32 protein-coding genes and 10 tRNA genes are annotated in these 40,982 nt (G+C 26.0%); 16 read left to right on the forward strand and 26 right to left on the reverse strand.

All coding sequences use genetic code 11. The annotated features are described in order from the left end of the window. A partial coding sequence (locus AWT65_RS05225; RefSeq protein WP_066729990.1) for a rod shape-determining protein occupies window positions 1-823 on the reverse strand: 823 nt, incomplete at its 3' end. An 11-nt stretch (window positions 824-834) separates the two neighbouring features. Then, on the reverse strand, window positions 835-3,195 hold the full coding sequence (locus AWT65_RS05230; RefSeq protein ID WP_232292793.1) for a DNA translocase FtsK: 2,361 nt from the start codon (window positions 3,193-3,195) through the stop codon (window positions 835-837). Between the two features lie 228 nt (window positions 3,196-3,423). Here AWT65_RS05230 and AWT65_RS06640 point away from each other — a divergent pair, with 228 nt between their 5' ends. Both AWT65_RS06640 and rplS read left to right on the forward strand, forming a co-directional pair. Beyond that, window positions 3,424-4,677, forward strand: a complete 1,254-nt coding sequence (locus AWT65_RS06640; protein ID WP_066729991.1) for an OmpA family protein — start codon at window positions 3,424-3,426, stop codon at window positions 4,675-4,677. Between the two features lie 140 nt (window positions 4,678-4,817). After that, entirely contained in the window at window positions 4,818-5,177 is a 360-nt protein-coding gene (rplS, locus tag AWT65_RS05240) for a 50S ribosomal protein L19 (protein WP_066729992.1), read from the forward strand. A 34-nt stretch (window positions 5,178-5,211) separates the two neighbouring features. Here the strand turns inward: rplS and AWT65_RS05245 are convergent, their stop codons facing one another. From AWT65_RS05245 to AWT65_RS05265, 5 genes are all read right to left on the reverse strand, one after another. Then, entirely contained in the window at window positions 5,212-6,468 is a 1,257-nt protein-coding gene (locus AWT65_RS05245) for an L-serine ammonia-lyase, iron-sulfur-dependent, subunit alpha (protein WP_066729993.1), read from the reverse strand. Window positions 6,469-6,654: 186 nt separating this feature from the next. Then, the gene (locus AWT65_RS05250) at window positions 6,655-8,718 is read right to left on the reverse strand and encodes a hypothetical protein (protein ID WP_066729994.1); all 2,064 of its coding nucleotides are present in this window, start codon (window positions 8,716-8,718) and stop codon (window positions 6,655-6,657) included. Beyond that, window positions 8,715-9,473 carry a class I SAM-dependent methyltransferase gene (locus tag AWT65_RS05255; RefSeq protein ID WP_066729995.1) on the reverse strand — a complete coding sequence of 253 codons (759 nt, stop codon included), beginning with the start codon at window positions 9,471-9,473 and terminating at the stop codon, window positions 8,715-8,717. The genes AWT65_RS05250 and AWT65_RS05255 overlap by 4 nt, the downstream gene beginning before the upstream one ends. Further along, window positions 9,466-9,804, reverse strand: a complete 339-nt coding sequence (locus AWT65_RS05260) for a cupin domain-containing protein (RefSeq protein ID WP_066729996.1) — start codon at window positions 9,802-9,804, stop codon at window positions 9,466-9,468. The genes AWT65_RS05255 and AWT65_RS05260 overlap by 8 nt, the downstream gene beginning before the upstream one ends. 4 nt (window positions 9,805-9,808) lie before the next feature. Beyond that, window positions 9,809-10,789, reverse strand: a complete 981-nt coding sequence (locus AWT65_RS05265) for a helix-turn-helix transcriptional regulator (protein WP_066729997.1) — start codon at window positions 10,787-10,789, stop codon at window positions 9,809-9,811. Between the two features lie 104 nt (window positions 10,790-10,893). Between AWT65_RS05265 and AWT65_RS05270 the strand changes: the two genes are divergently transcribed. Beyond that, window positions 10,894-12,642 (forward strand): ABC transporter ATP-binding protein, encoded by a 1,749-nt coding sequence (locus AWT65_RS05270; protein WP_066729998.1) that lies wholly within the window; start codon window positions 10,894-10,896, stop codon window positions 12,640-12,642. Then, window positions 12,623-14,326, forward strand: a complete 1,704-nt coding sequence (locus AWT65_RS05275; protein ID WP_198142956.1) for an ABC transporter ATP-binding protein — start codon at window positions 12,623-12,625, stop codon at window positions 14,324-14,326. The genes AWT65_RS05270 and AWT65_RS05275 overlap by 20 nt, the downstream gene beginning before the upstream one ends. A 42-nt stretch (window positions 14,327-14,368) precedes the next feature. Here the strand turns inward: AWT65_RS05275 and aphA are convergent, their stop codons facing one another. The 18 genes from aphA to dnaA form a co-directional block, all read right to left on the reverse strand. Next, on the reverse strand, window positions 14,369-15,109 hold the full coding sequence (gene aphA / locus AWT65_RS05280) for an acid phosphatase AphA (protein WP_083497840.1): 741 nt from the start codon (window positions 15,107-15,109) through the stop codon (window positions 14,369-14,371). Window positions 15,110-15,207: 98 nt separating this feature from the next. Next, window positions 15,208-15,283: transfer RNA gene (locus AWT65_RS05285), tRNA-Phe, on the reverse strand. Window positions 15,284-15,296: 13 nt separating this feature from the next. Next, window positions 15,297-15,386 (reverse strand) — tRNA-Ser (locus AWT65_RS05290). A gap of 29 nt (window positions 15,387-15,415) precedes the next feature. Then, a tRNA-Glu gene (locus AWT65_RS05295) sits at window positions 15,416-15,490 on the reverse strand. A gap of 9 nt (window positions 15,491-15,499) precedes the next feature. Then, window positions 15,500-15,576: transfer RNA gene (locus AWT65_RS05300), tRNA-Ile, on the reverse strand. 9 nt (window positions 15,577-15,585) lie between these two features. Next, a tRNA-Arg gene (locus AWT65_RS05305) sits at window positions 15,586-15,662 on the reverse strand. 14 nt (window positions 15,663-15,676) lie between these two features. Beyond that, a tRNA-Lys gene (locus AWT65_RS05310) sits at window positions 15,677-15,752 on the reverse strand. A 29-nt stretch (window positions 15,753-15,781) separates the two neighbouring features. After that, window positions 15,782-15,857, reverse strand: a tRNA-Lys gene (locus tag AWT65_RS05315). A gap of 6 nt (window positions 15,858-15,863) precedes the next feature. Beyond that, a tRNA-Gly gene (locus tag AWT65_RS05320) sits at window positions 15,864-15,939 on the reverse strand. A 7-nt stretch (window positions 15,940-15,946) separates the two neighbouring features. Next, window positions 15,947-16,023: transfer RNA gene (locus AWT65_RS05325), tRNA-Met, on the reverse strand. Between the two features lie 7 nt (window positions 16,024-16,030). Next, window positions 16,031-16,118 (reverse strand) — tRNA-Leu (locus AWT65_RS05330). A 77-nt stretch (window positions 16,119-16,195) separates the two neighbouring features. Further along, the gene (locus tag AWT65_RS05335) at window positions 16,196-16,441 is read right to left on the reverse strand and encodes an RNA-binding S4 domain-containing protein (RefSeq protein ID WP_066730000.1); all 246 of its coding nucleotides are present in this window, start codon (window positions 16,439-16,441) and stop codon (window positions 16,196-16,198) included. 4 nt (window positions 16,442-16,445) lie between these two features. Next, window positions 16,446-16,946 (reverse strand): hypothetical protein, encoded by a 501-nt coding sequence (locus tag AWT65_RS05340; RefSeq protein WP_066730001.1) that lies wholly within the window; start codon window positions 16,944-16,946, stop codon window positions 16,446-16,448. Further along, window positions 16,939-19,623, reverse strand: a complete 2,685-nt coding sequence (locus tag AWT65_RS05345) for a DEAD/DEAH box helicase (RefSeq protein WP_066730002.1) — start codon at window positions 19,621-19,623, stop codon at window positions 16,939-16,941. Before AWT65_RS05345 ends, AWT65_RS05340 begins: the two co-directional genes overlap by 8 nt. Then, on the reverse strand, window positions 19,623-20,420 hold the full coding sequence (locus AWT65_RS05350; protein WP_066730003.1) for a hypothetical protein: 798 nt from the start codon (window positions 20,418-20,420) through the stop codon (window positions 19,623-19,625). The genes AWT65_RS05345 and AWT65_RS05350 overlap by 1 nt, the downstream gene beginning before the upstream one ends. Next, window positions 20,417-21,475, reverse strand: a complete 1,059-nt coding sequence (gene recF / locus AWT65_RS05355; RefSeq protein WP_066730004.1) for a DNA replication/repair protein RecF — start codon at window positions 21,473-21,475, stop codon at window positions 20,417-20,419. Before recF ends, AWT65_RS05350 begins: the two co-directional genes overlap by 4 nt. After that, entirely contained in the window at window positions 21,475-21,678 is a 204-nt protein-coding gene (yaaA, locus tag AWT65_RS05360; protein ID WP_066730005.1) for a S4 domain-containing protein YaaA, read from the reverse strand. The genes recF and yaaA overlap by 1 nt, the downstream gene beginning before the upstream one ends. 2 nt (window positions 21,679-21,680) lie before the next feature. Next, on the reverse strand, window positions 21,681-23,063 hold the full coding sequence (gene dnaA, locus AWT65_RS05365) for a chromosomal replication initiator protein DnaA (protein WP_066730006.1): 1,383 nt from the start codon (window positions 23,061-23,063) through the stop codon (window positions 21,681-21,683). A 471-nt stretch (window positions 23,064-23,534) separates the two neighbouring features. On the opposite strand from dnaA, the gene rpmH reads away from it, so the two are divergent. From rpmH to AWT65_RS05405, 8 genes are all read left to right on the forward strand, one after another. After that, entirely contained in the window at window positions 23,535-23,669 is a 135-nt protein-coding gene (rpmH, locus tag AWT65_RS05370) for a 50S ribosomal protein L34 (RefSeq protein WP_066730007.1), read from the forward strand. A 51-nt stretch (window positions 23,670-23,720) separates the two neighbouring features. Then, window positions 23,721-24,086, forward strand: a complete 366-nt coding sequence (gene rnpA / locus AWT65_RS05375; RefSeq protein WP_066730008.1) for a ribonuclease P protein component — start codon at window positions 23,721-23,723, stop codon at window positions 24,084-24,086. Next, entirely contained in the window at window positions 24,037-24,243 is a 207-nt protein-coding gene (yidD, locus tag AWT65_RS05380; protein ID WP_066730009.1) for a membrane protein insertion efficiency factor YidD, read from the forward strand. Before rnpA ends, yidD begins: the two co-directional genes overlap by 50 nt. A 10-nt stretch (window positions 24,244-24,253) precedes the next feature. Beyond that, window positions 24,254-24,946 carry a YidC/Oxa1 family membrane protein insertase gene (locus tag AWT65_RS05385; protein WP_066730010.1) on the forward strand — a complete coding sequence of 231 codons (693 nt, stop codon included), beginning with the start codon at window positions 24,254-24,256 and terminating at the stop codon, window positions 24,944-24,946. After that, window positions 24,939-25,619 carry a Jag family protein gene (locus AWT65_RS05390; protein ID WP_066730011.1) on the forward strand — a complete coding sequence of 227 codons (681 nt, stop codon included), beginning with the start codon at window positions 24,939-24,941 and terminating at the stop codon, window positions 25,617-25,619. The genes AWT65_RS05385 and AWT65_RS05390 overlap by 8 nt, the downstream gene beginning before the upstream one ends. A 1-nt stretch (window position 25,620) precedes the next feature. Next, a complete protein-coding gene (mnmE, locus tag AWT65_RS05395; RefSeq protein WP_066730012.1) occupies window positions 25,621-26,979 on the forward strand; it encodes a tRNA uridine-5-carboxymethylaminomethyl(34) synthesis GTPase MnmE in 1,359 nt (452 codons plus the stop codon). Between the two features lie 182 nt (window positions 26,980-27,161). Beyond that, complete coding sequence (locus AWT65_RS05400) at window positions 27,162-29,225, forward strand: hypothetical protein (RefSeq protein ID WP_066730013.1); 2,064 nt, start codon at window positions 27,162-27,164, stop codon at window positions 29,223-29,225. A gap of 10 nt (window positions 29,226-29,235) precedes the next feature. Next, entirely contained in the window at window positions 29,236-34,404 is a 5,169-nt protein-coding gene (locus AWT65_RS05405) for an autotransporter domain-containing protein (protein WP_066730014.1), read from the forward strand. Between the two features lie 64 nt (window positions 34,405-34,468). Here AWT65_RS05405 and AWT65_RS05410 read toward each other — a convergent pair whose 3' ends face one another. Beyond that, window positions 34,469-37,429 carry an autotransporter domain-containing protein gene (locus AWT65_RS05410; RefSeq protein WP_066730015.1) on the reverse strand — a complete coding sequence of 987 codons (2,961 nt, stop codon included), beginning with the start codon at window positions 37,427-37,429 and terminating at the stop codon, window positions 34,469-34,471. Window positions 37,430-37,606: 177 nt separating this feature from the next. On the opposite strand from AWT65_RS05410, the gene AWT65_RS05415 reads away from it, so the two are divergent. Genes AWT65_RS05415 through AWT65_RS05430 form a run of 4 tightly spaced genes read left to right on the forward strand, consistent with a single transcriptional unit; the run spans window position 37,607 to window position 40,724 of the window. Then, window positions 37,607-38,590 (forward strand): mannose/fructose/sorbose PTS transporter subunit IIA, encoded by a 984-nt coding sequence (locus tag AWT65_RS05415; protein WP_066730016.1) that lies wholly within the window; start codon window positions 37,607-37,609, stop codon window positions 38,588-38,590. Between the two features lie 9 nt (window positions 38,591-38,599). Then, window positions 38,600-39,409 (forward strand): PTS mannose/fructose/sorbose transporter subunit IIC, encoded by an 810-nt coding sequence (locus AWT65_RS05420; protein WP_066730017.1) that lies wholly within the window; start codon window positions 38,600-38,602, stop codon window positions 39,407-39,409. Window positions 39,410-39,435: 26 nt separating this feature from the next. Further along, window positions 39,436-40,350 carry a PTS system mannose/fructose/sorbose family transporter subunit IID gene (locus tag AWT65_RS05425; protein WP_066730018.1) on the forward strand — a complete coding sequence of 305 codons (915 nt, stop codon included), beginning with the start codon at window positions 39,436-39,438 and terminating at the stop codon, window positions 40,348-40,350. Window positions 40,351-40,352: 2 nt separating this feature from the next. Continuing rightward, complete coding sequence (locus tag AWT65_RS05430) at window positions 40,353-40,724, forward strand: DUF956 family protein (protein ID WP_066730019.1); 372 nt, start codon at window positions 40,353-40,355, stop codon at window positions 40,722-40,724. The last annotated feature ends 258 nt before the right edge of the window (window positions 40,725-40,982 follow it).

Raw genomic sequence — 40,982 nt, forward strand, 5'->3', positions numbered from 1 at the left:
TTTTTATTTTTTCAACTATCTTATCTATATTTTTTCTTATAGCTGCATCTACTTGACTACCTACTATTACTAATTCTTGAGGAAGTCCATTAGCTGTACCCATACCTTTTATTGTAATTTCTTCCTTATCATTAGGTGCAGAAGTAGCAATTATTTTTAATTTTTCAGCAGAAGTTTCTCCTATAACTATGCTATATTGTTCTTTTATAAATTCTATTATATCATTATCAAAATTATCTCCAGCTATTTTTATAGATTCAGATTTTGAAGCTCCACCTGAAGCTACAAAAGCTATTTCAGTAGTTCCAGCTCCTACATTAACTATTAAATGTCCCTTAGGTTCAAAAATATCTATACCTGCTCCTACTGCTGAAACTATAGGTTCTTCTATTAAATAAACATCATTTATTCCTATATCACTAACAACATTAAAAAAAGATCTTTTTTCTACTTGTGTAACCCCACTTGGTACACATACTATTGCCTTACCTTGTAAAATTGAATTTTTACTTATCTTTGCAAGATATCCTTCAAGCATTGTCACTGTCATTTCATAATTAGAAATTACCCCATTTTTTAGTGGTCTTATAATTTCTATAAAATTAGGTTTTCTCCCTGCTATCTTTTTTGCATTATTTCCTATTTTATCTACTACTTCTGTTTTTATATTTCTTGATACATAAGTTGGTTCATCAACAACTATACCTTCATCTTTTACATAAATTATTGTATTAGCTGTACCTAAGTCTATACCAAATTGTTTATAAACTTTAGATTTTAAAATCTTATTCTTAATTTGTTTGAATTGCTTAAATATCTTCATTTTTTTCCCCTTTATATATTTATTTTATATCCACTATCATCTAAAATACCATTATTTTTTAATTCTTCATTCAATCTTGAAGCCCTATTAAAGCCTATTTTAAGTTCCCTTTGTAGCATTGAAATTGAAACTTTATCTTCTGTTTTTTCAACTATTTCTAAGGCTTTAATATAATATGGATCTTGTGTTTCTTCATCTTCTTTTGCTTCTAGAATATCCATATTATAGTTTACTGTTGTTTTAGATTTAAGAACTGTTGTTAGATTAAGAACTTCTTCATCAGAAATATATGCACCTTGTATTCTTTCTAATTTTGAACTTCCATTTTCAAGTAAAAGCATATCTCCCTTACCTAGTAATTTTTCTGCTCCTATTTGATCAAGAATTGTTCTTGAATCTATTTGTGATCTTAAGGCAAATGAAATTCTACTTGGTAAATTTGCTTTTATCATACCTGTTATTACATCTGTTGATGGTCTTTGAGTTGCAACAATTAAATGTATTCCAACTGCCCTAGCTTTTTGTGCAATTCTAGCTATAGATGTTTCTACACTATTAGCAGATACCATCATTAAATCTGCTAATTCATCTATGATAATTACTATATATGGCATTTTATAATTTGGCATCATTTTATTATATGACTTAATATTTCTTATACCAACTTCAGCTAATCTCTTATATCTATCTTCCATTTCAGAAACTGCCCATTTCAACGCTATTGCTGCTTGTTCTGGGTCTATTATCACTGGAACTAATAAATGTGGTATTCCATTATATGGCATAAGTTCTACCATCTTAGGATCAACTAGAATGAATTTAACTTCGTCTGGACTTTTTTTTGAAATTAATGTTGACACTATTGTATTTATTGCAACACTTTTTCCTGAACCTGTTTGTCCTGCTATTAATAAATGTGGCATTTTTGCTATATCTATTATTTTATCTTTACCTACTATATTTTTTCCTAACACTACACTTAATTCTCCATTTTCTAGATCCTTATCATGTATCAAATTTGAAAAATATACATTTTCTTTAATTTTATTAGGTGTTTCTATACCAATAGTTGCCTTCCCAGGTATAGGTGCTTCAAATCTTACACTTTCTGCTTCTAAGTACATCGATATTTCATCTGATAATTGAGTTACTTTATTTACTCTAACTCCTGTAGGTATCGTTATTTCATATCTTGTAATTGTAGGTCCTGTAGCATAATCAACCACTTTTGCGTCTACTCCAAACTCCTTAAGTACCTTTTCAAGTTTTCTAATATTTTCATTTATTTCTTTTTTCATCTTTATTTTTTCTTGTTCATCAACTTTTCTATAAACAAAGACTTCCTCTATAGATTTTTTTAAATCATCATCTATTATATTAGGTTTTACTTCTTCTTCTTTTTCTTCCTTTTCTTCTTTTATCTCTTGAACTTTAATAGGTATTTTCTCTTCTTGTATTATAGGTTCTTCTTTTACTTTTTCTTTTTCTAATTCTTCATTTCTTTTTTCTAAATCTTCCTTTTGTCTTATCTTATTTTGTTCTCTAATATATTCATCCCATCTTTTTTGTTGTTCTTCTAATTCTTCTTTTGAATAATATTCTGTCTTTGAAAAATATCCTTGTTTTGGTTTTTGAGCTATTTTTTTATCAAAACTTTCTTTTGATAAGGTAATTATAGTATTTTTTATTTTGTTTTCTCTTTCCTTATTCAAAAGCTCCCTTTCTTCTTCTTCTATTTTTTTCTTAGCTTCTAATATTTGCTTTTTTTTAAAATATTCTTCAGAATGATAGTATTTATATGTTTCAATTATTAAATTTAATAATAATTTTACAATTTTTGAAAAACTAATACATAAGAATATAAATGAAAGAATTAATAGAATAAGCTTATATACCATCAAATTTGAAAGCTTATATGTCGGTATTGAAATAATAGCCCCCACTATTCCTCCACCTTTTTTTAAAAAAGCATATTCTAACAATTTTTGACCTGCATCTATTATACTATTTTCTCCACTAACATCTATTCCCATTATTGTTGAAAATGAAGCTAATAAAAGGAAAAAAATTAAATAACTCACTTCTTTAATCGTAGCAACAGATATATCTAATATTTTTTGTAATATGTAAATAAATAAAGTAAAAACTAATAACCAATAAAGATTTCCAAATATGACATGGAAAAATGCATTTATACTTAAAAATAGATAGTTTAAGAAGCCTTCATTAACTTTAAGATAAGATTTGAATATTTCAGAACTTATCAGAATTAATATTAAAATAGAGGCTAAAACTATTTGAGCTATATTTATTTGATTTTTTCTCTTATTTTTCTTTATTCTTTTTTCATTCAATGTTAATTTCTTTTTCACAATTTCATCCTTTTATAATACAGTATTTCGCTTATATATTTTAGCATAAAATTATATTTTTTTAAATGCTAGTCAATTTTGATTTTTTTATTTTTTTATTACTATAGTTTACAATTCATTTGATTTTTTTTTATTTATACATTATACTATAGATAAGTATCGGACACGACGATACTTAAAACTTTTTTTTATAATTATAAAAGCAAATTTTTCAGAATGGAGGTTATTATGAAAAAATTAGCAATATTAGCTTTAGCTATCTCTGCTTGTTCATTCGCATGGGAAGCAAATGTTAAGTTTGGTTACGATTTCTATAGAGGAACTCAAATTGAAAAACAAAAACATCAAAAAGGTGACATGGGTTGGATTTTAGGTGCAGAAGTTTTACCATACAATAAAGGTATTGTTGAAATAGGTGGTGGATTTGAATATAATTTTGCAACAACAACAGCAAGATTTAATTTACCTAATGTTAATGCAAGTGCTACTCAAACACATAGCCATTTTGCTCCAATATATGCTCTAGCAAAGGTTAATTTATTCAGAACAAAAGACAATAACTCATCTATCTATTCATTAGCAAGATTAGGTGGAGTAGTTTATGGTAATGAAGCTAAGAAAAGTCAAGGTGGAGTTTACTATGGTTTAGGATTAGGTCTTGATGCAGGTCCTTTCCTTGTAGAAGGTATATATGATGGTGCATATAGACCAAAAGAAGCTGGAGTTACAAATGGTAGAAAAGGTGATTTCGTACACAAAGCAGGTATAAGACTTGGATTTAGATTTGGTGATTATAAGATTGCTAAACCTATCGTAGTTGAAGAAGCTCCAAAAGAAGAAGTTAAACCTGAAGTTAGACCTATCGTAGTTGAAGCTCCAAAACCAGTTGTAGTTGAAAAAGTGGTTGAAAAACCTGTTGAAAAGATTGTTGAAAAACCAGTCGAAAAAATCGTTGAAAGAATAATTGAAAAACCAGTTATTGTTGAAAAAATTGTTGAAAAACCGGTTATCGTTGAAAAAATCGTTGAAAAACCAGTTGAAAAGATTGTTGAAAAACCAGTTATAGTTGAAACAGCAAAAGAAACTAAGAAGAAAAAAGGATTCTTACACGCTTTATGTGATAAGGATGCTAAGAAATGTGTAATTCATGGTTACAATGTTGATGGTAAGAAACCAAGACCTGAACAATTCAAGAATATTTCTGAAATAGTAAATCTATTAAATGATTTCGCTAAATCTGGAACTATTGATATAGTTGGACATACAGATTCTACAGCTTCTGATGCTTATAACCAAAGATTATCAGTTGAAAGAGCTAAAGGTATGTTAGAATTATTGAAAAAAGCTGGATTAAAGAAAGAATACAAGATTAATTCAGTTACTGGTAAAGGTGAAAAAGAACCTATGGCTACTAACAAGACAAAAGACGGAAGATATGAAAATAGACGTGTTGAATTGTTATTCAGTAATTTCGAAAAATAACTAAATGAATAAGGTACATTTTTGTACCTTATTTTTTTATTGCTTTTTTCTTTTAAATATGCTATTATAGTTTATAATACCGAAACGGTCCTCTAGTTTTTTTACTATGAACGTTTTATAATGAAGGGAGTGTATATTTTTTGAAAGAAAGATTAATCGAACTTGTAGAAAAGAAATATCTTAAACCAGATGTAACAAAAGAAATGTTTAAAGCTGGAGATACAATTTCTGTTTACTACAAAGTTGTTGAAGGAAATAAAGAAAGAATTCAAGTATTCGAAGGAATAGTAATTAGAATTTCTGGTGCTGGTATAGCAAAAAATTTCACTGTAAGAAAAGTTTCTTCAGGTATAGGAGTTGAGAGAATTATACCTTTAAATTCTCCATCTATTGAAAAGATTGAAGTTAAGAGAGTCGGAAAAGTAAGAAGATCTAGACTTTACTATTTAAGAAATCTTTCAGGTAAGGCTGCTCGTATAAAAGAAATTAGAAATAAATAAAAAATCTAGGTTAAACCTAGATTTTTTTTATTTTTTAATCTAACGGAACTCCAGCTGGTAAATCCATATCACTTTGCATTTTTAATAATTTTTCATAATATTTTGCCAAACCTCCTGTTGAGGTTTCTCTATATCCTGCTCTCAAATCTTTACCTGTTTCAGCCATTGTTTTTATAACATCATCAAAACTTATTATATGATCTGGTTCTATAGACATAACATAATTTGCAACATTAAAAGCTTTAACAGCAAAAATAGCATTTCTTTCTATACAAGGCACAATTACATAACCTCCTATAGGATCACAAGTCATACCTAAAGCATGTTCCATACCTGCTTCAGCTGCATATTCTATATGACTTACATCACCGCCCAAAAAATATGTTGCCATTGCTGCTGCCATAGAACAAGCTGAGCCTATTTCTGCTTGACAACCACCTTCTGCTCCTGACACAGTAGCATTTTTTTTAATGACTGCTGCTACTAAACCAGCTATAGCTAAACCTTTAATAGCTCTTTTTCTATCTATATTGAACTCTTCAACCATAGAAACTAAAACTGCTGGAACTACTCCACAAGCTCCACAAGTTGGAGCTGTTACAACTTGACCTGCACTTGCATTTTCTTCTGTTGTAGCAAGAGCATAGGCAAATAATTTTTTAGTTAATCTCATAGATTCTGGAGCTACCTTAACTTTTTCATACATACTTTTAGCTTTTCTTTTAAATCTTAATTTTGCTGGCAATAAACCTTCTTTTTGTATTCCTCTTTTAATACAACTAAACATAGCATCATAAATTTCATCTAAATATGGCCATATATTTTTTTCATATTTATCAACATATTCCCAAAGCTCCCTTTTATTTTCTTTGCACCACTTAACTATATCAGTCATATTTTGTAAATTATATGGTTCTTTAAGAGTAGTTTCATCAACTTTACCATTTTTTAATTCTCTTATAGAGCCTCCACCAATAGAGAAAAATTCCATACAACCTATCTGTTCTTTTTTTTCATTAAGAGCTTCTATTTTCAAATAATTTGTATGATATGGATGAATAAAAGTAGGATTCCAAATTATTTCTGTATGCTTAGGTTCAAAAGTTTTTGCTATTATCCAGTCTGTCATATGACCCTTACCTGTAGCTGCTAAACTACCGCATAAATGTACTCTATAGCTTGTAGCTTGTGGATATTTTTCTTTAACTTTTTTTGCTGCTCTCTCTGGTCCCATAGTATGAGATGAAGATGGACCACATCCTATTTTAAATACTTCTTTTAAACTTTCCAAAAAAACCTCTCCTTTTATTTATATATACCATTATACCATTAAAATTTTATAAATAATATAAAAGGCTAGAAAAATTCCTAGCCATAACAATTTTAGGGTTTAAAAGGGTGTGATATAAATATATCGCAGTTATATTTACAATTTAATTATAACCATTTTAAAAAATTTGTCAATAGTTTAGTTATTTTACTTTTTTTTATTTTCTTTTTCTATTTTATCTATAGCTTTTCGAATATTTAACAATGCTTGAAATACTTGTTCTTTTTTCCTTGTTTTTAAGCCACAATCTGGATTTATCCAAATATTTTTCCCTACATATTTTAATATTTCTTTTTCTATTTCCATAACACTAGGTATTCTTTGAGAATGAACATCATACACACCTAAACCTAAAGTAAAATTCAGCTTTTTATCAAATATTTGTTGGGATTTTTTAGCCTCTATTAAAAAGATATCTACATTCAATAAATTTAATATTGAAAAATCTATTTTACTATAACAAATATGAGATAAAATAACTGTTCTTTTTCTTATGCCTTTTATTGTATTTCTAAAAGCTTTTACTGCTATTTTCACATATTCTTTTTTATTTTGATCTTTTAAAGGCAACTTTTCAAGTAAAGCTGGTTCATCTATTTGTATATATTTAATTCCCAAATTTTCTGCTTCTTTTATCTCTATATTTAAAATTGAAGCTAATTCATCTTTTAATTCTTTTTCATATTTAGGTTCGTAATATGACCAAGCTAAAATAGTATTAGGTCCTGTTAGAATAGCTTTTATCTCTTTAGTAGTTAAACTTTTAGTATATTTCAACCATTTTTTTAATATACTACCCTTTCTACTTATTTTACCAAAAATAATAGGTGGCTTTGTACATCTTGTTCCATATGATTGAACCCACGAATTTTCTCCTATTAAAAAGCCATTTAAATTATTTGCGAAATATTCTACCATATCTGCTCTTTCAAATTCACCATGAACTAAAATATCTAATCCTACAGCCTCTTGTAATTTTATGCAAGATTTTATTTCTTCCTTTATATATTCTTCATATTTAATTCTAGAAATATTTCCTTTCTTATATTCTCTTCTTATATCTCTTAATTCTTGACTTTGGGGAAAAGAACCAACGGTAGAAAAAATTAAATTTTTTTGTTCTTTTTTCTTTTTCATCTTAAAATTAATCTTTGTATTTTTTAATTTTTCTTTTTTTGGTTCAAAATTTGAGCCAAGTCCCTGCATTTTAGAAATTTCAACTAATTCTTTTACCTTCTCTTTTGCAAAAGCTAAATTTTTAAATTTTTCATTTTTCTCATTTTTTATACTATAGGGTATATATTTAAGAGAAGCTGTTGTTGATAAAACAACTCTTTCACAATATTTTTGTATATATTTTATTTTAGAATATACCTCATTTTTATTAGTTTTAAAAACTGTTTGCGAATCAATTAGACCCATATGTATTTGAAATTTATTAAGTTCATTCAAGAAAAAATAGTTTTGTTCTCCATTAACAAAATCTAAACCTAAAGCATCTATATTCATATTTTTTATCTGCTCTATGTTAAGACAAATATCAGAAAAATATGTCTGAAGTAAAACTTTTGCCTTATCTTTATTTTTTAAAATTTTAGAATAAACTTGAGCTATATTTTCAATTTTTTTGCAAACAAAAATAGGTTCTTCTATTTGAATTAAACTAACATTTAATTTTTTTAATTCTTCTATTAATTCTATATACTTGTCTATAAGTCCTGGGATATATTTCTCTCCCATACAATCTAATAAAGTAAATATTCCCAAAATATTTACCTTTGCTTTAATTCCAAGTTCATTAGCTAAAGAAAGCTCTTTTTTTATTTTAGTCATATTTAATTTTAACTCTACACTAGCATCGTATTTGGGAACAATATAGTGATAATTAGTATTAAACCATTTCTTCATAGCTAACTCGTCTGCTAAAGCAAAATAAAGTTCATATTTATCTTCATACTTTTCTAAATATTTCTTAGGTATTATATTAAATAGAATTGCTGTATCCAAAACTTTGTCATAATAGCTAAAATCATTTATGGAAATATATGTTACTCCACTTTCTTTTTGATAATCAAGCTGATTTGCATATACCTTCATACTTTCTTTTTCTAATTCAAAAGAAGTTATCTCTTTTCTTTTATATCTTTCAACTAAAAATTTTATTTCTCTATTTTCTCCTATACTTGGATAAGCTACAATGGCAGTTTTCATTTATCTCCTTTTTTGAATACAAAAGCCACATAATTAATATCATCTTTTAAGCTAGAAAATGTCTTTCTCATCTTAAAGAATTGTTCTCTATTTTCTTTTTTTAAACCATTAAATACTATTTTTAGCATATTAAAAAATCCTTCATCCTTTAACATACCTTTAGGTGTCATAAGAGTTAATTTGCCATGTTTTTCACTAGAAAACTCATAACCACATTTTTCAAATAATTTTTTCCAATTAGCTATAGTCATAGGTGAAACATTTATATTTATTCCTTCTGACAATTTCTTTTTAACTTCATTTTCGTGAGTTATAATAGCAACATCATGTGTTAAAACAAGACCACCTTTTTTTAAAACTCTCATATATTCCTTTAGTGCCTTCTCTTTTGTAACATCTGGTAGCATTGTTAGCATAGCTTCATTTATGATATAGTCAAAAGTTTCATCTTCATAAGGTAATTTTATAGCATTTGCTTTTTTTACCTCAACATTTTTTATACCTTCTTTTTCAAATTTTTCATTTGCTTCTTCTATAAGTTTAGCATCTAAGTCTATGCCATAAAATTTTGCTTTAGGATTTTGCTTAGCCAAAATTGATAAATTAAGGCCATTATTACAAGCAACTTCTAATAATTTTGTATTTTCATTTAATTTTAATTTTTCAATTAAAAAATCTGTAGCTTCTTTTCCTCCAGGTCTTAATCTTTTTTTACCTAGTCTTCTTAAAAATATATGCCCCATTTCTTTATTCATATTTATACACCACCATTAAAAGCATTTTAAATTTTGTTATTGCAGCAACACTATGAGGTACATTACTTGGCATTATTATACTTTGACCTTTTTGTACTTCAAATTCTTCAGATCCAATAACTATTTTAGCCTTTCCATCTAATATTTGAACTATTGCATCACCACTTGTTTTATGTGTTGAAATTTCTTCATTTTCATCAAAAGAAAAAAGTGTAATTGATTTTTGTTTATCTTGAACTATAGTTTTTGAAATAATAGCATTTTTTGTATATTCTACTTCTTTTGTAAAATCTAAAACACAAGACATTTTTACATTCTTCACTACTGACATTTTTTTACCTTCCTTTACATATTTTATACATTGGGCAACTAAGACAAGCTGCCTTTGTTTTTAACTCTTTCACCTTATTAGGATTTATTCCCTTGTATCTTTTAAATAAAAGGCTAAATCTACTATTTGAATTATACCCAACATTCTTTGCTATATTTGACAAAGATAAATTGGTTTTTAATATTAAATTTTCTGCAACATTTATTCTTTTTCTTTGTATATATTCCGTTATGCTCATATTAAATTTTTCTTTAAACTTATTTTTCAATTTTGTTCCACTCATAAGTGCAATATTTTCTAATAATTTTTGTGTAATTTGTTTGTTATAATTTTCTTGAATATAGTATCCAACATTCTGAATAGCTTTTTCATCATATTCTGCCATTTGTATTTCTTTATTGGTTTCGTATGTTTTCATACTTAATTCAAACCACTCTTTAACTTTTTCGTCTATTTCTTCTTTTGTTAGGCTATTAGATAATATTTCTTTTGAAATATAATTCACTCTTTTAGTTATTATTTCTCTAGTTTCAAAAATTAATTTATATAATTTTTTTTCATTTAAATCTGAATTTTTTTCTAATATACTATTTATATATTTTTTCTTAAATTTTATTCCAACACAAAGAAGAGGTCTTTGACCATATATGATATAATGCGGGCTTTTTATTTCAGTTTTTATCAAAAAAATACTATTAGAACTCAAACATTGATAAGGTTCTATCCAAGCTCCTTCACCATTTATGATATAATTAGAAATAATCGAAATTTCTCCATCATTAAATTTTTCATGTACTACAGCATCTTTTTTTACATATACATCTGTTATATCCAACACATAACTATCAGTTTCATATAACCAATATATCCCATAAAAATTTTCATTATTTATTCTATAGGATCTTCCAGCATTTGAGTATTTATGACAAAATTCCAATAATTTCAAATCATATAATTCTTTAACCTTTTCTTCATATTTTTTCATAATAACTCCTATCTCAATTAGACACATATCAGATACTACATTGTACTATAATTTAAAAAATAGTACAATATTTTTATCTAATTACGATAAGGAGACTAATTTTTATGTTTAAAGTATATAAAAAAATACTTACTTATGTTCCTAATGAAAAATATTTGGCTTTTATCAGTATGTTAATATCCTTCTTTTCTGGTTTTTTTACAGTTACTGCCTACTTCTTCATGTATAAATTTTTTGCTAGTATTATTTACACAAAAAATAGTCATTTAACAAAGTTATTTTCTTTCTATATTGCTCTTTTCTTAGTTTTAGCTTCCTTTGCTCAATTTTTTGCAAATATAGTCTCACATAAATTAGCATTTCGTGTTGAAACAAACTTAAGAAAAAGAGGTATCGATATATTAAGTCAAGCAAGTTTTAACTTTTTCAATCAAAATATGTCAGGAAATATTAGAAAAACTATAGATGATAATGCAACTCAAACACATGCAATTATCGCTCATTTAATCCCTGATAATGCTAATGCATTTATTACTCCTATTTTACTTTTAGGTCTTGCCTTCTATATTCACTATAGCTTAGGGCTTGTATTAATTTTTTTGATAATTATAACAATGTTTTTTGTAAAAAAAATGTTAGGTAAGAAAAAATTTATGACCTCTTATCAAGAAGCTTTAGATGACATGAGTGGAAAAACTGTTGAATACATTCGTGCCATGCAAGTAAATAAAATTTTTGGTTTAGATATCCATTCATTTAAAGCACTAAATAAAGCAATTAATTCTTATTCTAGTAATGCTTTAAAATATGCTAAAAGTAGTAAAATTCCTTTTGTAATTTTTCAATTAGCATATTTTGGACTTCCTTGCTTTATAATTATTGTTATAAATATTTTTAAATTACAAAATTATCTTTTAAATTCTTTTTTTCTAATATTTTTATCTGGTGCCTTATACCTTGTTATGCTTAGAATTATGTATGTTTTTATGTATTCAAATAAAGGTATGTATGCAATAGAACAATTAGAAAAACTATTTGCAAAAATGGAAAAAGAAAAATTGACTTTTGGTAAAATTGAAACTTTTTCAAAAGCTAATATAGAATTTAAAAATGTTTCTTTTTCTTATACTGATAATTTAATCTTGGATAATCTAAGCTTTTTTTTAGAAGAAAATAAGACCTATGCCTTTATTGGTGCTTCAGGTGCAGGAAAATCTACAATAGCTAAATTACTTTCTGGCTTTTACAATATTTCATCTGGTAATATTTTAATAGATAATATAGATATTTCAGAATATTCAAAATCTTGTTTAACAAAAAATATTTCCTTTGTTTTTCAAAACCCTAAATTATTTAATAATTTAAGCATCTTCGATAATGTACATATTGCTAATAAAAATGCAAGTAAAGAAGAAGTATTAACTGCCCTATATCAGGCTGGTTGCAAAAATATTTTAGATAAGTTAGAAAATAAAGAAAATACTATTATAGGTTCTTGTGGTATACATCTATCTAGCGGAGAAATACAAAGAATAGCAATAGCTAGAGCTTTTTTAAAAAATTCAAAAATTTTAATTTTAGATGAAGCTAGTTCTTCACTTGATGCTGATAATGAGTATGAATTGAAACTTATTATTCAAAAATTATTTAAGAATAAGACGGTAATCATTATTGCACATAAATTAACAAGTATTTCTAATGTCGATAAAATTTTCGTTATAGAAAATGGAAAAATTATTGAAAGTGGAACACATTCTAAATTAATGACAGAAAATAAAAGATACAAACATTATTTATCTTTATATAAAAAAGCAAATGAATGGAGGGTTAACGATGAGAAATTGGATAAATAAGACTTTTGCATTAAATAATAAAAGTTCTAATAATATATTGATAGCTATTTTTTACTCTCTACTCGTAAATATTTTTAGTGGATCAGGTGTTTTACTATTATTACTTTTTTTCTACAAAAAATTAGATAAAATTTCATACATTTTTCTTGCTATACTTATTCTAATAATTCTTGCTATTTCACTAGGGCTTGAATATAACAAATTATACTATATTACATATAATGAAAGTGCAAATCTTCGTATAAAAATAGGAAATCAATTAAAAAATTTACCTCTTTCATATTTTTCTAAACATGATTTGTCTGACCTAGCCCAAACTATAATGAGTGATATTGCAAAAATGGAACATGCTATAAGCCATGCTTTAGCTCAAACTATTGCTTTTGTACTTTTCTTTATTCTAGTTTCTATAGCAATGCTTTATTTTAATTTTTATTTAGCTATGGCTATTATAATCCCATTTATAATCAATATTTTGATTCTATTTTTAACAAAAAAAGTACAAATAAAAAGCAATACCAAATATTACAAAATACTTAGAAAGAACTCAGAATCTTTTCAAGAAAATATTGAACTCCAACAAGAAATACAAAGTTTAAACTTAGAAAAAGAAATGAAAGAAAAATTATACATACAAATGGATGAAACTGAAAAAATACATTTTGAGGTTGAAAGTTTCATAACAGCTCTTTTATCCCTTATTAATCTTTTATTCTACATTGAAATAGGTGTTTTAATTCTAATTGGTTCATACTTATTTTATACAAATAAAATTAGTTTAATAAGTTTAATTTCTTTCTTATTAATCTCTTTAAAATTAAATGAAGGAAGTCTTGCAAGTACACTTAATATAACTGAACTATTCTATATTGATGCTAGAGTTAAAAGACTAAAAGAAATTATTAATTATCCTACACAAAAAGGAAAAGATATAACTTTGAAATCTTTTGATATACAGCTTACTAATGTTTCATTTTCTTATGAAAACGAACAAATATTAAAAGATATCAATTTCGTTGTAAAGCAAAATGAAATAACTGCCTTAGTTGGTAAATCAGGTTCTGGAAAATCAACTTTGCTCAAGTTAATTTCTAGATTAGAAGACTATAATTCTGGAAAAATATGTATAGATAAAATAGATATTAAAGATATATCAACAGCTTCTTTATTTAAAAATATTTCTATTGTTTTTCAAGATGTTATACTTTTTAATGATACTATATTAGAAAACATTAGAGTTGGTAATTTAAATGCTAGTGATGAAGAAGTAATCAAAGCTGCACAAAAAGCTTGTTGTGATGAATTTGTTGAAAAATTACCAAATAAATATAACACCCTAATCGGTGAAAATGGTACTTCTTTATCTAGTGGGCAAAGACAAAGAATCTCTATAGCTAGAGCCTTTCTTAAAAATGCAAAAATTTTACTTTTAGATGAAATTTCATCTTCTCTTGATGTAGATAATGAAATACAAATTCAAAAAAGTTTACAAAATTTAGTAAAAGAAAAGACTGTAATAGTTATTTCACATAGAATAAAATCAATAGAAAATGTGGATAAAATAGTTGTAATTGATGAAGGAAAAGTTTGTGACAGTGGAACACACAATGAACTTTTAAACCGTTGTAAAATTTACAAAGATTTAGTCACTAAAAGTGAATTAGGTGATAATTTTATATTTTAAAAAAAAGGTGAGTTATATTTTAATACTCACCTTATTTATTTTTTAATATGCTGAATCTATAACAACTTCTTCACCATAGCCACCATTATTTGCACCAGATGTATTAGTACTATTTAATGTTCTCATTACTCTAATACCCCTTATACCTGCCTCTTTAGCAGCTAATATATCATCATCACTATCTCCATAATGCAATTTTACATTATATTTCTTTATATAATATGTCTTATCATACGTATTAGCTTTCTTTGTTTCTTCTGTTCTATATGATATAGGTTTCATATTTATAATACCAAATTCTTTTTGCAAAATTATAGCTGTACTATCTAATTTGTCATTAGTAGAATATTTTGATGCTGTTCTACCTGTTATAAAGATAATTGTATCTCCTCTATCCAAATGCATTTTTATTATTTCCCTAGATGAATTTTTGGGTATTGAAAATTTATCACAAGCCATTTCATCTATATAATCCCAAAAATCTTGATTTCTAGTAAATTTAACACCATTTTTTGAAAATTCATTTTTACCATAAAAGAAACAAGGACTAGATGCTAAAACTGTATCATCTATATCAAAACTTACAACTATAGGTTTTACACCTTCAAGACTTTTTCTTATATCTTCTACAGTAACCCATTTTATTTCTTTTGCATTTGCTTCACCCAATTTCATTATTTCTTTGCTTGTATAACCTTTATGTGTATATGGTGCACTTTTACCTGCAAAACTAACAAAACCCATTAAAGACATTAAGACAATTGTCAATATTTTCTTTTTCAATATTATCGACCTCCTAAAAAAGTATAACCTATATTTTAAAAAAAACAAAAAAAATCTGTAATTTAATTAAATTACAGACTATATTTTAATTCAATTTATGGTGCCCAAACGCGGAATCGAACCACGGACACAGGGATTTTCAGTCCCTTGCTCTACCGACTGAGCTATCTGGGCATATATATATTACTGGCGGGCAGACTGGGATTCGAACCCAGACGGCTTTCACACCTTCGCTGGTTTTCAAGACCAGTTCCTTAGCCAGTTCGGACATCTGCCCTCCTAAAAAAAAAGCAACTATTGTCGCTATGGTAGACCCTAGGAGAATCGAACTCCTGTTGCCGGGATGAAAACCCGATGTCCTAACCACTAGACGAAGGGTCCATTCACTAATGGTGGATCCGACTGGGATCGAACCAGTGACCTCACGGTTATGAGCCGCGTGCTCTAACCATCTGAGCTACGGATCCAAAAGGATATGGCGTACCTGAAGGGATTTGAACCCCTGGCCCACAGCTTAGAAGGCTGTTGCTCTATCCAACTGAGCTACAGGTACATGTATTTATTGACTGGTGGGCTATACTGGGGTCGAACCAGTGACACCATGATTAAGAGTCATGTGCTCTACCAGCTGAGCTAATAGCCCATTTTATTATTTACATTAGTATGAATGAATGGTGAGCCATACTGGAATCGAACCAGTGACACCATGATTAAAAGTCATGTGCTCTACCGACTGAGCTAATGGCTCATACTATGGAGCGGGAAACGAGGGTCGAACTCGCGACATTCAGCTTGGAAGGCTGACGCTCTACCATCTGAGCTATTCCCGCATCTTTTTGGTTGCGGAGATTGGATTTGAACCAATGACCTTTGGGTTATGAGCCCAACGAGCTACCTGGCTGCTCTACTCCGCGATAATAATGGTGCCTCGGGCCGGACTCGAACCGGCACGGAATAAATTTCCACAGGATTTTAAGTCCTGTGCGTCTACCGATTTCGCCACCAAGGCACCTTCTCAATCAGAACAAATTTTATTATACACGAATCGTTTTATTTTGTCAACAATTTTTTTTATTTTTTTTAAATTTAATTTATAAAGCTAATATATTCAGATATTTGCTCCTTTTTTAAAGCTTCTTTGGGTATTTCTAAAACTTTAGCTTTTATTATATTACTATAATATTTTATTTCTAAATTATCCCCTTTTTTCACTTCATAACTAGGCTTTTTTGCATCTCCATTAACTTTAACATTTTTCGCATCACACAATTCTTGTGCTATAGTTCTTCTTTTAATTATTCTTGTTACTTTTAAAAATTTATCTAATCTCATAATATCACCAATTACTAATTACTCTTGTTACAGCCATTGTGTATGACTTAGTTTGACTTTCTTTTATTACCTTATGAACTTGTAAAAGAAATTGTTGTACACTTACCTTTTCATTTTTTTCTTTTCTCAATTTCATAATTGCTTCTATTGTTTTTCTTTTTATATCTTCCTTTGATTCAACCAAACCATAAGTGTCTTTTAATAATTCCATTAATTTAACTTCATTTTGTTCTAAAACTATAGGTTTTTCTACAATTTTTTCTTCTGTTTTCACTATAACAATAGGTTTTTTAGGTGCTTCTACTATTATAGGTCTTTCTTTAACTACTGGTTGAGGTTTAACTATAACTTTCTCAACTACCTTTTCTACAACTTTTTCAACTACCTTAGGTTTTTCTTTTTCTAATTTTACATTTTCATAAGGGTCATCAAATGAAAATATTGATTTGACACTCATACACGAACTTAAAGATAGCAAAATAAAAATATATATAACTTTATTCATAAGACTTTCCTCTCATTTCTTTTAAAAATTCTTCTCTATTAGATTTTAGCACATTTGTTTTTAAATTAAAACAGATATTTTCACCTTCTAAATACGCTCTTTCTATCCCTTTTTGTTCACAATAAACCTTTATTCTTGCATTATCTAAGAAAAGAAGAAAAGCTTTAGGTATTTTACCAAATCTATCTTCTATTTCTTTTTCTATTTCATTTAACTCTTCTTGCTTATTTATATCTAAAATCCTTTTATATAACTTTATTCTTTCACTTTCTTTTATATAGTCACTTGGTATATAACCTTTATTCTCTATATCTAATTTCACATCTATTTTTTTTACTTTAACTTCTTTTTGATTTTTTATTTCCTCATTAAGTAATTTTATATATAAATCATAACCAAAAGATTCAATAGCACCATGCTGTTTATTTCCTAATATTTCTCCTGCTCCTCTAATATTCATATCTTCCATAGCTATTAGATAACCCGCTGAATTAATATCTTCTACACAGTTCATACTTTCTTCTTTTTTTTCACCTTTTTTTGTTATTTTTTTTGAATTTATCAAATAACAATAAGCTTGTCTTTTTCCTCTTCCTACTCTTCCTCTTAATTGATAAATTTGTGCTAAACCTAATCTATCATAATCTTCTATTATTATTGTGTTAGCATTTGGTATATCAATTCCATTTTCTATAATAGTAGAAGCTAATAAAATTTGAAATTCACCATTTTCAAAAGCAGAAATTTTTTCTTTTATTTCTTTTGGATTTAATTGTCCATTTATATATTCTATTCCTACAAATTTTGGCAAAATATTTTCTAAATATTTTTTCTTTTCTTCCATACCTTTTACATTATTTGATACATAAAAAATTTGCCCATCTCTTTTTATTTCTTCTAAAATTATTCTTTTCAATTCTGCATCTTCTATTTTTTCATATATTTTAGTTTTTATTGGTAATTTTTGTAAAGGTGGAGTTGAAATAATTGAAATATCTCTAATACCTAATAAAGCTAAATTCAAAGTTCTAGGTATAGGTGTTGCAGTTAGAGTTAATACATCTATTTTTGTTTTTTTTGCCTTCAATTTTTCTTTTGCTTTTACTCCAAATTTTTGTTCTTCATCTATTACAAGCAGACCTAATTTATTAAATTCTACCTTATCACTTAATATTTTATGAGTACCAATTAATAGATCTATTTTACCTAAAATTAAATCATCTAAAATTTTTTTATTTTTTGATAATCTTGAATAACAACTAATATTTATTGGAAAATCTTTAAATCTTTTTTTAAATCTTTCATAATGTTGATTTGCTAGAACAGTTGTAGGTGCTAATAAAGCTACTTGATATCCACTTTCTATAGCTTTAAAAACAGCTCTCATGGCAACTTCTGTTTTACCATAACCAACATCTCCACAAATAATTCTATCCATTATTTTGTAACTTTCCATATCCCTTTTTACATCTTCTATAGCTTGTTTTTGATCACGAGTTTCTAAATATTCAAATTTTTCCTCAAATTCTTTTTGAAAACTTGTATCCCTCTCAAAACAAATGCCAGTTTGCTTTTCTCTTTGAGCCTGAATTTTTATTAATTCCTTTGCTACCTTTTCTATTTCTTCTTTATATTTTTGTTGTTTTTTCTTAAAACCTTTAGTTCCTAATCTATATAATTCTGGCTCTTTATTTGAAATATTTATATACTTTTCTATACGATATAATTTTTCAACAGGAACATAAAGTTCTCCTTCATCTGCATATTTTATTAAGAGATATTCCTTATTTTCTAGCATTTTTAGACCATCATATTTACCAATACCATATTCAACATGAATAACATAATCTCCTCTTTGTAATTCAGATATATTTCTATATTTAACTAAATCTTTTCGTTTTTTTTCTCTTTTTATTTCAATTTCAGATTGGTAATTTCTATTAGAATTTAATTTTACTTCCAATAATTCACTTCTATTTTTTAAAATCTCATATCTTTTTTGTAATTCTTCTCTCGATATTTGTTTTAATAAAATCATGGTTTCCAAATTATGAATAAGTAATTCTTCATTTTCCAAATAAATATCTATATTAGCCTCACATAATTCTGTTAAAAGTGCCTTTGTTCCTTTTACTATATTTGAATATACTTCGACTTTTTCTAATTTATCAAAAGATTTTTGTGTTTCTATATCAAATATTTTTATTTTTTCTATTTCCATATCAAAAAAATCCAACCTAACTGGATTATCCATATTAATAGAAAAAATATCTATTATATCATTCCTTCTTGAATATTCTCCTTGTTTTTGTACGAAATATTCTTTTTTATAGCCAAATTGTTGCAATTTTTCTTCTATTTCATTTAAGCTATAGTCTTTTCCACAATTGAATTGTATTTTTTCATATTTAGTAAAAAATAGGGATAATGCTAAAACAAAATCAATAAATATAATTTGTCTTTCCTTTGATTTTAATAGATTTATAAGCCTTATATTTATATCTAACATTTCTATTTCATCATTAGTATTCAAGCGTAAAAAAGAGGTTTTATACCCCTTCTTAGCTAAAATAGCTTCATAATATTCCAAATTTTTAAGAGAGCTACTTAAATAAATACTTGTATTTTTTTTATTTTTAAAAATATCTTCTATTTGTTCCTTATTTATTATCCTCATTATTTCTCCATTAAAATTTTTCTTAGTCTTTCATTTATCTTTTTCTTTTCCATATTTCTTACAAAATCACTTATTTTTCCTAATTTTATTTCTATATAATCTTCAAGCTCTTTTGAATAATTTTTCTTTTTCTTATACTTTTCTACCATTTTCAGGTATATCTCTTTTAGTATTTCATCTCTTGCTTCAAGATATGCTAACTCAGAATAAGATAAAATATTAACAATATATTCCTTTGATAGTAAAGTATTTTTTAAAAGTAAAGACTTTATTATTTTCTTTTCATAAACCTTTTTTTCATTAATACAAATTATACAAGTATCATTTGGACCTTGAAAATATTCAGAACATATTTTACATTTTTTTTCCTTATTCTTTTTACTATAGTATTCTTTAAGCTTTGATAAGGCTAAAAGAGTAGTCAAATACTTTCTCTTTTTTTCATCTTCTATATCTTCAAATATTTTATTTGCTTCTTCCTTTTTTTCTTTTAAAATTTGATCATATTCTCTTTGTTTTATATCAACAACAACTTCTTTTTCAAAAAAAAGTTTTGCATTAACTCTAACAACTATATCTTTAATATCGTTCTTATACTTTTTAGCAATTTCTAGCATTTGTCTTTTTAAAAGTAAAATTTCTGTCATATATATTTGATCTTTTGTGTAAATATAGCATATATTATCTTTAACTTGAACTTTAATTTCTTTTTGCATAGATTTAGGTATTAATAATTCCAATAAAGTATTTGATATATTTTTTTTATCCACCATATTTTTCAAAGAAATTAATTTCATAATACCTCGCCTTCTTTTACATAGAGTTCTTTAGCATTAATTTTAGCCTTTTCAGTAGCTGTAAAAATACATTGTATATTCTTTTTTGAAAAATATTCTAGAACTATTTTTTTTCTATCTTCATCAAAATATGCCATTATATCATCTAGTAAAACTATAGGTGTTTCATTTCTTTTGTTTATAATATACTCTATTTGTGCTAATTTTAATGAAAATATTACAGATTTTTTTTCTCCCTGTGAAGCAAAAGTTTTTACCTTTTGTTTATTTAAAATAAAGCTAAATTCATCTTTATGTGGTCCAATCACACTAAAACCTAGTTCTTTTTCCTTTTCTTTTTTACTTTCAAGTAAATTTAAAAATTTTTCTTCCATATTTTCATTTTCTGAAAAATTAAAAAAAGCTTCATATTTAATTAATAAATTTTTCTCTATATCAAAAAGCTCCTTATACTTTTGATTAAGGTATAAAGATAACTTTTCTATATATTCTTTTCTTTTTTTATATATTCTAACAGACAATTCAACAAATTTTTTTGTATAGATTTCAAATAAGGGATCATTTGTCTTTTTTTCTCTAAGTAAACGATTACGAAATTTCAAAATTTTTTGAAATTTTATTATATCCTCTAAATAAAATTTATCAACCTGTGCAATTTCATAATTAAAAAATTTTCTTCTATTTTCAGGAGCATCCATTATTAAAGACCCATCTTCAGGAGAAAAGGAAACCACCAAAAATTTTCCTATATATTCCTTATAACTAACCTTATTTTTTGAAATATAGAACTCCTTCTTATCTTTAGTTAACTTAAGAGAAAAGTCTTCTGAATTTGTTTTAGCAAAAAGTATTAAATCTTTTTTTTCATAATTAATTTGTTCTAAATTTTTCTTTGTTCTGAAACTTTTACCTGTTGCTAAAAAATAAATTGCTTCTATTATACTTGTTTTACCTTGGGCATTTTTACCATAAATAATAGTTAAATTTTTGTCAAAATATATTTTTTTATTTTTTAAATTCCTATAATTATTCAATATTAGGCTTTCTATATACATTATTTTACTCTTATTTCTTCATTATTAAATTTGACAATATCGCCTTTATATATTTTTTTCCCTCTTCTTACTTCTACTTCTCCATTTAATAAAACTAAACCTTCTTGTATAGCTTGCTTTGCCATACCTCCTGTTTCAACTAAATTGGCATATTTTAATAGTTGTTCTAATTTTATATATTCCGTCTTTATTTCTATTTCCATAACTATTCACAAATCCTTTTTGTTATTTCTTTTACATCATTTGCAAAATTTTCATCCACTTTTAACTTATTACCTATTTTTTCAACTGCACTATATACTGTAGCATGATCTCTATTAAAATATTTACCTGTATCATTCAAACTTATCGAAAGTTTTTCTCTCATTATATACATTGCAACCTGTCTAGGTATTAATATTTCACTTTTTCTTTTTTCTGATTTCATTTCTTCTTCAGTTATATTAAAATACATTGCAACTGCTTGTGCTATTTTTTCTGCTGTAATTGAAGCTCTTATTCTATCAACTTGTTCACCAATTGCACTTTTTGCAAGATCTATTGTTATATTCTTTTTAAGTAATTTTGCCTTCGCTGTAATAGATTTTAGAATACCTTGCATTTCTCTTACATTTTCTGTTACATTGTCAGCAATATATTCCAAAATTGTATTATCCATTTGAATATTTTCAGTTTCACAAATTGTTTGCAAAATAGCAACCCTAGTTGAATAATCTGGTTTCTTTATTTCCGCATTAAGCCCTGATAAAAATCTTGATTTTAATCTATCTGATAAGCCTTTTATTTTCTTAGGATTTCTATCGCTTATAAATATCAATTGTTTTTCTTTTATTAATAAAGAATTCAATGTATTGAAAAATTCTTCTTCAACACTTCCATCACCTTTACCAAAAACTTTTTCAAAAAATTGTATATCGTCTATTATAATCAAATCTAAATTTCTATACTTTTGTCTGAATGTTTCTGCTGAATCTATATTATTTTTTAAATTCCCTTTTCTTATAGCATAAAGATATTCATTATTGAATTCTTCCGCTGTTAAATATTTAACCTTTTTTCTATAATCCTTTTTTATTAAAAGATTTCCTACTGCTTGAGCCAAATGAGTTTTACCTAAACCAGAATCTCCATAAATCAATAAAGGATTATATGGTGGTGTTCTCTTTTCTTTTAAACTTTCTATAGTTGCCATACAACATTGATATGGATATTCACTATTTTGTCCTACAACAAAACTATCAAAGGTAAATTTAGGAATAAGTCCTGTTTTTTCTACAGTTGAATCTGCTTCCTTTTTATCTTCATAAACTTCCATTTTCAATAAATCTGTTTGTATTTCTTTTTTTATAACCAATTCAACTGTCATATTCTTCAATAAAAGAACTTGATTAATAGAATCTTTTAATTTTTCTTTCAATTTATTCAATTCTTCAATAACATAGTCACTAGAACTATGTAAATAACATAAACCTGAATCAATATTATATAATTCTACTTGATTAAGTAAATGTTGATATTCCATACCATTAGCACTCAAAAATACCATTTTTGCTAAATTCCATGTGGTTGTTAATTCATCCTGTGTCATATTTTTATCCTTTAAATTTTTATTTCATCCAAAGTATAACAAAAGAAAAAAATAAAATCAAATTACAAAGTTATTAACATTTCAAAAGAGTTTTCAACAATTAGAGCTAATATTTAAGGTATCTCAGAGCACTTACCAACAAAAAGTGGAGTTTTCAACAAGGTTCGCAAGCCCTTTATTTTTAAGCTTTCCACAAAAAAATCAACAAAAAAAATTTTGAAATTTTAAAAAAAAGTTTTCAACAACTTATCAAAAGTGTGTAAACAAAATTATCAACAGCTTTTTTTAGCTTGAAATCAATAAATAAAGACTTTCAACAAAATCAACAGGATATAATAATAATAATATTAAATAATAAGGAATATTATATATATGCTCAAGATTTTTCGACTTAAAAAAATACCTTGACATTTTCAAATTTATTTACTATTATATAGTGTACATATTTAACAAAAAAAGAAAGGATAAATTATGAAAAGAACATTTCAACCAAATAATAGAAAAAGAAAAAAAGATCATGGCTTCAGATCAAGAATGAAAACTAAAGCTGGACGTAATGTACTAAAAAGAAGAAGAAATAAAGGAAGAGCAGTATTATCAGCTTAAATTAATCGGTGGCCTAGATAAACACCGATTTTTTAAAAATAAGGAATTTTTATGGAAACTATAAAAAAAAGTGAAAACTTTAATATTATATACACCAAAGGTAAAAGAATACATACAAAATATTGTTTAATATTTTTACAAAAATCTGAAAAACAATTGTTTGGTTTTGTAGCTAGTAAAAAAGTAGGAAATGCCGTAGTAAGAAATAGAATAAAAAGATTATTTAGAGAAACTATAAGAAAAAATATAAATAAATTTGATAAAAATTTCTCTTTTATACTAGTAGCTAAAAAACAATGTAAATTAGATTTAGAATTTTTAAAATTTAATGATATAGAAAAAGATATACTTTATGGACTAAAAAAAAATGAAAAAAATTTTAATAAAAATAATAAAAATATACCAAAAAATAACTAAATATAGAAGAAGGGTTTGTAAATATTATCCAACTTGCTCTCAATATACCATACAAGCACTAGAAAAATATGGTATAATTAAAGGTAGTCTATTAGCTTTATATAGACTTTTAAGATGCAATCCTTTTTCTAAAGGTGGATATGACCCAGTAAAATAATGGAGGAATAATGAATACAAATTTAATAGCAGTAGCATTTCTAAGAGTTAAATTTTTAGAAACAATAGCAGTAGAGATATTGAAATTTTTTAATTCTATAGTAGGAAATTATGGTTTAGCAATAATTTTAACTACACTTTTGATTAAAGCTTTACTTTTTCCTGTAACTTTAAAACAAGAAAAATCAATGCAAATGATGAAAGAATTACAACCAGAAATAGATGAAATACAAAAAAAATATAAGGGAGATAAGGCTAAAATAAATGAAATGACAGCTCAACTTTATCGTGAAAAGAATGTAAATCCTTTTTCAAGCTGTTTGCCATTAATTATACAACTTCCAATATTTGTTGCTTTATATTATGCATTTATGAGTAGTGAAATTCCTCAAACTGCAACTTTTTTGTGGTTTAATTTGAAAAAACCTGATGCACTTTTTGTAATACATAATTTTTCAATTAATATTTTACCAATAATAAGTTCATTACTTATGATAGTACAACAAAAATTAATGACACCAACAAGTAAAAATAAGGAAAATGGAGAAAATGCAATGCAATCAGCTATGTTAATGATGCCAATAATGATGTTATTCATTTTCTATAAATTCCCATCTGGTTTAAATTTATACTATGTAATCAATACAGCAATATCAATATTAATTCAAATATATGTTATGAAGAAAGTGAGAAATAATGAATAAGATAACTTTAGAAGCTAATAACAAAGAAGAATTAGAAAAATTAATAAAAGAAAATGTAAGTTTAGCTGAAGATGAAACATATAGTATACATGAAGTAAAAAAGCCGGTAAAATTTCTTTTTTTTAAAGCAAAAGGTAAATATGAAATTAGTATATTAAAAAAGGATGAAATAGCTAAAGTTCCTGAAAAGAAAAAAGAAAAAGAAAATAAAAAGGACGAAAATGTAGAAGACCTTATTAAACAAACATTTGAAAAATTCATTGAAGTAGCAGAATTAGATGTACAAATAGAAAAAATAACAATGAACTCAAATACAATAGTACTTAATTTGACTGGTAAGGATGTAAGATATTTAATAGGAGAAAAAGGTATAGCCCTTAATTCTCTTGAAACTTTATTAAATGCTATAAAAACTACAAGAAATTATAGAATACAAATAGATTCAAATAATTATAAGGCAAAAAGAGAAGAAACTTTAAGAAATTTAGCACAAAGAAAGGCAGAAAAGGTATTGAAATATAAGACAAATTGTAAATTAAGTCCTATGTCTGCAAGAGAAAGAAAAATAATACATGAAGAAATCTCAAATTATGCTAATTTAAAAACTGAAAGTTATGGAGAAGAACCAAAAAGATTTTTAGTTATAAAATACATAGAAGAAAAAGAGGATTAAAATGTTATTTGATACAATAGCAGCAATAGCAACAGCTCAAGGTGATGGAGGTGTTGCTATTATTAGAATATCAGGAGAAAAATCTTTTGAAATTTTAGATAAAATATTTAAGCCGATAAATAATACTAAGATAGGTTACTATAAATTAAAATATGGTAATTTAGTAGATAAAGATAAAATAATAGATGAAGTTATGGCTGTTAGAATGAAAGCTCCAAAATCATATACCTGTGAAGATGTTGTAGAAATTAATTGCCATGGCGGTCATAAAATGGCACAAAGAGTTCTTCAATTAGTATTAAAAAATGGTGCTAGAATGGCAGAAAGAGGAGAATTTACTAAAAGAGCCTTTATGAATGGAAGAATAGATTTATCACAAGCAGAAGCTGTAATAGATTTAATAAATGGTAATACCGATCAAGCTTTAGATATTTCACTTAATCAATTAAGGGGAGATCTTAAAGAAATGATAAATGATTTCAAAAAAACCTTATTAGATATAGCAGCACATGTTAATGTGGTTCTTGATTATCCAGAAGAAGGAATAGATGATCCTATACCAGAAGAATTGTTAGAAAATTTAAAAATAACATATAATAAGGCTAATAAATTAATTGAAAGTTATGATAAGGGTAAAATTTTAAAAGATGGTATAAAGACTGTTATAGTTGGTAAACCAAATGTAGGAAAATCAACCTTATTAAATAGTTTACTAAGAGAAGAAAGAGCAATAGTAACTGAAATAGAAGGAACAACAAGAGATACAATAGAAGAAAGAATAAATATAAAGGGTTTACCTTTGATTTTAGTTGATACCGCCGGTATAAGAAAAACTGATGACTTGGTAGAAAGTATAGGTGTAAAAAAATCTATGGATTTGATATCAAAGGCTGATTTAGTTCTTATGCTTTTAGATGCAACAAAAGAGATTGAAGAAGAAGATAAAGAGATTATAGAATATATTAAAAAAAATAAAAAGAAGGTAATATATATATTAAATAAAATAGATAAGGGACCTTGTAAGAATTTTGAAAATTTAGAAAATGTAGTAAAAATTTCAGCTATGAAAAATATTGGGATAAATGAAATGGAAGATTTTGTATATAAATACATAGTTGGAGAAGAAGTAGAAAATAGTGCAAATGAGTGTATTTTGAATAATATAAGACATAAAACAGCATTAGAAAAAACCAAACAAGCAATAGAGAATATGTTTGAAACTATTAATAATGGTTTACCTCTAGATTTAATTTCTGTAGATCTAAAAGAAGCTTTAGATTCTTTGTCGGAAATAACGGGTGAAATAACTTCAGAAGATATATTAGATCATATATTTAATAATTTTTGTGTTGGAAAATAGAAGATAAGCAAATTAAGCTTATCTTTTTTTTTGAAAAATAAAAAAATAATGTAATTTTGTAATTGCAGAGTAAAAAAAATTGAACTAAAAAATATATTCTTAATTAAAGTTTTAAAAATTTGTGAAAAAGTATATTTTTTGGTATAATCTAACTAAAAACTAAGAAAGAAGGGAAAAAGTTCATGAGAATAAATAAGAAAATATTGTTGTATTTTCTAGTAATTAGTCAAGTTTATGCTGCAAAAAATATAGATATACGCCTAAAAAGCTCTTTAGATTTTAATACTGAATTTACACAAAAAGATGAAAATAAAAAAGAAAATCAAACTTTTAAAACTTTTGCCTATGATAAAAGTGGATATAACTTAAGTTTAGTTGATGTAGATTTTAGATTAAAAAAAATTGATTTAAATTTAGGGACTGTAATAAAATCAAAAAGAGCAGATATCCAATTAAATGATTGGGATAATGAAGAAGATAAGAAGAAAGCAAAAAATCATGACTTTATGTCAAAAATATATTTGAAATATAATAGTCCTGAATTTTATGGTTTAAAATCAGAAACTAAATTGACATATTATGTAGATGATTTTGTAAATGATAGAAAGAAAAATAAAGCAGATGAAAAAATTGAAGATTTAGGTAAGCCTGGTGAGTATATAGAAGCTGATGGTACAAAACAAGCCTTAGGAAATATTCTTTTTGATTCAACATTAAAAGGAAAAATAAAAGAAAGTGAAATAGATTTAGGAATAAAATATAAAGCAAATCAAATAGTTAGATTTGATAAAGATGAAGCATATATTAAAGGACAAGCAAAATTAAAACAAAAGATAAATAAAGATATATTTTTAGATATGGAATATATTGGTTTTTATGATTTGAATTTAGCAAGTAAAAAATTTGATACATTTGATAAAAAGATGTTTGATTATCCAGATGCAGGTTTACCTGGACATTATGTTCATCACTTAGATCATGATACTAAATTTAATATTAAATATAAGTTTGGTAAGGGTGAATTTAATGTAAATAATAGTCTTAATGTATTACAACTATTATCAGCAGGAGAAAGAAAAAATGAAAAAATCGAAAAAAAATATAGTGTTCTAAAACCTAAAACAGACTTTAATTTTAAGTTAAATTTAAATAAAAATTTAAGTTTTATACCAAAATATATTAGTGAATTTGAATATAAAAGAGAAATAAACTATAAGCAAGATCAAGATAGCTCTGATGTAATTGAAGAAAAATGGGCATATAAGCCAGCTGTTCAAATGGGCTTAAAATATATAGATGAAAAAATATCAAATGAATTTGCAGTTGGATATAAGACAGCGATTAATGTAAAAAAATATTTCTCAAAAAGTGAAAATATAGCACATGAAATATATTTAGCTAATAAAGGAAAAATTAATATTAATATAATGCCAAAACTTAAATTTAAGTTAGAAGATGATTTATCTTTAGCTTTAAAAATTAAAGATAAAAAATTACTACCTAATTCAGATAAAATAGCTATAAATACTAATTTAGAATATGAAGCAAATGATAAATTAAAAATAATATCTAGTTTAAAAAATGATTTTAATATGACAACAAAAAAGAAAGTTTTAAATCCAGATGATTATGAAAATAATTTTGAAACTAAATTAGAAGTTTTGTATACACCGTTAAAAGACATATTAAAAGTAAATACAGAAATGTATTTTAATAATAATTCTTCATTTATTTACTTTCCATATGCAAAAGATATGTCAGATCCAGAAGAAAAATTAATATATTTAGGGAATATAAGACCTGTTAGTATATTTAATAAAATAGGATTAAAGACAAAAATAGAACATCAAAAGAAATTTAATACTAATTTAAGTCTTAATTCTGGTTTAGGTATGGAAGCTAATTTTCAAGCTTTAGCTATAACTAAAGAAAAATTATATCATTTTGAAAATAAGGATATACCAAGTAATAAAAAAGATCCTGAAATATCTGATTATAGACAATATAGATATAATTTAGGGGGAGAAATAAAGGTTAATCCTTTTGTAGAAGTAAAATATAGTCCTATTGAAAAATTAGATTTGAATACAAAATTAGAGGTTGAATTAAATTTTGCAAAAGAAGTTGTAAATATAATTAAAAATGAAAAAAGACCAGATAATGGACAATATTCATATATAGACAAAAACTTTGGCTTTAAAAAGTTAAGCCCTAAAATAGCTTTTGAATTAAAATATAGATGGTAAAGGAGAATAGATGAAAATAAAAAATTTAATATTGCTATTAACTTTTTTAACAAGTTGTGCAACTTTTAATAAAAAAGAAATAGCTAAAATAGATACTAAACCAAAAATAACTTATACGAATCATAAATTATCTCAAGAGTTAGACTTGGTTAGTAAATTTAGAGATGTAGATATTTTAGATTTTTTCAAAAAAGAGGATTTTGAAATTTCTAATTTAGACTATTTATATAATGGAGAGCAAATATATATTAATAAGCCCATTAGTCAAGATGTAATGCTAGTTAAAGCAGAAGCAAAAGAACCTGTGCTTGTAATAAAAAAAGATGATAAAAACTATAATAAATATACTAAAAATGATAAATATGAAGTAATAGAAAAAGATGGTGTAAAAGTAGTTAAATTTTTGAAACAAAAAACAATCTATTTAACACTACATAATAGTAAAACAAATACAACTAAAGAAGTTATGTTAAATAAACCAGTTGAAATAAAAGAAGTACCAAGTCTTAAAAAAGATATTAGATATAGCGAATTAAAAAAAGGCAAGGATAATGGAAGAATAAGTTATGAAGTTGTAAGCTATGATGAAGATGATCCTGTTGATGAAAAAATTATTTCATATTATCAAGAATATAATGATGAAGATGATTATTTAGGAAAATATAAGGTTTCAGTTAAAACACAAGCAGGAAAACATTTTGTAAATCAAGAAAAATATGATGTACAATTTGGAGAAAAGTTAGAAGATTATAAGGGAAAATATGAAGACTTATTAGAAAATTTAGATGAAAAGACTTTGAAATTTTCAGAAGATGGAAAAAGTATAAAAGGTGGGTTCAAATTCGGTAAATTAAAAGAAATAGAAACTAATTACAAGGAAGAAAATCCTAATTCTAAATTAGAATTTGTGACAGAAATAAAAGGTGGAACAGAAGGTAAAAAAGTAGGAAATCATACTATTGTAAGAAAAATTATAGAAAATGGAAAAGTAATATTTTCAAAAGAAGAAAAAGCACATGTAAGTTTTCCTGGAATAACAGTAGCAGTTGCAGATTCAACTTTTTCAGATGTATCACCTGAATTTGAAAAAAGAATTTATAGAGTTTTACCTAAGGGAATGGATGCAAAATTAGAAAAAAATCCAGCTGATACATTAGGAATGGAAAGATCACATGGAGCAACAGTAATAGGTTCTATGGTAGATGAATTAGCTTCAGGTAATTCAGATTATTTAAATATGTTAATATTTACAGCACCTATGAAAAAAATGCTATATCATCATGGGTATCAACAAAAATTTGAGCCATTTAATTTATATGGTTCTACTTTAGGTTTACCTAATGATGCAACAAAGGATAATGAAAAAATATATGAAAGTCTATATTATTTAAATGAAGTTTTTAAGGCTAATCTTAATCAATATTCATCTAATCAGATAGCTAAATCATTGTATTATTATAAATTCGATAAAGAATTCTATAACTTAAATGTACATAAAGAAAAACAAAAAGATGGAACATTTAAATATTTAAAAAATCCAAAAAGAAAAAAAGATGAAAACCCTATTTATATGACTGAAGAAGAAAAGATAGCTTTCTTAAAAGATTGGTATTTAAAGTTATATAAAATTTTAAATGAAATGACAGATATTACAGAAGAACAAAAATTAGCAAAAACAAATATACATTTCAAAGTTTTACCTATAGGAAATGAAAAACAAAGCTTAGATACTTCAACTTATTCAAAATATTTATCAAAAGTACTAGATGAAGATAAAAATATAAAGGCTATAAATATGTCTTATGGATCTTCTGCTAGATTTGAAGATTATAAAGCAATTAAAGAAATGACAAAGGAACAAAAGGAAAAAGCTGTTAAGGAATATAATGAAAATCCAGAATTCAGAACAGCTATTAAAATATGGTTAGATAGAGTTTCAGAACAAGATTTCTATAAAAATGAAGTTGAAGGTGGAAATTTAGGTATACCAAGTATGCTTAATTATTTTGAAGCTAAAAAGAAAATAACTTTAACAGATTATCAAAATTTATTAGATGTTCGTTTATTAGAATTAGAACAAAGATTAAAAACTTCTTCTGAATTACCTTTGAGTAATTATGATGTTCTTTTTGTTGCCTCACAAGGTAATACTAGAAAAATTAATGTTGATTTAACGAGTTTTGATGAAAATGGCAAAAAAATAATATTTGAAAATGGTGATAAATATTATGGTAATAATTTCTTAGGAATACATAATTTCATTAATTACAAAAAAGAAGAAGAAGCTAAGAAAAAAGGTGAGAAAGCAGAACTAGATTATACTTATAGAAAAAATATGGTTGGTGTAGTTGGTTTAGCAGGTACAAAATCCTTCCCAGGTATATCAGCTACAGAAAATATTTCAGATAATTTAAGACTATATACTATGAAATTCAAAGGAATGAATTATGTAGATGAATATGGATTTTTTAAAGAATATGTAAATAATTTTAATGACTATTATGCAAAATTACAAGAAAAATTAGATAGTAATGAATATTCAGAAGCTTCTAAAAAAGAAATAAAAGAACAAATGAAGGTAATGCAAGATTGGACTAATTTAAAAGGTGTAGATCCTAATGGAAGACCATTAAAATTATCATTTGCAAGAGCTGGTCTAGAAAAAATGATGACTATAGCAGCAGAAGGTCAGTATTATTATGTAAAAGAATTAACAAAAGAACAAAATGAAAAATTAGGTCGTAAACAATATATAGGAAAAGACAATGCTGAATTTAATTTTGAATATAGTGATAAAACTTTTTCAAAAGAAAATCCGGGTTCAAGTTTTGCTGCTCCAAGAGTTACAGCAACTGTAGGTTTAATTTCTCAAGTTTTTCCATGGATGACAGCACACCAAATAAAACAAACAATATTTACAACAGCAGATGATGATTATAGAGTAATTTCTATTAAAGAAAAAACAGCTGATGGAAAAGAAAAATTAGTTCCTGTTCAAGTTGGCTTATATGGTGTAGATGAAAATATAGGTTGGGGAATTTTAAATAAAATTGCAGCACAATCTGGACCAGGTAGATTTGTTAAGGCCTTAACACATGAAACAGGAAATGAAAATTTTGTTGTAAATATACCTAGTGGTTATTATACTTTTAGAAATCATATAGAAGGTGGTTTTGATTTAGCTCACCATATGTATAGTAGAGGTAAAGGTTTAAATGATTTAGAAATGTTTGTTTATTCATTAGCTAAAGCATATACACCGAAATATCTAATGGGTAGTGGTTTTAAAAATTCAAGTGAAGGAAAACAAGCAATAAAATTCTTGCAAGAAAATAATATAGAATTATCAGATATACATACAAAAGAACTAGCTAAAATAGAGAAAAAGAAACAAGAATATTACAAAACTTTTTCAAAAGAAGAACAAGAATTATTTGACGATGCAGGTTTAGAAAAATTAGGAAAGGGTAAGCTTGTATTACAAGGTAAAAATACTTATACAGGACCTACTTTAATTAAAGAAGGAACTTTGATAATGTTAGGTAGCTCAAAATCTCCTATAACTATTTATGAAGGAGCTAAACTTAAATTAGATTTTGCAAAAATAAAAGAATATAGAGATTTATCTCAAGATGCAGATGTCTTGAATGAAGGTAGATTATATTCTTATTCAGATAGAGATATAATAAATGGAAAATATAAGCAAAAAAATAATGGTAAAATACTTGTTTCAACTAATGCAAAATTAAAATTAAAAGAAGTAGACTTAAGTGAAACAAATTTCTTTAATTATGACATTTTCAGACCTAAAGGAAGTGTAACAAAAAGAGCAAGTACAGATATTCTAATAATAGATAAAATTTCTAAAAAAGATCTTCAAAAATTACAACTAGAAGATATTATTATAAATACACACTATAAATTTAATGTTACAACAGCAAAACTTGATGTTGATGGAAATAAGGTAAAAGAATATCAAGGTAAGTATTATAAAGAAAGTGATTTTCCAAGATGGTCAACAAAACCTAAAAAAGATTCTGTGCCAGTAAAATTAAGTGATGATTATAGGGTAGTTATTAAGCTTATAAAAGATCCTAATATAAAAAATAAAATAGAAAATGAAAATATAGTTACTATGGACGATGCGAAAGAAAAGTTAGAAAAACTTTTAGAGAAAAATTTAAAAAATAAGCCAAATACAACAAAGGTACAAGCTATGGAAATAGCATTAGAGGATTTATATTGGATGAATCAAGATGAAGCTAAAACTTTAAATGGAGATGTATTAGCAAATTCTCAATTAGTAGGTTATGAAATACAAGATTTAAAACAAAGTATTTTGAACAATAAATTAATAAAAGGAAGAGAAAATAAAATATCTATTTTTGCAGAATCATTAAATAATATTAAATATGCTATAAATAAAGAAAAGGGAGAAAAAACTATTTTAAATAATGGTTTATTGCTAGGCTTAGGTTATACAACGAAAGATCTTTATTTTGGTTTAGGTTTAAATTATGTTAAAACAAATATGTTAGACTTTGATTTGAAAAAAGACTTACAAGGAACTATTCACGCAAATACAATAGGAGCCTTTGGGTTCATAAATTTCAAGAAAAATGAAGGTTATTTAAACACTAATTTTAGTGCAGACTACATGAATAAAAAAATAGATAGAAAATTATTAAGTAATACGATTAAAGATATACAATCAAATGATTTAATATTTACTACTAATTTTGAAGGTGGATATACATTTAAATTACAAGAAAACAAATATGAATTAACTCCATTTGCTCAAGCAAATTTATTGTATTATGTTAGAGGTAATTTTGATGAAAATACAAACTTTGGATATAAAGCAAATACAGAAGGCTTCTTAAAAGCATATATGGGCTTAGGTTTAAAAGCTAGAGTTAATGTATCAAATAAAATAAGTTTAGGTACAAGTTTGGCTTATAAGAAATACCTAACAGATACTACATTAAAATCTAATGTAGAATTAAAAGATTATGATTTTAAATATAATATTAAAGGTTTGAAATTAGAAGATAATGTTGTTACTTATGGTTGTGATATGAAATATAGTCCAATTGATAGTATAACATTGAATGCACAATATTTTGGTAAAAATTTAAAGAGTCACACAATTAATTTAGGTGTAAAATTTGAATTTTAATAGAAAAAATTTAATGCACCCTAAATCTTAGATAAAAAGATTGGGGTGCATTTTTTATTAATTTTTAAAATATGTAGATTAAACTTGAGGATAAACCAAATTTTTTATTGGTATTAAATTTAAAATTATTAGAAATAGAAAAATTCTTATTTAATGTGTATTTTAACATTAAATTATAATCTAAATTATGTTTTTTTAAATTCTGCCCTTTTAATTTAAAATTTACTCCATTAAGTTTTGCATTAAGTTCTATAGTATCTTTAGGATAAAAAGAATAATCTAAAGAATTAATAATATTTAAGTTTTTTAATTTAACATTGGCTTCAAGTCCAAAATTAATTTGATATAAATTTAATATATTATTTGTTAAGCTTAAAGCAAATTGTTTGAAATTTTTTTCCTTTATTTTTTCTTTAATGTCAAAAATATTTATATTTGAATAGTTAAGACCTAATTTAGGGCTTAAACTTAAGCCATCAAAGATATTTATATTGTATTTAGCTTGAGAATTTATAATAAATTCTCTTGTTTTGAAATTTGAATTAATTTTTATTTCATTTTTATTTAAGGCTCTAGTAACAGAGTTATCTCCAAGATTAATTCCAAAATTAGTTAGAAATTCAAAATTATTTTTTCTAAATATTGGAGTTAAATTGAAATTAAAACTTGTATTATTTATAGTGTTAGTTAAAGAATCATTAAAAAAGTTGTAATAACTATTATATATTCCCAAAGCAAAGGCTAGTGAAAAATCATTTTTAATTTGCTTATTTAGTCCTAGACTTAAGCCATTAATATTTCTTGAAAACTTAGTGAATTTCTTGTTATCCTTTAAATTAAAAGAATTATATGAATTAATGTAAAAACTATTAAAGGGTTTATGACTAATTTCGTTTAAATAGTTTTTAGATATTTGATTAAAAATATCTATATTTTCACTAATAAAGCTTGTATAATTATCGGTAAAAATAGAAGATATAGCTTCAGCTTGGCTTTTAGCTACAATATTACCTAAAGAAAATAGAGGTTTATTGCTTGTCTTATATTCTTTATAGAAATCTCTAGTATTTTGATTATAAATTGGAATATTTCTGAGTTGTTCTTCACTCAAATTTTCTAATGAAATAAAGTATTTTTTTGAGTTATCTGTTAAAGTATACTTTTTATTTTCATTTGAACTTTTTTCTTCCTTAAGTTTAAGAAAAATATTTTCAAAATCATTGTCACTAATTTCTGTTTTTTTAGCAATAATTTCAAAATCGTTTAAATTATTATCAGAAGCTTCTACTCTAAATTTATCTTTTATGATTATTTCGTTTCCCTGTAATTTTGCATTTTTTGAAAAAATTGTTTTTGAATTTTTTTGAGCATAATAATTATTTAAGGTAACTGCATTTTCAAAAATAGTAGTTCCTTCATTAATTACATCATTTTTAATAGTGCTATTGTTAGCTTTAAAAATCCCCTTATCAAAAATTTCATATTTAGAATTACTATCATTTTTTAATTCTAAAGTACCATTTAATATTTGTGTATTTGTATGATAATGTTGTTTACCACTTAAAATTATTGTACCAGCACCATCTTTTCTAAGCCCAGCTTGAGCAATATTATTATAATATTTTTTTTCTGAATCTAACACAAGGGGCATACGATATTTTAATCTTTTTCCCTGAGAATATATGGGTACTTCTATTGATGAATTGTTATTTCCGTCACCTTCAAGACCTCCATAAATATCATTTGACCATTCATAAGTTGAGTTTGGAATATTAAGATAGAAATATATATTTCCTTTTTTATCTTTAATTTTATCAGGCATATCAGAATAAAATTCCTCTTCTTCTATAAGACCTGCATTCAATGCACCTATTCCATTTAAGGCTTTTTGGTTATCTACAACACCCCAACCTATATAAGGATCAAGATATTTGTTGCTAGCTTTTGTTGTAGTTAATATTATTTGTTTAATTTGATTATATCTTAAAAAAGGAAATTTCTTTTTTAATTCATATGCTAGTCTTGTTACACGAGGAGCCGCATAGCTAGATCCCATATCAACACCATTATCCTTGATATGTTTTATAAAGCCATCTTGGGCTACAACGAAAGAACGGAGTAACATGGCTTTTGAATCTCCATAATTTTCATGTACTTGAAGTTCATAATAATTTTCATCCTTATATGTTAAAAGATTCCTAATTTTAGGAAGATTACTATTAGGTAAATTTTTAAAAGTTTCAGGTCTTATAATATTTTTCACATAAATAATATCATTTCTAGCTATTTTTTGTAATTCAGGACTCATAAATTGATAAAGATTTATACTGTGTGCTGTTAACCAATTAGTGTAGTCATCTTTATCACTCATATTTCCTAAAGATTTAATTCTTAATTGTCTATTTTGTGTATAATTTTTATCAAATAAAAGTCTTGAAAAATATTCATGATATACATCATGAGAGCTAGTTATTTTATCTAAACTATCTATATATTCAGATTTATCATTAACTTTATTAGCTAAATAAATATTTGAATTAGTGAAACCATATGACATATTTATAATTCCAGTAGCATTATAGTTAGCGTAAATATCTCGTTGATTATATAAAATTAAATCATCTTTGTTAAATATTCTTTCATTGTCATCTAATTTATTATTTAAATTAGAATCTAAAAAAGAAATGGTAACAAATAATGGATGTGCTTGCTCAAAATAAGACAAATTATTAAAATTTTTTGTTTTTGAAAGATTCAGTTGAGAAATAATAGGGTACTTAGGAATTGCTTCAAAAATATGTACAGTATTATTAGGATCAACAAAAATATTTTCATTAGTCTTTTCTTTTAAAGGTTCATTGTTAATGGGGATTTCCTCATGTTGTAAATTTTGTTTTGGAATTTCTTTTATTGTTGTAAGTTCGTTTTTGTTATTTTGTTTGTTTTCCTCATTGTTAGTTTTTTGTATAGTGGAACAAGATATTAAACTAAATAATGAAAAATAAATAAATATATTTTTTATCATAAGCCACCTTTCTATGTAATAATGTTAATTATATCAAATTAAAATTTATAAGACAAGAGTAGTAGTAAAACGGTTTTTTTTAGTATAAAAGAAAAAAAATTTTTGAAATATTAGAAATATGTTGTATACTTTAAATGAAATTGTGTTAAAACAAAATTTAAGAAAGGAAGTGAATGTATGGTAGGTATTATCATAGCTACTCACGGAGAATTTGCTAAAGGTATACTACAATCAGCAAACATGGTGTTCGGAGAACAAGAAAAAGTTTGTGCTTGTACATTTATGCCTAATGAAGGACCAGATGATATAAAAGCTAAGATGCAAAAAGCAATAGACTCTTTTGATGCAACAGATGAAGTCTTGTTTTTAGTAGATTTGTGGTCAGGGACTCCTTTTAATCAAGCAAGTTTGTTACTTGATGCTCACAAAGATAAATGGGCGATTGTTTCAGGGTTAAATTTACCTATGTTAATCGAAGCTATTAGCTTAAGAGAAGATGTAGATAAAGCACATGAAATAGCAGCAAATATTTTGACTAGTGCAAGAGAAGATATTAAAGTCTTACCTGAAAGTATTGAACCTAAGAAGGAACAAAACCAAGCTGGAGGTTCAATGAAGGGAACTATACCAGAAGGTACAGTAATTGGAGATGGAAAGATAAAATATGTTTTAGCTCGTGTAGATACAAGATTATTACATGGTCAAGTTGCTACTTCATGGGTAAAAGATACTAGACCTGATAGAATTATAGTAGTTTCTGACAAAGTTTCTAAAGATACTTTGAGAAAGAAAATGATAGAACAAGCTACACCACCAGGTGTTAAGGCTCATGTTGTTCCAATATCAAAAATGGCAGAAGTAGCAAAAGATCCTCGTTTTGGAAATACCAAAGCATTACTATTATTTGAATCACCAGAAGATGCTTTATTAGCTTATGAAAGTGGTGTTAAATATAATACACTTAATTTGGGATCAATAGCACATTATGCAGGAAAAGTAGTTGTTACAAAAGTCTTTTCAATGGATGAAAAAGATGTTTCTAGCTTGAAAAAATTGATGTCTATGGGAGTTAAGATGGATGTTAGAAAAGTTCCTTCAGATACTCCAGAAAATATTGACGCTATTCTTGAAAAAGCAGAAAAAGAATTAAAGAATAAATAGGGAGGAAATATGAACGGATTAACAATTGTGTTAATTATTATAGTTGCCCTTCTTGCAGGTATGGAAGGTATACTTGATCAATTTCAATTTCACCAACCAATAGTTGCATGTACACTAATAGGTTTAGTGTCAGGGCACTTAACAGAAGGGATTATCTTAGGTGGATCTCTTCAAATGATAGCACTTGGTTGGGCAAATATAGGTGCAGCTGTTGCTCCAGATGCAGCTTTAGCTTCTGTAGCTTCAGGTATAATTATGGTACTTGCATTAAGTGGACCTAATGCAGATACAACAAATGCAATAAGTACATCAATAGCTTTAGCTATACCTTTATCAGTTGCAGGTTTATTTTTAACTATGATATGTCGTACAGTAGCTATACCTATAGTACATATGATGGATGCAGAAGCTGAAAAAGGTAATATTAAAGGAGTAGAAATTTGGCATATAATTGCAATATTTATGCAAGGTATTCGTATTGCAATACCAGCAGCAATTCTTTGTTTCATACCTTCGCAAGCGGTTACACAATTATTACAAGCTATGCCTGAATGGTTAGCAGGTGGTATGGCTGTAGGTGGAGGAATGGTAGCTGCAGTTGGTTATGCTATGGTTATTAATATGATGGCTACAAAAGAAGTTTGGCCTTTCTTTGCTTTAGGTTTTGTTTTTGCTGCCATAAATTCACTAACATTAATAGCTTTAGGTACTATAGGAGTAAGTATGGCACTTATTTACTTAGCACTTAAAGAATCTGCAAAATCATCAAATAATACTTTATCTGGTGATCCACTTGGCGATATTTTAAATGATTATTAATACTTGAAGGAGAGAGGAGAAAAGACATGGAAAAGAAAAAATTATCAAAAAAAGTTAGATTTTCAGTTGCTCTACGTCACCAATACCTTCAAGGGTCTTGGAACTATGAACGTATGCAAAATGGTGGTTGGGCATTTTCTATAATACCAGCTATAAAAGCATTATATGAAACAAAAGAAGATAGAATTGCAGCTTTAAAAAGACATTTGGAATTCTATAATACACACCCATATGTATCATCACCAGTATTAGGAGTAACTTTATCATTAGAAGAACAAAAAGCAAATGGTGCTAATATAGATGAAGCAGCAATACAAGGTGTTAAGATAGGTATGATGGGACCATTAGCTGGTGTTGGAGATCCAGTTTTCTGGTTTACAGCTAGACCTATATTAGGGGCTTTAGGAGCTTCATTAGCCTTAAGTGGAAGTATATTAGGTCCATTATTATTCTTTGTAGTATGGAATGTTATTCGTTTTGGATTCATGTGGTATACACAAGAATTTGGTTATAAGGTTGGTACAAAGATTACTAATGACTTATCAGGTGGTTTATTACAAAAAATCACTACAGGAGCTTCAATTTTAGGTATGTTTATAATAGGAGCTTTGGTACAAAGATGGGTAAGTATTAGCTTCAAATCAGTTGTTTCAACAGTTATGCAATCTCCAGGAGCATATATTGATTGGAAGTCATTACCACAAGGAACAGATGGTATAAAATCTGCACTTGAACAATATAGTGCTTTAGGAGCAAATGGTCTTAATGTTGCAAAAGTTACAACTTTACAACAAAACTTAGATTCATTAATTCCAGGGCTTGCAGCATTATTATTAACATTATTATGTTGTAAATTACTTAAGAAGAAAGTTTCACCTATAACAATAATATTAGCATTGTTCATTGTTGGTATATTGGCTAAACTTGGTGGAATAATGTAAAAATGATAGAATCAATGAATAAAAATGTGGATTTAGTTATTGCAGGGACTTCATATTTGTTTCTAGCAAGTTATGGCAAGATTCATATTGGAGATAGAGCCTTTGAATTCTATAATGATAAAAATAAGAAGGACTATATTCAAATACCTTGGTCTGAAATTAGCTATATTAGTGCTTCCGTTCTTTTTGGAAAATATATAAATAGATTTGCAATTTTTTTAAAAAATGGACAACATCTAACATTTTCTTCTAAAAATAATAAGAAAGTATTGAAAGCAGTCAATAAATATATAGCTAGTGATAAGTTACTAAGATCATATAGTTTCTTTGAAGTTATATATAAAGGCATAAAAGGTTTGTTTAAGAGAAACTAGCACGATTGTGCTAGTTTTTTTTGAGAAAAAAAGAAAAAATAAAAACATTTTAAGCCAGTAAAAAAGGTGTATTGAGAAGATTTTTGAAAAAAAAAGAAAAAAAGATATTGACAAAGGAGTATAAATTTGGTAATATAGTGATTGTCAATAAAGACGAGGACACTAAGAAAAGAAAAGCAAACAAGATGTTAAGAAAAGACAAAAAAGGTGAAAAGAATATCGAAAGATAGATAAGAACGAAGAGTTTGATCCTGGCTC

It is taken from the genome of Sneathia sanguinegens, from assembly GCF_001517935.1.
Classification (GTDB): domain Bacteria; phylum Fusobacteriota; class Fusobacteriia; order Fusobacteriales; family Leptotrichiaceae; genus Sneathia; species Sneathia sanguinegens.

What these genes read in the sequence shown, in the direction of transcription:
- AWT65_RS05400 (WP_066730013.1), top strand. Translation starts at nt 27,162, where the DNA reads ATGAGAATAAATAAGAAAATATTGTTGTATTTTCTAGTAATTAGTCAA.
- AWT65_RS05250 (WP_066729994.1), bottom strand. Translation starts at nt 8,718, where the DNA reads ATGAAAACTGCCATTGTAGCTTATCCAAGTATAGGAGAAAATAGAGAA.
- AWT65_RS05410 (WP_066730015.1), bottom strand. Translation starts at nt 37,429, where the DNA reads ATGATAAAAAATATATTTATTTATTTTTCATTATTTAGTTTAATATCT.
- AWT65_RS05350 (WP_066730003.1), bottom strand. Translation starts at nt 20,420, where the DNA reads ATGAAATTAATTTCTTTGAAAAATATGGTGGATAAAAAAAATATATCA.
- AWT65_RS06640 (WP_066729991.1), top strand. Translation starts at nt 3,424, where the DNA reads ATGAAAAAATTAGCAATATTAGCTTTAGCTATCTCTGCTTGTTCATTC.
- yaaA (WP_066730005.1), bottom strand. Translation starts at nt 21,678, where the DNA reads ATGGAAATAGAAATAAAGACGGAATATATAAAATTAGAACAACTATTA.
- AWT65_RS05385 (WP_066730010.1), top strand. Translation starts at nt 24,254, where the DNA reads ATGAATACAAATTTAATAGCAGTAGCATTTCTAAGAGTTAAATTTTTA.
- mnmE (WP_066730012.1), top strand. Translation starts at nt 25,621, where the DNA reads ATGTTATTTGATACAATAGCAGCAATAGCAACAGCTCAAGGTGATGGA.
- AWT65_RS05420 (WP_066730017.1), top strand. Translation starts at nt 38,600, where the DNA reads ATGAACGGATTAACAATTGTGTTAATTATTATAGTTGCCCTTCTTGCA.
- rnpA (WP_066730008.1), top strand. Translation starts at nt 23,721, where the DNA reads ATGGAAACTATAAAAAAAAGTGAAAACTTTAATATTATATACACCAAA.
- AWT65_RS05275 (WP_198142956.1), top strand. Translation starts at nt 12,623, where the DNA reads ATGAGAAATTGGATAAATAAGACTTTTGCATTAAATAATAAAAGTTCT.
- AWT65_RS05265 (WP_066729997.1), bottom strand. Translation starts at nt 10,789, where the DNA reads ATGAAAAAATATGAAGAAAAGGTTAAAGAATTATATGATTTGAAATTA.
- AWT65_RS05390 (WP_066730011.1), top strand. Translation starts at nt 24,939, where the DNA reads ATGAATAAGATAACTTTAGAAGCTAATAACAAAGAAGAATTAGAAAAA.
- dnaA (WP_066730006.1), bottom strand. Translation starts at nt 23,063, where the DNA reads ATGACACAGGATGAATTAACAACCACATGGAATTTAGCAAAAATGGTA.
- AWT65_RS05405 (WP_066730014.1), top strand. Translation starts at nt 29,236, where the DNA reads ATGAAAATAAAAAATTTAATATTGCTATTAACTTTTTTAACAAGTTGT.
- AWT65_RS05335 (WP_066730000.1), bottom strand. Translation starts at nt 16,441, where the DNA reads ATGAGATTAGATAAATTTTTAAAAGTAACAAGAATAATTAAAAGAAGA.
- AWT65_RS05255 (WP_066729995.1), bottom strand. Translation starts at nt 9,473, where the DNA reads ATGAATAAAGAAATGGGGCATATATTTTTAAGAAGACTAGGTAAAAAA.
- rpmH (WP_066730007.1), top strand. Translation starts at nt 23,535, where the DNA reads ATGAAAAGAACATTTCAACCAAATAATAGAAAAAGAAAAAAAGATCAT.
- AWT65_RS05425 (WP_066730018.1), top strand. Translation starts at nt 39,436, where the DNA reads ATGGAAAAGAAAAAATTATCAAAAAAAGTTAGATTTTCAGTTGCTCTA.
- AWT65_RS05415 (WP_066730016.1), top strand. Translation starts at nt 37,607, where the DNA reads ATGGTAGGTATTATCATAGCTACTCACGGAGAATTTGCTAAAGGTATA.
- AWT65_RS05340 (WP_066730001.1), bottom strand. Translation starts at nt 16,946, where the DNA reads ATGAATAAAGTTATATATATTTTTATTTTGCTATCTTTAAGTTCGTGT.
- yidD (WP_066730009.1), top strand. Translation starts at nt 24,037, where the DNA reads ATGAAAAAAATTTTAATAAAAATAATAAAAATATACCAAAAAATAACT.
- recF (WP_066730004.1), bottom strand. Translation starts at nt 21,475, where the DNA reads ATGTATATAGAAAGCCTAATATTGAATAATTATAGGAATTTAAAAAAT.
- AWT65_RS05270 (WP_066729998.1), top strand. Translation starts at nt 10,894, where the DNA reads ATGTTTAAAGTATATAAAAAAATACTTACTTATGTTCCTAATGAAAAA.
- AWT65_RS05260 (WP_066729996.1), bottom strand. Translation starts at nt 9,804, where the DNA reads ATGTCAGTAGTGAAGAATGTAAAAATGTCTTGTGTTTTAGATTTTACA.
- AWT65_RS05430 (WP_066730019.1), top strand. Translation starts at nt 40,353, where the DNA reads ATGATAGAATCAATGAATAAAAATGTGGATTTAGTTATTGCAGGGACT.
- AWT65_RS05345 (WP_066730002.1), bottom strand. Translation starts at nt 19,623, where the DNA reads ATGAGGATAATAAATAAGGAACAAATAGAAGATATTTTTAAAAATAAA.